Source organism: Frischella japonica, from assembly GCF_014489845.1.
Classification (GTDB): domain Bacteria; phylum Pseudomonadota; class Gammaproteobacteria; order Enterobacterales; family Orbaceae; genus Frischella; species Frischella japonica.
In genome coordinates, this window is sequence record NZ_JABURY010000013.1 from 1 (window position 1) to 57671 (window position 57671).

Sequence of the window (57671 nt, forward strand, 5' to 3'; positions counted from 1 at the left end):
TGGGTTTATGAGGAAGGAAGTTTAGTACCCACTGCTAAGTTAAGCGAGGGCAAGTCCTACTCGATTGTATCGGATTATTTGGGCAGACCCGCTCAGGCCTATGATGAAAAAGGTGAGCTGGTTTGGCAGGTAGAATTTGACATCTATGGCAGAATACGGGAAAATTTATTTAACAATAAGTCGTTTATTCCGTTCAGGCAACTGGGGCAGTACGAAGATAAGGAACTAAGCGGGCTTTATTACAATCGTTTCCGTTACTATAATTCTGAAACTGGCTTATATATTAGCCAAGACCCTATAAAACTTGAAGGGAACAACCCGAATTTTTATGCGTATGTGCATGATTCGAATACGATGGTTGACCCGTGTGGGTTGGATTTAGTAAACGGAATGCCATTATCAGATGATACTAGGTTATTTAGAATTGGTGGAAGTGGGTTAGATAATTTAAAATTAAAACCAGGAGAAATTAAATTAAATCCTTCAGGTATATCTTTAATTAGAGCGAGTAGTGCTAAAGAAGCTGGTGATATTATGAAAGAAGCTTTTACTAAAGCTACTCGATTACATGATATTATTAATGCTGGAAATATTGCAGAAATAGATGCAAAAAGTATAAGAGAAGCAGGTTTTGATGTAATTGATAATCCTACAAAAAGTATAGGTGATGCGCATGCTAGATTAATCCATCCGGATGGAGCCGATGGATTTAGTAATAGTAATTTGAAAAAATTATCGGATAACTTTAAATGTCCTTAACGAAATGAAGAAAATAATAGATAATATCATATTGATAGTAGGTTCTAATAAATTGAACATAGGAAGTATCAATGTTAGCCTACATAGAGAAATTAGTTTTAATAATATTAATAAATTGCATTATAGTGGAAATATAAGTAAAGGAAAAGATATAATACCAGAGTCTTTACAAAATCTTTTAAAAGAAAAAGAAGAATCTATTAATACGGGTTTATTTTCTATTTTAGATGAACTTGATGAACAAATCAATAGTTTTGATTTATTCCTTGAAAGGAATAATATACGCATTTATGATTTGTATATTGAAAATGACGGTGTAGAATTTACTATACTAAATAAAAACTAAAAGGGAAAAACCAATGTAAAATTTGGTTTTTTGGTTTAACAATCAATTTAGTTTCTCTAACAATTCCGATTCTGAGTTAGGGTGAAGGACTTTAACAAGCCAGAGCAGGTTGTAAAAATCTAAGGAGGAGTGGCACAAGGTAAGCTAATAGATTTAGAAAAATCCATTTTTTATGACACACAAAGAAATGAAAAAAGTTAACTTCAAAAGTTATCAAGATTATAACGAGATAAATTTTAATCTGATAGCATTGAATCTATTTCTACTTAATAAATATCATTATGATATTATTAATATACAAGGAAAAGGTATGTTTTTTTTCAAAAGAGCTAATTTATGCATTAAAAGAAAATAATATTATTGCTTTTGAAATTAGAGAAATTATTTTAGAAAATTAGATAACACATTAATAACTAAATAAAAAAGCCTACTCAATGAGTTGGCTTTTTAAATTAAGAACATTATTCAACTGGTCTAAAAGTTCTCATTCCGAATTATAGATGAAGGTGCAAATATTTTATAAGTATAATATTAAAGTATTCAATAAAAATGAAATATTTTAAAGGTGAAGTGATTTTTAAATATTCTGAAAAGGATATTATTAAAGTAGGTAATATATTATCTAAGTTAATTTTTGATAAAGAAGGAATGTTTTACGGGTTAGCTAATTACTTACGTGATGAAGTTCCTTTTATCTATACAGATAATATATTAGGTTTTTATTTTGGAATTATGCAAAATCCAGAGGAGTTAGATTTGTTTTGTTTAGAGATAAACGATGTACTTTATAAGGGTAATGCTCAGTATATAATAGATTTGAGGGAAAGATTAAAATTTGTTATAAAACAATCTCCAGAATTTGAAATTATAGAGGATTAGAGAAAATAACTTGTAAGAAATAATCGGTTTAGGTATTACGATAGTAATACAGGAACTTATATAAGCCAAGACCCTATCGGGCTAGCAGGAAACAATCCGAATTTTTATGCCTATACGTTTGATTCTAATTCGGAAGTTGACCCGTTGGGGTTGATGGCTACTTCGTGGAATGACTTTCAAAAAAGATCAAAAGGTTTATTTAATAAAAATAAAAAGGCATCTGATGCCTATAAATTATTTAAAGCTAAAGATTGGAAAGGTTTGGAAGATTTTATGGGGAATGGATCATGGCCGCCTAATCAAGGTTTTACAAATATTAAAAAGTAACTTTATCAGTAGGAACTCAATTGGATAGGTTTGGTCCTGAAGGAGGAAGATTTCTTGCACCTTTAGGAGCTAGTTTTGAATCAAGAGCTCTCCCTATATCTTCTAATGTTCCAAGCGATTTAAAATTTTATAAAGTTATAAAACCTTTACAAGTTGATGCTGGACCTGCAATACCTTGGTTTAATCAAAAAGGTATGTGAACACAGTATTTTACAGGTGAAAAAAATATAGCACAATTAATTGATGAAGGATATTTAAAACGTATTACATGCAAATAACAAGATTAAATAAATTAAATATTAAACACAAAACGATATTTGATGGTACTTTAGATTTATTATATAAGCAAATATTCAATTATGAGATTGATAATGAGAAAATTACGGTTTTATTTTCTGATTTTGAAAATAATTATCTTTCGACATTTTCATTGTTTTGTAAATCATTATTACTGAATAACTTTTTTATTGATAATGAAAATAAAGAATCTCTATATTATGAAATTGTAAATAAATTAAATTTAAAGTCAAAAATTCATGAATATAATAATCCTACTGGTTTAAAATATTATTATGTTAAAAGTTTTGACTTTTCACCATGTTTTACTATAAAAAGTTTAAATGAAAAATATCTTTTATTCTGCTTTGGTGTTTCTGAATTAAATCCAGATAGATACGTAATATTGTATCAAGGTATTCTTGAATTAACAAAATAAATTTAAAAACACCAACCTTAAAGGTTGGTGTTTTGTTTTAGTATAATTCTTATACAATTTGTCTAAGAGTTCCCATTCAGAAGAAGAGAGTAAGGATTTAACAAGCAAAAAAGGTTATAAAAGTCTAGGGGAGAATGGCAGAGTGTAAACCTTTGTATTCCGTTTTCTCTAAAAGAGCCTTTTACCGGATATTACATAAAGATCTAAGGATAAAGCCTAAATTCTTATCATCAGGGATGAATTTAAGATAGGGTAAAGTGATTAAGATTTTTTGAAAATTAAGAGTTCTTTTTTCATTTTTCAAATGATTTTTTCTATAAAATTTCTATTACAAGCCACAAAAATCCGATCAAATATATGGTGCATCGGGTAAGATTCTAAAGGATAAAAATTGGAATTACATTTATGATAAACAGGGAAATCTTATTTTAAAAACTCCGAGAAATTTTAAAAATTCTGCCAATAATTTACCAAAAAATTCATCTTTCTTAAGTGAACATATAAATTCTAAAAACAATTTTTGGATTGAAGAAAATGAATTTGACCGTAAGGCCGAAATACGGCGATATTCCAAATCCGAACTCAAACAATACGATAAAATACGAAAAAAAAGAACGCTTGAAAATTCTGACCCTCCACAATGGCATCAAGGTGACTGGGAATACCAATGGCAGGGCAATGGAATGTTACAGAGGTACGCAATCCTCAGGGGAAATGGATCCGTTTTGAATACAATGCTTTAGGAAGAAGAACAGCAAAAATTGTAAATACAAAGATTTATCGTTATCTTTGGGATGGTAATGTATTATTACATGAGTGGTTTTATGAGAGTGAACGGCGTCCAAAGGTTATTTCTGATGAGCTGGAAATGCTTATATTGGAACAGCCTGAACCGGTTGAAAACCTGACCACTTGGGTTTATGAAGAAGGAAGTTTTGTACCCACAGCTAAGCTATGCGAAGGCAAGTCCTACTCGATTGTATCGGATTATTTGGGCAGACCCGCTCAGGCCTATGATGATAAAGGTAAGCTGGTTTGGCAGGTAGAATTTGACATCTATGGCAGAATACGGGAAGATATCTTTAACAATAAGTTATTTATTCCGTTCAGGCAACTGGGGCAGTACGAAGATAAGGAACTAGACGGGCTTTATTACAATCGGTTTAGGTATTACGACAGTAATACGGGAACTTATATAAGCCAAGACCCCATCGGTCTGCAAGGAAATAACCCGAATTTTTATGCTTATGTGAGTGATATAAATACAGAAGTGGATATATTTGGATTAAGTAAGTATAATCCGATTGAGGTTTTAGGAAGAGAAGTATATCAAAATCCTGTTGATTTTGGCGGAGGTGTTCCAACTTTTGTTGACCCTATTGTAGGGAAAACCAATCCTACTGTACAAAAATTACTTGATGCAGGGGCTTCAAATTATGATTTGATGAGTAAAGGAAAGACCCCATAGGTCTTGCCGGGAATAACCCTAATCTTTATGCGTATACCTTCGACTCCAATACAACGGTCGACCCGTTTGGGTTGGATATAATAAATGGTGTTCCTCAAAACCCAGGTGTTGTTAGACGTTTTATGTCTAAAGCTGAATTTAAAGAATTTAAGAAGAATGGATTTAAATTCGATCCTACTGACTCAAGGGGAGGAATTAGCTCTACATCAACAAGTATTAAACCTAAAAATCCAGATGCCATTAAAAATAGTACAGGAGCATTTGGTGCTGATTATTATGTCGATATTAATACTAAGGATAAAAATGTAGAATTAAAAGGTCCAACAAAAGGAGGTATACCTGATTGGAAAATAAAAGATGATGTCACTTGGGGGACGGATGATATTTTAGAATATGGTAAAGTTTGTAAATAAATAAAGTATGTTAGATTTAAAAATATTATCTGATGAGTATACAAAAGCTCAAAATGAAGTTAAAGATTATCTTAGAAATATAGATATTGAGCATTTTGATTATTTAAAAAATAAAGATATCTTACTTAAACTAATTCATAGTAAACTTTTTGAAGCTAAAATATTCGAAGTAATGTTACACTTTGATAAAGATGAAGCAATTAATTTTTTAAAAACAGTATATTTAGAAGGTAACCCTAGAAATAAAGTATCTTTTTCGACTAATTTAGATGTAATGTTAGACGATTACAAAGAAATATTAGGAAAAGATGAGTATAACAAATTAATAGATAGCCTATCAAAATCTACTAAAAATTTTTATCCAATAAAAAAAGCGATTGAATTTGTAGAGGATGAATAGCTTAAATAAGATTAATTTTAAAATGAGCTAGCAAAAAAAAATTAAACAAAATAAAAAAAGCCAACTTTTAAAGTTGGCTTTTTTTATTTAAGAATTCTTATTTAGTTTGTCCAAGAGTTCCCATTCGCTTTTAGGGATTAACTCTAAGAGTAAGAATACCGTTATTAAAGGTGTGGATGTTTGGCAATAAATAAATATTATAAAATGGAAATTGCAAAACAAATAATTGATTCAAGTCAATATAAAAATTTAGTTGACAATATAAAGAAAAGTACAAGGCTAAAAGTTCTTAGCGAATATAGAGATGCTGTCGCAAGTCGTGATGAACAAAAGATGAAATTGGCAAATTTGTCAAAAGAAGAAGCAATGAAATTACTCGAAATGGATAAAGATTTTTTCAATAAATTTGTCTTATATAAAATGCAAAAATTGATGAAGAATATCCAAATGGAGAAGAGCCTAAACAAGAAAATGATAATGAAACAATACTTGGTTACTCAAAAAATTTTTTACTCCTTTATCTAATTGAATATTTTTTGCTTAAAACTAATCCTTCTGGATTAGAGCCTTATCTAAAAGTTACTCGTATTCCAAATGCAAAAAAATATGAAAAAGAACTAAAAGAAATTTATAGTAAACTTTAAAACAAAACCGCTTCGATTGAAGCGGTTTTTTTTTATCAAAAAAAGAAAAAAAGGGGACAAAAAGGTTTGGCAAAGCCACGCATTTATAAAAATTGCTTCACAAAATTTGGTTTCTTGTCCGTTTATGGCTGTTAAAGCAGCCCAAAATAAAAAGTTATCCAAAATTATGCTAAATCGTTCCAATCCCTTTACTGTTCTGCGTTTCCACTTTTTACACACTATCAATTTGTATTTGGGCGGTTTGAGAATGGTTTTTTTAATATTTTTGGCGGTTTAGCGTTTTTTTTTCAGATTTTTTTGATCTGTTTTAGTTCACAATTTTAAAAATTAAGATGTGTAAAATTATCTTCCCACAGCTAAGCTATGTGAAGACAAGTCCTACTCGATTGTATCAGATTATTTGGGTAGACCCGATAAGGCCTACGATGATAAAGGTAAGCTGGTTTGGCAGGTAGAATTTGACATCTATGGCAGAATACGGGAAGATAGCTTTAACAATCAGTCGTTTATTCCATTCAGGCAACTAGGGCAGTACGAAGATAAGGAACTAGACGGGCTTTATTACAATCGGTTCCGTTATTATAACCCTGAAACAGGGATGTATACTAGCAAAGACCCCATCGGACTGGCAGGAAATAACCCGAATTTGTATGCGTATGTGCATGATTCCAATACGATGGTCGACCCGTTTGGGTTGGATGAAAAACTTACAGAGGGTATTGTCTATAGAATGGCTTCAGGAACTCCTGATTCAATGACCCCAAGACCAGGAAAAGATACAACTTCTGGGCTTTCATTTTCTTTGGATAAGCCAGAAGGTAAATATCAAGCAGTAGATGTAGCTAAACTTAACGGAACAGGTTTAGAAGCTATTAATGATCATGGTAGTCATGTTTCTATTAGACCTGAAAATGATCCAGATTTCAAAAAACTTAATGAATGGGCTAGTACTAGACAAACATGAGAAACTCACCCTTATACTGAATCATTAATGGATAGTCGAATTAAATGTAAATAAAAAATGGAAGATACTACTATAAACGCTGATAAGTTAGCTTCTAAGATAGAAAATATACTATTAAAAAAGGAAGAAGAAATATCCAATAGAGAGGAAATTAATCATATAACGATTAAAAAAGTATATGCAAATTATATCCATGGATATAACGTGTATATGTCAATAGGTATAAAAGAGAAATATTTAAATGAAAAAGATGTTGATTTATTTGATATTATTTTTGATGTAATAGATAAAAAAGAAATTGTATATGTAAATGGAAATTTTATTTTATCAAATGGAGAAAATCTCAATGAATTAATAATTTCAGGCAAAGAGGATATATTATTAAAGATAGACAGCTTTATTAGCTCTTGCTTAAAAAAATATGAAAATGTGATAAATGATTACATTAATTATTAATAAATAAGGATTCATTATTCAGATATAACAAAAAGCCAACTTTAAAGTTGGCTTTTTAATTAATAATTCTTCAATTCGTCTAACAATTCCCATTCCGAATTAGGGAGTAAGGATTTAACAAGCAAAAAAGGTAATAAAAATCTAGGGGAGAATGGTAGAGTGCAAGCCCCTTACTTTCCGTTTCCGCTAAAAGGGCTGTTTGCCCAATATTACAAATAGAGTTAAGCGAAAAAACTAAATTCTTATCATCAGGAATAAATTTTAGATATGGTAAAAGTTATTAATAATGCTTGAGGTTTAAGGTTTTTTTCCGTTTTTATTCTGAACTCAAACAATACGACGAAATAAGAAAAAAAAGAACGCTTGAAAATTCTGACCCTCCCCAATGGCAGCAAGGTGACTGGGAATACCAATGGCAGGGAAACGGAATGTTACAAGCGGTACGCAATCCTCAGGGGAAATGGATCCGTTTTGAATACGACGCGTTAGGTAGAAGAACAGCAAAAATTGTAAATACAAAGATTTATCGTTATCTTTGGGATGGTAATGCAATATTGCATGAGTGGTTTTATCAGAATGAAATGCGTCCAAAGGTTATTTCTGATGAGCTGGGAATGCTTATGTTGGAACAACCCGAACCGATCGAAAACCTGACCACTTGGGTTTATGAAGAAGGAAGTTTAGCACCCACAGCTAAGCTATGCGAGGGCAAGTCCTGCTCGATTGTATCGGATTATTTGGGCAGACCCGCTCAGGTCTATGATGATAAAGGTGAATTGGTTTGGCAGGTAGAACTTGACATCTATGGAAGAATACGGGAAAATTTATTTAACAATAAGTCGTTTATTCCGTTCAGGCAACTGGGGCAGTATGAGGATGTTGAAACGGGGCTTTATTATAATCGTTTCCGGTACTATAACCCTCAAACTGGCACCTACATCTCTAAAGACCCTATTGGCCTCGCAGGAAACAACCCCAATCTTTATGCCTATACCTTCGATTCTAACTCCGAGGTCGATCCGTTCGGGTTAATGGCGAAGAAAGGAAACGACGCAATGAGGAAAATGGCTCCAATTGATTTAGGAGAAGGATATATAGAGCTCGGAAAGATGTTTTTAACTATAAAGGATCTTCTGATTTTGAGGTTCATGTTTATAAAACTAAAGGAAAAGAATTAAAAGAATTAGGCGTTATGAATTCTGAGGGAGGATGGATAAATAAACATGGACATACTGAAACTCCTAAATTACCTGATTCGGTTAATAATAAATTGAAAAATATGTGTAAATAGAAAGATTAGGTATGTCAAGAATAATAAAAAAAAATAATATTTGGTATTTTGATGATTATTTTGATTATTTAAATAAAAACGAAAAACAAATACCAGAAAATACTAAATATTTTATACTGGATCATGAAAGATATCTTATTAGAGGAGAAAAAACATTATATGATTCTTATTTTAAAAGTTTAAAGTATAGTATTGGTATAGGAAAGAAAAAAGATTTATTAAGTATAATTTTTACCAATGCTTTTAATACAAAAAAATATTGTTTTGAGTTTCAAAATGTAATAGAAATAAAATTAAACTGTGATTTAGCTTACTTAAAAAGCTCTTATTTATTGATTCATCAGTTTTCGATCAATAAAGATAATAGTTATAAATATGAATTTATCTTTACTGATAGATCTAAAATAATTCTGAAATTTAAAAATATATCGATTAAAGAAGAAGATATCAGTAATTATGAGTAAAGTATTAGATTAGATAAGTTTTGTATAGTTAACTCATTCAACAATATTAGAAACCAATCCAACTCTAAAGTTGAATTTTTTCTTTTAAGAGTTTAGTTTATCTAACAACTCTAATTCTTCCTTAGGGATAAGAAAGCGGAGGGGTTGGAAGTGTAGAGCATATGTTCGTTTGGGAACCTTGGAAATATGGAAGTTTATTCTAATTAATTTTAATATAAAATTTATGAAAAAGGCTAGTCCTGAAAAAAAAGCTTATGTAAAGAAACTTTGTGAGGAAGGTATTGTAAAAGCAGATGAAATTTTAAGCCATCTTAAAAAAGGTGAGTTTTATCAGGAATTATCACGAGGTGCTTTAATCAATATAAAAAATGAATTAAAAGAAATGAGTTTAATTTTGGATAAAAAACAATATGATCCAGCCTATCCAAGATTCATTTTAGATTATCCGAAAACTGATTTAATAGATTACTATATTAATATATGGTATGAATATTATAAAAAAACATAACAAAAAGCCAACCTTTAGGGTTGGCTTTTCTGTTTTTGTGTTTCAACGGTTCAGCTTGTCCAGTAGTTCCATTTCTACCTCGGGGATAAGGGAGCGAATCAGTTGCAGGATGTTGTAGATATCCCATTTATTATGTTCCGTATAATTCGGAAACGAAATTTTTGCCAGTAAAGCCGTTTGCTCAATATTACAAATAGAGTTAAGCATAAAACCTAAATTCTTATCATCAGGGATGAATTTAAGATAGGGTAAAGTGATTAAGATTTTTTTTAAAATTTCTATTCCGATCCACAAAAATCCGATCAAATATATGGTGCATCGGGTAAGATTCTAAAGGATAAAAATTGGAATTATATTTATGATAAACAGGGAAATCTTATTTTAAAAACTCCGAGAAATTTTAAAAATTCTGCCAATAATTTACCAAAAAATTCATCTTTCTTAAGTGAAAATACAAATTCTAAAAACAATTTTTGGATTGAAGAAAATGAATTTGATCGTAAGGCCGAAATACGGCGATATTCAAAATCTGAACTTAAACAATACGAAAAAAGAACGCTTGAAAATTCTGCTCCTCCACAATGGCAGGGCAACGGAATGTTAAAAGCGGTACGCAATCCTCAGGGAAAATGGCTCCGTTTTGAATACGATGCTTTAGGAAGAAGAACAGCGAAAATTGCAAATACAAAGATTTATCGTTATCTTTGGGATGGTAATGTATTATTACATGAGTGGTTTTATGAGAATGAACGGTGTCCGAAGGTTATTTCTGACGAGCTGGGAATGCTTATGTTGGAACAGCCCGAACCGATCGAAAACCTGACCACTGGGTTTATGAGGAAGGAAGTTTAGTACCCACTGCTAAGTTAAGCGAGGGCAAGTCCTACTCGATTGTATCGGATTATTTGGGCAGACCCGCTCAGGCCTATGATGAAAAAGGTGAGCTGATTTGGCAAGTGGAATTTGACATCTATGGCAGAATACGGGAAAATTTATTTAACAATAAACAGTTTATTCCGTTCAGACAACTGGGGCAGTATGAGGATATAGAAACGGGGCTTTATTATAATCGTTTCCGCTATTATAACCCCCAAACAGGCACCTATATCTCCAAAGACCCCATAGGTCTTGCCGGGAATAACCCTAATCTTTATGCGTATACCTTCGACTCCAATACAACGGTCGACCCCCGTTTGGGTTGGATATAATAAATGGTGTTCCTCAAAACCCAGGTGTTGTTAGACGTTTTATGTCTAAATCAGAATATAAAGCTTTCAAGAAAAATGGATTTAAGTTTGATCCTATTGATTCTAGGGGTGGAATAAGTGTAACTTCCACAAAAGTAAAACCCAAAAATCCAGATGCTATAAAAAGAAGTACAGGAGCTTTAGGAGCAGATTATTTTGTAGATATTGATACAAAAGGGAAAACTAAAGGAGGCGTTATGGATTTATTTAAAAAAATAGAAAAATACTTTTATTTAAGGGAGGAGATAAGAGAATTATTATCTAATTTAGAAATGAATAATAATGCATATTCTGAAAATCAAAAAGATCTCTTATATAGGCTAATGAAAGATTGTCATTTTGAAGCAAAAGTTTTTGAAATCATATTACATATAGATAAAAAAATAGCTATTGATTATATCAAAAAATTTTATTTAGACGGTTCACCAAAAGACAAAGTAAGGTTTAAAGGAAGTTTAGATATAATGTTGGACGACTATAACACAATATTAGGAAAAGATGAATTTGATGAATTAATAAATTCCTTACCAAAATCTACAAAAGACTTTCCTTTTATAAAAGAAGCAATAGAGTTTGTTGAAGATGAATAAAATAAGAAATTATCCTAAAATTAAAATAAAATCTCTGAGAATTTAGTATTTGAAAAATGCACTTGGAGATTTTTATTAGATAAAAAATAAAAAGAGAAAAGCCAACCCTAAAGGTTGGCTTTTTAATTAATAATTCTTCAATTCGTCTAACAATTCCCATTCCGAATTAGGGAGTAAAGATTTAACAAGCAAAAAGAGGTTGTAAAAGTCTAGGGGAGAATGGCAGAGCGTAAGCCCTTTGCACTGTGTTTCCGCTAAAAGAGCCTTTGCCCGATATTACATAAAGATTTAAGGGAAAAGCCTAAATTTTTATCATCAGGGATGAATTTAAGATAGGGTAAAGTGATTAAGATTTTTTTTAAAATTTCTATTCCGATCCACAAAAATCCGATCAAATATATGGTGCATCGGGTAAGATTTTAAAGGAAATAAATTAGCATTATATTTTTGATAAACAAGGAAATTTTATATTAAACAAGCTAAATTTAATAATTAAAAAGTAAAAGGAATAAAATGTCATTAGACAAAAAAATACGAGAAAATTTAGATGGAAAGTATCTAACAATATATAGCGATTCTTTCAAAGAAGGAATAGAATATGCTTCTAAATTAAAAATTAACCATGTTCAAATAATTTGGGTATCTGAAAAAGAAGTAGATTTTAAAGAGTTTGAAAAGGTTGGTGATTTTTTAAAAATAATATCCTTTGTAAGCGTAGTAGATCGTATTAAAAATTTAGATTCAATTTATTCATTACAAAGGATTGAAAAACTTTATTTTCAACAAAAGCAAAAATTTAAAATAGATATTTCAAAGTTCCCAAAAATTGAATATCTAGGTAGTGAATATTGGAAAGGCTTAATAAATATAAATAAAGCACATTCTCTAAAAGGTTTGTTACTTTTAAAATTTCCCAAAGTAAATCTTAATGAACTATCAGAATTAAAAAAGTTACAAAAACTTCATATCTATAGCTCAAAAATAGAAACGTTAGCAGGAATAGAAAAACTCCCTTTGAATAACTTATCTTTGGTTCGGAACAACGCTTTAGAAAATATAGAAGCCATAAAAGAACTCAAAAAATTGAACGATTTACTGATTGAAAAGTGTAAAAAAATTTCTGATTACACTTTATTAGATAGCTTAAAAAATAAAGTGGATATAAGAATTATTAAATAACTAATTCAAAATTACTATCCTAAATTTTGTGTATTTATCCACTAAAGGTAATGGTTGATTCTGTCTTCAAATTCAGAAAATTTTAAAACGGGGCTTTATTATAACCGTTTCCGTTACTATAATCCTGAAACTGGCTTATGTATTAGCCAAAATAGATAATAACCCGAATTTTTATGCCTATACGCATGATAGTAATACATGGGTTGATCTGTTTGGGTTATCTTTTTTTAGGTGGGCACGTAGTGGAAAAATATAAGTTTTACCCCAGAACGATCTATTACAAAATAGACAGGAAAACAGGTTTAGTTAAGAATATACATTGGGATTCTGTTTTCGACAATGCCGATAATGTTACAAGTAAAGGGTTTATTGCTTATATGATAGATATGAGCACCTTTCCTAATGATTTAGTAATTAATCTACGAGGATAAGATCCTAAGTATTATGAAATAGTGCCTAAAAATCCAATGTCTGAAGATGCTTATAAAAAAAGTCTTTCTCAAATTAAATGCAAATAAAATTATGTCAAATAAATTTCCTAAAGTATACGATGCTAAATATTATTTTGATGATGATTTGTATCAACTTGAAATAGAAAGTAAAGGATGTTTACTTAATATTATTGTAGAATTTTCAAATAATATTATGTACAAAATTTCTTTTTATGATATTTCTAGATTTTCGCAAGATGTATCGGAAGAGTTGCAAGAATCTTCTTTTTTTTATCAAGAAAACATCATTTTTCTAACAAGACTAACTAAGGATAATCTTGTTAGAACAATTAATGAAATCGAAAAAAAAGGAGTATATTCCAGATTAAAAGATTACAAAATATAAAAAAAAAGAGGCTGTCATGATGATAGTTTTTTCAACCGTTCAGCTTATCTAATAGTTCCAGTTTATCCTCAGGAATAAGGATTTTAATAAGGGTAAAGATATTAAATAAGTACAGCAGTTTGTGGCAATAGGTCAGGCTTCTACCAAAAATTAACTGAAGAATTTTCTTTTTTATTGCATGAGTGATTTTATGAGAATGAGCGGCGTCCTAAGGTTGTTTCTGACGAGCTGGGAATGCTTATCTTAGAACAACCCGAACCGGCTGAAAACTTGACTACTTGGGTTTATGAAGAGGGCAGTTTAGTACCATCTGCAAAGCTATACTAGAGCAAGTCCTACTCAATTGTATCAAATTATTTGGGCAGACCCGCTCAGGCCTGTGATGATAAAGGTGAGCTGGTTTGGTCGGTGGAGTTTGACATCTATGGCAAAATACCGGAATGTCGTTTAACAATCAGCCGTTTTATTCTGTTCAGACAACTGGGACAGTATGAGGATGTAGAAACTGAGCTTAATTATGACCAGTTCAGATATTATAATTCTGAAACCGGCTTATATATTAGCCAAGACCTGATAGGACTTGTAGGGATAACCCAAATCTTTATAAATTGGATTGAAAAGGTTTGGAAGCTGTATATCATCATGGAAAAACGTTTATATTAGACCGGAAAATGTTCTTGACCTTAAAAGACGAATGAAGCAAGAGTTAAATGAAAATAATCGTAAGATTTATTATGTTATTTATGGAAAATTTTATAATAGAATCTTTAAATAAGATAAAACATTAATTATCAAATAATTTGGAAATAAACAAAATTTTTATAGAGATTGATAATGATTGTAACAAATATATTTTTGAAATAATGCTGAATGACAGATGTTTAAATGAAAGGGACATAGATCTTATAGATATTGAAATAACATATAAGATACTTAATTTGAATGCGACAGATTTAAAAGGAGAATTTTATGCTGGAGATGGAAATATTTATGATTCATTTCACATAATTGATAAAGTCAATGCAGCTAAAGATCAATTAAGTAGATTTTTAGATAGAATCTTAGTAATGTATGATGACATAGTAAAATTATATGTCAAATAAATTTTGGGCCCTATCCTAAATTTTGTGTATTTGTCCACTAAAAGTAATAGTTGATTCTGTCTCCAAATTCCAAAAATTCTAAAACGGGGCTTTATCATAATTAATTCCGATATTATCATCCTGAAACCGGCTTATATATTAGCCAAGATCCCACAAAACTGGAGGGGAATAACACGAATTTTTATGCGTATGTAAGTGATTCGAATACGATGATTGATGTGTTCGGGTTGACAATAAAAAATCCGTTTGAAATATTTTTTAGTCAAGATTCTCTAAATCCCATTTTTGAATATGATAGTAAATTAAATAATTCAGTAGGATTACTAAAAAACAATCCAGTAGCAGAATCAATTGAAGCAATAAGATTAGTTCGAATCAAAGATCTCCCTGTAAATATTCAAGAAAAATTATCAAAACAAGGCGCACATGCAGATGCTGTATTTACATTAGATAATAGACGTTTATATGCAGCTCGTGAAGCAGGAACAAAAGTAAACACCAGATGGGCTACTCCCGAAAATTTAGCAGAAATAAATCTTAATAAACGATTTAGTACAGATAATGCGGCTATGTCAATAAAAATAAGATGTAATTAAATATTATGGAATATCAAGCTATTAAAACAAAAGAAGTTGGAATCATTAATGGAAGAGATGCTATTTTTTTGGATGATTTCAGACAGACATGTAATTCACAATGTATTTGTGTTTTCAAAGGGAAGTTTAATTCTAAATTGATTGAAATAAATTTTGAAAAGGAATATATCCCTTATATATTTTATTTTTCTCATATTATTTATTATCAATGTTGTGAATTAGATACTTATATAAATGAAGCAAAGATGGATTCATCTTTTGATTTAGTTCATAATTCATATCTAATAGAAGAATTAAAAACTGGACGTAAATCTTCTAAGATAAAAGAAAATTATAGGCACTATGTTTTACAAACATATGATTATGTTAATGATATTATTGCAAAAGATTATGAACTAATAATAGAGTAGACCCTACTTAATATTATTTTTAAGTAACTTAGAAAGTAAGAATAACAAACAAGTTAACTCTATGAGTCGGCTTGTTATTATGAAGATAAGTTTAGACAATTAGTATATTATGAAGACGAGTAACTAGACGGGCTTTATTACAATCGCTTTAGGTATTACCACAGTAATACGGGAACTTATATAAGCCAGGCTCCTATCGGGGTAGCAGGAAACAACCCGAATTTTTATGTGTATACGTTTGATTCTAATTCGGAATTTATACCGTTTGGATTAAAACCTTTAGGTACAAGTGGTTATCTTAACATCCATTGTATGAAAAAGATTTTGTTAAGCCTTATTATATAAGGATAACAAAACAAGATATAGATAATAAATGTCTCAAAACATTGAATCAAGAAGATATACGGGAACACATGAAATATTGAAAAATAATGTAACATATCAAACAAAAACAGGTATTAAGGTGAGGTACTAATAAGAGAAATAAAATGCCATTAATCATGAAAAAAATAGAAGTTATGCCAGGAGAAATATATGCAATTCCTCTATTTCTACCTACTGAAGATATTATGGAAAATTTAAAGAATTATAAAAAGAGAAGTTTGATAATAGGGGGAAAGAATTTGCTTTTTGTAGAATTATAAATGATAAAGGTGGAAGCGGCATATTTGTAGAAGTATTTGATCAAATAGGGACGTTACAAGAAGATATTCAATCTATTATAAACTTTCCCAGATTATTTTCTCCAATATCTATTTCTGGATTAGGAATTTCAAAAGGAAGATGGAAAAAGATTTATACACAAGATAATTATGATCCCGAAAAAAAATCCAATTTATCAAAAATTCAATTAATAATTGGGCGAGGAGAAGATTCTAGATTATGGCAAAATGGTATCGAAAAAAATTAGTGAAACTGAAGCAAAAAATTATGAACAATGGATTGTTTGGACTCCAACTTAATTAGAAATAAGGCTAAAAAATAAATTATTCAAATGAAGAAATTTAAAAATGACAATACAATAATTTGCCCAATGAAATGATACCGAAATGCCATTCAGGTAACTTGGGCAGTATGAGAATGTTGAAATAGGGCTTTATTATAAGCTGTACCGATATTACATTCCTGAAACTGGCTTATATATCAGCCAAGACTCAATAATACTTGCACATAATAACCCGAACTTTATAGGTTTCCATTTTCTTCTAATTTAGAAGTTGACCCGTTTGCGGTGATGTCAGGATGAGATAGAGACTATTTAGCTCTTATTTTTGCGATATTGTCAAAGATCCTATTAGGCCTTATTAGGATAGTGTAACAAAGTAAAAATTATAAATTCGTTAAGAAGGTTGATCTTCCTGATGTTAAAAAAGTGATTTATTCAATTTAGATATATTTCATAAAGCAGGTCTGGAAATAGGGCTATATTATTGCTTAGGTAAGTATAAGGGAGTATTATCTGGAGGAAAAGTTAAAGCCGCAGCAAATGGGGTAAAATGTGGATCATATAATGGTTGAAGATATTAAACAATATTTACTAGCTGAGATAGAAGGCAAAATGGAAAGCTCTTTTATTTATAAATTAGACAAAGAAAACTATTATGATGAAAAAAAACTAAACATTTTATTAGAAAAAACAGATTGTTTTTTAAAAAATAGTTCTGTAAATGAGCCTGAATATATGGAAATTTTACAAGGATTGTTTAATGTATTTTTACATACTATTTTTTTATTTTATTGTAATAATTCTCCAAATGATTATTATAAAATAGTCAATTATGATGAAACTTTAAATTCTGAAAAAATAACTAATATTTACTTAAAAATAAAAGATGTAATATTAGCGTAAAATAAAATTAATGATTAATATATTGTGACGTTGTCACTAATAATTTAGATTAATTACTCGCTGTATAGCCATTCTAGTTTGTTTTTTAGTTGAATAATCTTCCTGCTTTCAATTTTTTCTCGTACCTTTAGGGCAATATTAAAACTAATTTTTTAAGAATGTATGTAGACATTCATATATAGATATTTTGCTAGACCAACATATGGTTCATTATAATATAATTTGATGAAGGTTTGGGAATACAGCAATTAAAGACAAAAGTAAATTAACCAAATATGATAAAGTGGTATTTTATACATTTGATTGTATAAATTATCAGAAAACATAGTTCAGTTATATTTAAAATTTATTAAATGGGAATCAACGATGAAAAATTTTTTAATAGCCGTACCAGCCTTAATGCTATTATCCGCCTGTACACCAACACGAATGTCCGAGTTAAATAATATCAATGGATTACAATATGGCGTAGGGAGTTTTGGCGCAGAAATTATAGAAAGTTACACTGTAACTAGAAACCAAACTTCATCGAATAATATATTATCCATGTGTGTAAGAAACTCAATTGATAATCATGCAGTTGTACTCCAAGATAATGCTAATAGTTTTGTTGGAGCATCAGGAACTTATTATAATATTAATAAACAATATGTTGTTAATGGTGGAGCAAACATCCAACAACAATTACCAAATGGAATTGTAGCCCAAGGGGTGACTTATTATTCTTCAATGTTAATTGGCTATGCTGTTAAGTATCAATTAACAGTTCGTCAAAATAATAATAATATCAGCTATACATTCAATAATATCCAACAAGCGCAACAAAATACAGGTAGTATGAATAATTATGGTTTTAGCCAAATTTTTACTGATAAATGGAGTGCATCTGGGGCTACATCTGTTGTGAAAAAATTGGATGAAGAAGTGGATAAAATTGATAGCTGTTTAGCGAGTTATTAATTGCATTTATTGCAACTAATGATGATTAAATGCAGTTAATTATTCGGTATAGCAACTTATTTTTTTACAAAGGAATTAATAAGTTGCCATAAAAAGGTCCAGCATTTTATTTCAATGGTAAATAAACCTCTGTAATCATATCTTCCTCACGTATATCAGGTCCAACATTCACATAGTGAAAGATTGGCGGAAAGTCACCTAATTGTTCTCCACTATATGGTAGCCATTGTTTGATTAAGTAAATAATGGCCTGATTATTATAGCGTGATCCAATATCTACAGCTTTAGCACAACGTAATTCTGGAATAGTTTTATTTGTTACTCCATAGCGATTAACCCCGATAGGCTTATCGATCGAAATAGCAAAATCAACTCGCTGTAAATGTGGCGGAGTAGTATTCGGATCGGTGTAATGAATACCATAATTACGGTTTATTTGTGGATCAAATAAATTTTGTTCTCTACGCCAAGCAATAAATTGATTTATTGTTTGATATTCTAATTCCGTTGGACCAATATGTTCAATAACTGCAACTTCCGTTAAAGGAAAAGTGACAATCTCCACATTCATCAGTTACACTGTCCCGCAGCTTTGGTTAAGGCATTGCATTGTGCTGTTTTGGGTAAAGAACCATTTTTACCCATTGGTGAACATAGAACATCACTGGAAGTTACTAAGGCTGTGGTATAATAACATTGATACACTTTCTTTTTAAAGGTAGCATTAAATTTTACTGAGTCCATTTCTTTAGTTTTATTGGAAATGGTAATTTTATCTGGAGTGGTACCAAGAGCAAATGCTGTTTTTTGTTTAATACTTTCATCAGAACGAATCGAACCGTCTATCATGCCACATCCTGAAAGAGACAATGTTATGAAGATCAATGGTAGCATTATTTTTCGCATTTTATTTCCTTTAATTTAAAATATAATATTAATAATTATGCTTTAGTATGAATTTAAAAACTAAAAACATTATATACTTATTATTTATACTTATCTATTGATATATATAGTTCATATATTAAAACAAAATATTTTTAAAACTTGGCTAAATACTATTTACTATTTTCAATGAATATTAACCTAATATAGATATTAAAGGATATTGTCCATGTAGTTAAACTATTTTAAAAAATTAAATATATTCTAAGACAACATTCAATATAAAATTGTTACACTAAAAAAGCGCCGCTGCAATTAAACAAAGCTAAACAAGAAAGAAGGGGACTTCATTATTATTTTATTGATAGCCTGGAGAAAAATGTTAGACTCGGAAAGCAAGCTAAAATAAAAAATTGCTATAAAGTTAATAATTATGAAATAACATTTAACAAAACTTTTTTTATATCGGCGTATTTATATTTTGATTGATTTATAGCAATTAGAAAAAGCATTTATTATCAGATTATCTAAAAAATAATTTTTGTTAATTTCACACAATAAGCATTGATATAGTTTGCGCAGATTATGTCAATGCTTAAAAATAACAAGAAATCGTTTCTATAATCAACGGCAATTAAGCTCCCTCACAAAATACCTTGCTCGATGAAATAGCGGGAAAAGTCTTTAATGATAATAATCGTGCTTATGATACAAGACTCTTACAGTTTGGGCATAATCTTATCTCGACGACGAACAGGTCGGATAATGGCAAAAATCACTGGGTCTTAAAATATACCAATAAAAATACCGTGTTCTTGATGAAAAAAGTAATGACTCGATTTATTCTAGAATAGAATTTGGTGACAGAATTAACCGTCACCTTTAACTGGTAAATACACAAAATCTAGGATAAGGTCGTAATTAAAATTCTAACAAGGAATGTCTATAATGCCACATCCTGAAAGTAACATTGTTATAAAGATCAATGATAGTATTATTTTTCGCATTTTATTTCCTTTAATTTAAATAATTATGCTTTAGTTTGAATTCTCATAATGAACAACAATTATAAACTTATTAGTTGTACTTAGGTAGTGATATAAAGTTTATATCATTAAACCAGATATTGTTAATACTTAGCTAAATACTATTTTCAATAAACTTTAACCAAATATATATCAAAGGATATTATCCATTTAATTGAACTATTTTTTATATCAGTTTATTTAAATCTAGATAGGTTCATAAATTGTGATTAAATTTTTAGATCATTTAAGAGTTTACACACAAATTTAATTTCTTTTTTTAAATCAGATAACATAATTTTCACCTTAATTCTCTAAACCTAACCGTGGTTTATTGTTAAGCAATTTTCAATAACATCTTGAGATTAGTTAATCTAAACATGCCATCAATGTGAAAAATAAAACAATCTAATCTCTTATTAATTAATGATCTATGTTCTAAATTAATTATGTTGTATAATATCCATTATACAACATTAACAATGAGTATTTTAAATATATTCATTTTGACCCTTATATTTGATCAGATAATTTCTTAAATTTTAGATGATCTTTAGGGAGTTATTAACTATATAAATGTGATAATAGGTTAGGGCATGGTGAAAGAGAGTTTAACAATATCAGAATCAAATAATTTTTCTTTAGTCAATGAAACGATAAAGAAAAACCTTCAAGATTTTTTTTCTGATATAGATGCTTACTCCTCAAATACGCAAAAACAATTTAAGAGCACCATCAATTCTTGGGCAAATTGGTGTACCCAAAATAATCGGACTTTTTTACCTATCTCACCTGATGATTTACGTGATTATCTATTTTATTTAAAAACAGATCGACAACTAAAACACAACAGTATTAATTCTCATAATGCATTTTTGGCGATGCTTCAGAATCAATCTGGTTTAACTCCTATTAATACTTCATCAAAAGTAAAACGAATAAAAAAGAAATTATTACGTATGGCAATTGATGAGGGTGAAGATCTAACACAGGCAATCCCTTTTAGATTTGAAGATTTAAAACAGATATATGATATGAAAAAAAATAGCTTAAATTTAAAAGATATAAGAGATTTAGCTATATTATCCACCGCTTACTACACTTTATTGAGAAGTTCTGAAATAACCAGAATAAAAGTGAAAGATTTTAAGTTACAACGTAACGGAAAATCAACTTTACATATTTCACATACAAAAACTGTTTTGACTATCGAAGGGCTTTATAAACATCTAGGTAAGTTACCTACCAAACTGATTCAAAACTGGTTGGATTTATCCGGCGTTGATTTACATGATAATGCCTATTTATTTTGTGCTATTAAAAAATCGAATGAAATACAAAGACCGGATTGTCAACTTACTACAGAAACCATTAGAAGAGTTTTTAATTCTGCTTATCGATTGCTTAATGTTGTTAAAAAAGATCAAACTGGTCGTTATCAAGCTTGGTCGGCCCATAGCGCACGTGTAGGTGCTGCAATTGACATGGCAGAAAAAAACGTTGGTTTAACACAAATTATGCACGAAGGGACTTGGAAAAAACCAGAAATGGTTATCCGTTACATTAGAAAACTTGAGACCAAAGATGGACCAATGCAGGAATTTGATATGGATGATTAATAATAACCGAATCAAATTATAAAAAACTCCATCTCCCATTACAATAATGTTATAGCGGAATTTTTTTCTAGGAAAATTAACAATTTTATTAAGTGATATTAATATTTTTTTGATTTAGATGATAAAGATTAATTAATTTTAAAATTCCTATTTTTTTTACTACTGTAACTATATAATCAACTTTTTGAAAGTTAGTTTAAGTCATTTAAATTTATAATGAATAATTATGTCTAATAGTAGCAAATTCAAATTAAATGTGACATATCTTGAAGATAATATTAACGCTTTTTGCAAAGAATTGTGGAATATGGGCGAGCTATTTGCCTATGTAACTGAAGTGGAAACAATGCATAAATCGCATGAAGAACATGCGCCGGATAAAATTTCGGTTTATCCACTAAATAATGGGTTACTTAACTCACAAAATTTATTAAAAAAAATTTACGGCAACTTTTATGTAGATGGCCAAACATTAGCTTCAACGAAAATAACTAAAAAATTCCCAGGTGTGATTGTTTTACCCTACAAAGCAAAACAACATATTTACATGAAAATAATGCAAATTAATAAAATAAAGCAAGAGTGTGCCGAATCATTTCGTAAATTAGCAAATAACCATGAAGATAGATTTAAAATTGCTCATGAAATTTTTCCTATGCTGATTAGTTTTCAAGTTTTTAGAGAACTACAATGTATCGAACAAAACGATGAAATTAATCGCATCAAATTTTATTGGCGTGAAACGATGGTAACTAAAAAATTTAATCGACAACAGTTATTAGAATATTTATACAACAAAAAAACATTCATTGCCGACAAAAATAAAATTTTTAATAAGAACCTTGCAGTTTGGTGCGAAGTTGATTCTTTTATTGAGGCAGTATCACAACTGCCCAAAGAGAGTCAATTTAGGATCAAAAGACATTCCACTATTCCCACACCGGCAGCCAATATTTCCATGCAATGCAACGATAAATCGATAATATTGAATAAACGTTCATCGATTCCCATTATTGTGTTTAGTCATCCCCAAAAAATTGTTTTATTAAACGATTATCGGCTGGATTTAAACCGGACAGCTAATCGATGCAACAAAAGCAAATATACCGATTTTATACCTAGCATAAACTTAGAGTTAGCTATAAATGATTAATTTTTTTCAAGCTATGTTAAAAATATTACCAGGATGGTTGATATTAAACCGTATCATTATTCAGCCAATTTAGTACCACTGTAAAACTGGATGGGAATGATAATTTCTATCATCATCGTGCACACAATTGTTTAGTATTCACTATTATCCATACTGAGATAATATTATAAATTGATTTAAATCGCTCTATAAAGTAGCGAACGATTACAGCCTTTAGCAATAAAACTCGTATACAAATCGGTAAAAAGGCCTTGATCGTTTAAACGATTTTGTAATTGTTGTGCTTGTTGGAACGAATCGCATTCACTAAAAACACATGCTCCGGTACCCGTCAAGCGAGTAGGGGCATAAGAGGATAACCAAGTAATTAAGGCATCGATTATAGGATACAATTTTCTTACTATCGGCTCACAATCATTTTTAAAAGGAGCGTTTAGTAGTTGATTAATATTTCTAGTGACACTGTCACGTTTTAAATCAGGATGTGAAAAAATAGATACTGTCGCAATGTTAATATTTGGTTTTACGATAAGATACCACTTCTCAGGTACTGTAATTGATTGCAATTTATCTCCAACACCTTGCGCAAAAGCACTATGACCATAGATAAAAATGGCCACATCCGACCCAAGTTTTTTTCCAAGTTCCATAAGCTGTTGACAAGACAAATTTAAATTCCAAATATAATTTAAAGCGACTAAAGTTGTAGCCGCATTAGATGAACCACCACCTAAACCTCCTCCCATCGGCAATCTTTTTATAATTTCAATATCAACGCCATAATACCTCGGTAAATTAATACGATGAGTTTGAGCAAATTCAAGTAATAACTTAGCTGCTTTAATAATCAAATTTTCATCATGTATAACCTTTTCAAATGGCGTAACTAAATGGATTTTATTATCAGTGCGATTTAAAAAAGTTAACTCATCGTAAAAATCGACAAATTGAAATAATGTTTGTAAATTATGGTATTTATCCTCACGTTGACCGGTAATATAGAGAAAAAGATTCAATTTTGCCGGTGATATCCATTTTTTCATTATTAAAGAATTTTCCAATTATTAATTGATAGACGTAACTCAGAACGACCACTATTTAAAAAGATAGTCGATGGTAAATCAATGGTATTGCTATGAAATTTAACATCGGTATATTTACGATATGTTACAGTCCAAATTTTATCAGTTTGTTTAAATTGCGTTTGACTTAATTTTCCTGAATCATCAATTTTATCATCGTTATTATTCGCATATCCGATCAACCAATCGGTCATGTTACGTAAGGGGATATTCATCCCAGTCAAATCTTCAACTAAACTTTCAACATTTTTATTACGATATTTTTCCCCATTTTTATCTGTTAATACCGCTTCAAAAGGATTAACGCTAAGCGAAAAGATTGAGGTTCCAATAGGTGAGGTTAACTTCAATTGATATTCATTTTTTGCTAATTGTTTAATATAAAAGCGCCCATAGTAACGTGATTTTGTATCAAAATATGCCAAGCTTCCTGAAGCTTGAAATGCGGTAAGTTGTTTTAATTCTTGTTGATGTTGCGGCCAATCTAATATTGGATTTGAAGATATGTTACTCTGATTTAGACTACACGCATTTATTAATAATGCTATCAAAATAATACATAATCGATAAATTGATTTTTTTACCATAGATACTCTTCATTTCAATAAGCTGATAACACAATAATTGTTATTATAGCTAATACTTCACATTAATGGAAATACGTTTACTTTAAATGCAATTCATTAACCTTTACTAAAAAATAATGTATAATCATGGTAATTTTAATATATCTACTGTCAGATTGTATGATCTAACAAACTGTTAATGGTTGATACATTTTGTTGATCATCACGTATAGTATTCTATTTAATAATAATTAAGCTATAACGATAAGAGGGATATCCTATTATTTTAAATCCAACTTAAGTCATCACAATAAAAATAGAATAATTATCGCAATGAGTGTTTTAGAACAGATTTAAATACGCAATGTCTATAGCAATTTTAGGTATTAATCATAAAACAGCGCCCGTTACAATAAGAGAAAAAATAACTTTTTCTCCCGATGTTATTGATAAAGCGTTGTATAGCTTAAAACAGCATCCATTAATTGAAGGATGTGTAATTTTAGCTACCTGTAACCGTACTGAAATTTATATAAGCTACCAACAACAATCAGATTGGGTTCGTGTAAAATATTCAGTTGAACAATGGTTAAGTCAATATCATCGGCTTGATCTGACTTTATATGCCAATAGTCTTTATTGCTATACTGATAAGCAAGCAATTGAGCATCTTATCAAAGTTGCCAGTGGTATTGATTCTATGATCATTGGCGAATCACAAATTTTAGGGCAGGTAAAGCAAGCTTATGCTAATGCTGATCAATTTCACTGTTTATCGGGTGAATTAACTAAGTTATTTCAACGCACCTTTCATATAGCCAAACGTATTCGTACCGAAACCCGTATCGGTTCGAGTTCGGCTTCTGTTGCATTTTCGGCTTGTCAAATTGCTAAGCAATTATTTACTAATCCGGCTAAGCTAAATGTTATGTTAGTTGGCGCTGGGGAAACTATAGAATTAATCGCCCGATATCTTAAACCTCATGGCTTTAAAAAAATTATTGTTGCTAATCGTACCCGAGAAAAAGCATTGAAACTTGCTAATTTATTGGATGCTGAAATTATCGCTTTATCAGATATTCCATTCAGATTAAAAGAAGCAGATATTGTGATAAGTTCAACCGCCAGCCCTTTGCCTATTATCGGTAAAGGGATGGTTGAAAGTTCAATGGCTTTACGTAAACAGTTTCGGCATAACAGCCATGATAATGCTATGTTATTTATTGATTTAGCTGTTCCTCGTGATGTTGAAGGAGAAATTAGTTGTTTGCCTTATGTACATCTTTACACGATTGATGATCTCCAACAAATTGTCCAAACAAATTTGGAACAACGTATGATGGCAGCTAAAGAAGCTGAACAGATCATTTATGAAGAAACAGAAATCTTTATGCAATGGTTACGCTCAAGAAATGCTGTTGCCTTAATTAAACAATATCGTTCTCAGGCCGAAATCATTAAATCCGAATTGACAATTAAAGCTATTAATGCAATTAAAGAGGGGCGGGATATTGATGAAATTATGGCTAAATTTTCCCATCAATTAACTAATCGTTTAATACATGCACCTACCCAATCATTGCTTCAGGCTGCCAGCCAAAATTGTCACAATTGTTTAGAAGTATTAAGTCACGGACTAGGGCTTAAAGAACATTAGCAATGTTTAACTTGCCTTTCTTTTACAATTATATACACTCATGCAGAATAAAATTTTAACCGTTAATTAGGTATTATGTTTATATGAAACCGTCAATCATTGCAAAACTTGAAACACTACAAGAACGTTTTGAAGAAGTACAAGCACTTTTATCTGATCCCAGTGTAATAGCTGATCAAGAACGTTTTCGTGCTTTATCAAAAGAATATGCTCAGTTAACCGACGTTGTTAATTGCTTTACTCAATGGAAACAAGCTCAAGAAGATATTGAAACGGCTCAAATGATGTTATCAGATCCAGAAATGGGCGAAATGGCTCAGGATGAGTTGGCTCAAGCTAAAGAAAAAGTTGATCATTTAGAAACTCAATTGCAATTACTACTGTTACCAAAAGATCCCAATGATGAATATAACTGTTTTCTTGAAATTCGTGCCGGCACCGGAGGAGATGAAGCAGCTATTTTTGCGGGTGATCTAGCTAGAATGTATACTCGATATGCGGAGACAAAACGTTGGCGTGTCGAAATACTCAGTTCAAGTGATGGTGAACATGGTGGATACAAAGAAGTGATTATGCTTGTTAGTGGTGACAATGTATACGGTAATTTAAAATTCGAATCAGGTGGTCATCGCGTACAACGTGTACCTGAAACAGAGTCACAAGGCCGTATTCATACTTCAGCCTGTACGGTGGCTATTTTACCGGAAGTGCCTGAAGCAGATTTACCTGAAATTAATCCTGCTGACTTGCGAATTGATACTTACCGTTCATCGGGTGCTGGTGGTCAGCATGTTAACACTACTGATTCTGCTATTCGTATAACACATATACCAACGGGTATTGTCGTTGAATGTCAGGATGAACGTTCTCAACATAAAAACAAAGCCAAAGCAATGTCCGTGCTTGCAGCAAGAATTCAAGATGCAGAAAGGCAAAGGCGTCAACAAGAAGAGGCGTCTACGCGTCGTAATCTTTTGGGATCAGGAGATCGTTCAGATCGTATTCGCACCTATAATTATCCCCAAGGCCGAGTCACTGATCATCGTATCAATTTAACAATTTATCGCTTAGATGAAGTTATGCAAGGTAAATTAGAAATGCTAATTGATCCTATCGTTCAAGAATATCAGGCAGATCAATTAGCGACACTTTCGGAACAAGAATAATGACCTATTTAGAATGGCTTAAACAGGCATCTTCAACACTTAAAGAGAGTGAAAGTCCAAAGCGTGATGCAGAAATTCTTTTGGGTTTTGTTACCAACAAATCTCGAACTTTTTTGATGGCCTTTAGTGAAACAGAATTAACACAATCACAATTAGACTCACTAAATACTTGTTTAAAACGTCGGCAAACCGGTGAACCTATTGCCTACATAACAGGAGTCAAAGAATTCTGGTCATTAAAATTTCAAGTATCACCGTCAACATTAATCCCTAGACCTGATACTGAAAAATTAGTAGAAATTGCTTTAGAATATCTCCCTAAAGTACCCTGTGAAGTGTTGGATTTAGGTACTGGAACTGGGGCGATTACTATTGCTATGGCTACAGAACGACAAGATTGCCTATTTACTGCGATAGAGAAAAATGAACAAGCATTAATACTAGCACAAGGTAATGCTAAATATAACGGCGTGAACAATGCTTATTTTTTACAAGGTAATTGGTATAAACCGATTAAAGGTCGGAAATTTTCGATGATTGTGAGTAATCCGCCATATATTGATTCAACCGATATACATCTCTCACAGGGTGATGTAAGATTTGAACCAAGAAGTGCTTTGGTGGCTGATGATGAAGGGTTAGCCGATATTAAAGTAATTGTTGCGGGAGCAACTAAACATCTTAATCAATATGGTTGGCTCTTGATTGAACATGGTTGGAAACAAGGTGAAGCAGTTAGAACAATTTTCAAACAAAATGGTTTTCAATTAGTGGAAACCCATATCGATTATAGTGGTAATGATAGAGTAACAGTTGGTCGCTGGTTTAAACCATAATAATGAATTAAATATATAGGAACAAATATGAAACAAAAGATTGTTAAAATTGATAATATCCCAGTTGCAAATGATTTACCATTTGTTCTTTTTGGTGGTATGAATGTGCTTGAATCGCGTGACTTAGCCATGAAAATTTGCGAACATTATGTGACAGTTACCCAAAAATTAAACATTCCATATGTTTTTAAGGCATCTTTTGACAAAGCCAATCGATCCTCTATTCATTCTTATCGAGGACCTGGTTTTGATGAGGGAATGAAAATTTTTCAAGAGTTAAAACAACAGTTTGGGGTAAAAATTATTACTGATGTTCACACGGAACAACAATGCCAACCAGTGGCTGATGTCGTTGATGTTATTCAATTACCAGCATTTTTGGCTCGTCAAACTGATTTAGTTGTGGCCATGGCGAAAACGGGCGCTGTAATAAATGTAAAAAAACCACAATTTGTTAGCCCTGGTCAAATGGGTAATATTGTTGAAAAATTTGAAGAAGCTGGTAATGATCAAATTATACTTTGTGATCGTGGTAGCTGTTTTGGTTATGATAATTTAGTAGTCGATATGCTTGGCTTCAACATCATGAAAAAAGTCAGCAAAGGTTCGCCTGTTATTTTCGATGTCACTCATGCTTTACAGTGCCGAGATCCAATGGGCGCGGCATCAGGTGGACGTCGTGGTCAGGTAACAGAATTAGCGCGTGCAGGTATGGCTGTTGGTATTGCTGGATTATTTCTTGAATCACACCCAGATCCGGCTAACGCTAAATGTGACGGACCTTCAGCATTACCACTTGCTAAATTAGAACCTTTTTTAAAACAGATGAAAGCAATTGATGAGTTAATTAAAAATTTTGCAGAGCTTGATACAGAAAATTAATTAACAGTCGCTGAATAAAATTACAAAAAAGCGGAAATTAACATTATCCGCTTTTATTATATTGTTCTAATAGATCATTAATTAATGAAAAGTACTTTCGTCTTCTATCATGTCATCCTCATCTTCACCATCTTCGAAATAGGTTCCCCAACCATCATAGGTCACATTATATTGACAAATTAAATTAATGATCTGTTCTATTTGGCTATTGATTAGGCTGGCATCAAGCGGAATCTCTGAGATTATATCGCAACATATTATCGGTTGATTATCCTCATCTTCCATTTCTTCTGGATCTGTTACTTCATAACCCAATTTAAAGGCTTCTACTGCTACTTTTTCTAATGTGTCAAAATCAATTGATGAAATATGATGTTCAATTAAATACAATGCATCTGGATCGCTGCCGTCAGAAAGTAGTTCTTCAATAATTGAATCTGTCTCTTTTTGTGCTAAAGCAATTTCTGTTTTCATAATTTACCTGTTTAGTAATAAATACTTTGTGTGGTATATTACACGTTTCTAATGTAAAGAATAACCTTTTTATCGATAAAGTAGGATTAATGACCTTAATTAACGCGATTGGAGCGTTACAATATGATCTTCATTGTCATTCTAAGGCATCTGATGGCATATTAACCCCATCTCAAGTTGTCCAAAGAGCGGTTAATAATCAAGTCGATGTTTTGGCGATTACTGATCATGACACCATCAACGGCTTAAATGAAGCGCACCAATATATTCAAGCGAATTGTTTACCAATTAAATTAATTAATGGAGTAGAGATATCAACATTATGGAAAAATACTGAAATACATATTGTTGGATTAAATATTGATATTAATAATCCACAACTAAATTCATTATTGGCGTCTCAAGCGCAATGTCGAATCGACCGAGCGTTACAAATTAGTCATAAGCTTAAAAAAGTCAGCATAGATCATGCTTATGAAAATGCGTTAATATATGCACAAGGTGATATTGTTTCCCGTGCTCATTTTGCCCGTTTCTTAGTGGATAAAGGTTACGTTAAGGATATAAAACGCGCATTTAAAAAATATCTAGGAAAGTCAGGTTATGCTTATGTATCCCCGAAATGGACGACGATAGAAGGGGCGATTAAAATTATTCATCAAGCAAATGGTCAAGCTGTTTTAGCTCATCCATCAAGGTATGATTTTACGGTAACTAAAATGCAAACATTAATCAATTACTTCAAAGAAAATGGCGGTGATGGTATGGAAGTTTCACAAAGTCGGCAAACATTAGAGGATCTTAAACTATTAGCACATTTTGCAAATAAGTTTGGTTTATTTGCTTCTCAAGGCTCTGATTTTCACGATCTTAATAATTATTTAGATCTTGGAAAAACACAGCCATTACCATCTAATGTCAAACCAATATGGCATAATTGGTCTTAATAACATTGTAATTTTATAATGAGTAATATTCGCTATGGCACAAATGTTTTATATTCATCCAGATAATCCCCAAAAACGGTTACTTGAACAAGTTGTTTATATATTAAATAATCATGGGGTTATTGCATTTCCAACTGACTCTGGTTATTCATTAGGTTGTACATTAGATAATAAAAATGGTGTTGATAGAATATGTAAGATCAGGGAGTTGGAAAAAAACCATCATTTCACCTTAATGTGTCGTGATTTATCAGAATTATCCTCATATGCTTATGTTGATAATTCAACTTTTCGATTACTTAAAAATAATACACCCGGTCAGTATGTTTTTATTCTAGCAGCTAATAAAGAAGTACCTAGACGATTAATGAATGAAAAACGTAAAACCATTGGTTTACGTATTCCTGATAATAAAATTGATCTAGCGTTATTAGGATTATTAAATCAACCATTAATGACGACAAGTTTAATTTTACCCCATGACGATTTTGCTCAATCCGACCCCGAAGAGATTGACAATAATATAGGACATCAACTTGAAGCAATTATTCATGGTGGTTATATAGGCCAACAACCAACAACCATTATTGATTTAACACATGATTATCCAGAAATTATCCGAGCAGGCAGTGGTGATGTAACTCCATTTATCTAAGAATAATAAAAAATTAAGTGAGAAAAATAATAATGATTAAAAGGGTAATGTTAAGTTTATTAATAATAAGTAGTCTACTATTAATTATCACAGTTTTTTTATTTATTAAACAACTTGCTTTTATTAATCATTCTGATCAGGCACAGGGTATTGTTATTAATTTTCGGATCAGTTATTTGGAGGATGGTAGAGGAAATAAAAATCGCTATTATCATCCAATCGTAAAATACATTAATAAAGACGGTCTAGCGGCTTATTTTCTTTCAGATATAGGGCATAGAACACCCCAATATGAATTAGGCGAACCGGTTGATGTGCTTTATACGATAAATCATGCTGAAATTAATAGTTTTAAATCCCATTGGTCATTAGTGATTTTACTAGGCATATTGGGCATTATTCCTTTCTTGATTACTATAGGATTTTTTTGTTATATTTACTTGAGAAATAAGCAAAAAAATTGGCTAATTGATAACGGAAAATATCTTGAAACTTCGATATTATCCATCGAAACAACTTCATTTTTAAATTTTGTCGGTCATTCTTATGTCATTTATAGTGAATGGGTAGATGAAATGCAGCCAGATGTTGTCCATATATTTAGAAGTGAAAATATAAAATTTAATCCAGAATTTTATATTAAGGATAATAAAACCATTAATGTCTATGTTGATATCCAAAAGCCACGACGTTATTACATGGATATTCAATTTTTACCAAAAGTTTATTAAGCAACGAACATGATACCTGTGAAGGTAGCAAGAGGAGATTATGAAAAGTATCAAAGACAAAACAGAAAAGTTACAAAAAGTTTTAGCAAATTTGGGACACGGTTCACGTCGGGAAGTCGAAGGTTTAATTCAAGCAGGAAAAATTAGTGTCAATGGACAATTAGCCAAATTAGGTGATCGTATTGATGTCCAAACACAACCTAAAATCCGAATAAATGGACACCTAATTTCAACCAGAATGAAAGAACAAGATATTTGTCGAGTCCTTATTTATTATAAACCAGAAGGTGAGATCTGTTCCCGTCATGATCCTGAAGGGCGAGCAACAGTTTTTACAAATTTGCCAAGATTAAAAAATGCCCGTTGGATTAATATTGGTCGCTTAGATATTAATACCTCTGGATTATTATTATTTACTACTGATGGTGAATTGGCTAACCGCCTTATGCATCCTCGTAATGAGATTGAACGTGAATATGCAGTTCGTGTGTTTGGACAAGTAAATGATGAGCAAATCAATCAACTTAGAAAAGGTGTACAGTTAGAGGATGGTCCTGCCGCATTTAAATCTATTCAATCTCAAGGGGGAGAAAATGCCAATCAATGGTTCAATGTGGTGATAACCGAAGGACGTAATCGGGAAGTTCGCCGTATGTGGGATGCTGTTGGAGTAAAAGTGAGTCGTCTTATGCGGATCCGTTATGGCAATATTATTTTACCTAAAAGATTACCACGTGGTGGATGGACAGAACTTAATATTAATGATGTTAACTATTTACGTGAAAAGGTTGGATTAGCAGCTGAAGAAAAAAGCTTTTTAACACCAGAACAACGTAAAAACAAATATAAACGTATTAAAGCAAAACGACCAATCAAAAGTTAGAGTTGAATTAATCTAAATTTGGCTATTAAAATTTACTAATAGCCTTGTTAACATTTAGATTGATGATATTTTAATACAATAGCAAGGAAAACGTTAAAATTTATTGACTGAATAAATATGCCTTATATAATACCTAACGCAAGAGTCAATCCAAACTAAGTCTCCTTAGCTCAGCTGGATAGAGCAACGGCCTTCTAAGCCGTAGGTCACAGGTTCGAATCCTGTAGGGGACGCCATTCCATCAACGACTCAATACGACTCAATACGATTAAAGCCTTATTTAACCTGATGTTTTAATGTTTTCAATGCGACCGAATACGATTCTATACGATTGACAACGACAATCTATTAACGGTATATTTACGGTATATTTTAATACCGCAACAAAAAATACCGTAATAATGCTAACTATAAAAGCCATCGATTCAGCAAAACCCAAAGATAAGCCCTATAAGTTACCAGATTTTGAAAGCTTATATTTGTATATTACGCCATCAGGGACTAAGTCATGGCGATACGATTATCAGTTCAACGGTAAAAGACGCCATTAAAACATAAAATAATCAATTAGTTATGCCGGCAAAGTTTAAGCTTTGGTTATTTTTATTACTATTTTGTGACCAAATTGTGACTGCATTAGGAAGTTGACTTAAATAATCAGCATTCAAATGAGCGTATCCTTTCACTATTTCAAGTGTGTCCCAGCCCTAACTTTTTAGGAATAAATAGAGGTGTTCTGCTTTGAACATGCCAGTTCACCAATATGTGCAGTAAATCATGAAAATGAAAATCTGAATCAAATTTAACATGACGGTAACAGCAAGCGATTTAGCTAATACGGCTGGCGCAGTGGAAAATATTTTAGGGGATCAACTTAGGGACACAAATGCTCAATAGATGCTGTGAGGTAAGAGAATGATTAGTAATTTATTTAATCTCGGGGAACTAGTTAATATCTGTCTTGCCGGTTTAATAGCGGTTGTTTGCACTTGTAGAGCTGTAGAGCTCTTCGTCAAGTTCGCCAACTAATTTTTTAAAAGATGGTAGTTTCGTTAGTGATCATAATATTATCAACCCTGTTTGCATTACGTTTAATGGGGTTATGTCTGATATGTATATTAAGCTTGATTCAACTGTTTCTTAGATCGTTGAATCAACACAGGCGATAGGGAGTGTTACCAGTTAATTTTCTAGCAACTAGATGGTGTATCAACTGCAAAAAATAAATGAGATTGCTAACAAGATAAATGATAAATTGAATAAAATTGATAGTGCTGTAAACTCTGCCTATAATGTTGTTGATTTATTTGGCAACCAAAGTGGCGGAATAGCTGAGCAATTCGTTATAGCGATGGATACATTAGTTAATTGCAGGCAATTAGCAACAATAGAAACTCGATTTAAATCATATAACAATATTATGATCTCTTTTTTACCACTTTTTGATTAACGGCAAAGGAAGTCCGCGTTGTTCAGACTGTATTATGCACTGATTTAACTAAGTACATGAAAAATCCATCAAGTTCAACCCCGACAGCTAGCAATGTTGACAAAGGTGTTCAGTCAAGTGGAAACGTGAGAGATTTATATAAACAATCAACACTTAGCGGTGTTTTTGAATGGATTATAAAATAATTAACGAAATTGAATATAATAAAAGGGGTGAAAAGTGAAAAAACTGATATTAATAGCAGTGGCATTTGTATTATTTGGTTGTAAAGTGGATTTGTCAACAGATGTAAATTATAGCGATGTTGTTAGTGATGAGCCTAAAACAATTGATGCTAATTTAATAGTAGAAGTTATGAGTTGTAGTGATTATCAAGATTCACGTAAAGAATCTGAAACATTGATAGAAGCTAAGAAAATGGTGCTATCAATATTTGACGAAGCTAAATATATTGAGTGTTATCGTGAAAAAATGAATTCAAAAGCACTATTTAAGATTTCAATAACAGTAGGAGGAAAAGATAAAACTGGAGATATTCAAATATCTGCTCCAGATAAAACAACTGTTTTAGTTCAAGTATCTGATCAGTTTGTAAACATGGTTAACTTATCTAAAAGTAAATCGATTATTAATATTAAGCCTAATTTATCATTTAGCATTAAGAATGATATAAATAAAGAAATAGACTTTTCAATCTATGGGGCATTTATTAATGGTGATGGTTATTCTTATGCATTAGCATCTATCCCACCAGAGTCAGCACCAAATATAAAACTTTCAAATGCAAGTATTGATCATTTATTCAAAGCTAAATTTGCAATAGTTGGCGCTTTTAAACCTAGAGATTAATGCGAATTACATTTATAACACAACCCGCTTTGGCGGGTTTTTTATTACTTAAAATAAGGTAAAACAGTGTTAAAAATACAAGACATATTAAATGATCCAATTTAAATACGTTTAATCTTATTTCAAGAAACAAAAATCAATCTCCAATTAAATTTTTTGAATTATCTGGCATATGGATCATGAATGTAAATTATAAAAAAATCAATAAACGGCATTAAATTATCACTTGGCACACTACAAATTAGTCTGCAATTTAACATTTGATTTTGCTGTTGCTGGTGACGATGGATTAGCCCCATATCACATTGATGATTTTTTAAATGCTCGTTATCACCACTACATTATTAAGCTTAATGATATGGAGAGAATAGGAGGCGAACCTGTGGAGGTTTAAATGAAATTCTATCGTGGATTAGTGAAACTTACCTCATTAAAATTTAATGAGGTATGGTGTTAAATAGCATTTTAATATGAATTATATCAAAACACACCCTATAAGGCAGGTATTCCCCTATAATAACTCGATGTGACTAAAATTATTTTACTAGTTATATTTACTTTTATAAATTGCATTGGCATAGTCAACCATACGGCTAGTTAAAAAAACATCCAGTAACCATCCGATTCCAAATAGACCACAGGTAAGAAACCAAATTATCCCAGTAATCCATTTACCACAATACATACGATGAACACCTAGAAACCCTAAAAAAAACCATAATATATATGCTAAACTTTTATCTTTCATCTTTATTCTCAATTTTACAAATTAACGATTTTTATAAAAACAACAATAATCATTTAAAAAAAATTTTAACAGTTATAAACACAAACTAATAAATAAGAAAAATAAAGTAGTAATGTATAAACTAATTTGTGGATCACAATACCCATTTTCAATTTTACAAAAATACTCTTTTTCCAAACCTATTAAAAAGAAATCTGAAACTTATCACTTTTAAAGTGGGGGTATATTACGATAGTTTACATGGATTATCAATATTCAAGTATATGTGTTTATTTATTTCAATCAAATTGCATTCTACATTATGCTCAACTTTTAGAAACAAATTCAGTGAACTTGGTTTAAAATTATTTCTTACTACTATTATAAAATTTGTTCTCAAACCAGCTAAAATTTCAAACTCAATCTCGCTGGTAATTTACCTGTATTATATTGATTTTTAATGATATTCTAATAATACAATGACTTAACTTGTTAATTATTTGGAGATTGGTTATGTATTTAGTTGAAATGGCACCGAAATTTTTATTAGCATTAGTAATTTTACTTATTTATGTAAAATTATCAGGGAAAAGCCAGATAGCTCCCATGTCTCAATTGGATCAAGTAGGGAGTATGGTCATCGGTGCATTAGTTGGGGGAGCATTATTGAGTCCATCGGTCTCTGCTGTCGATGCAGCTTGTTTAGTTATAATTTGGGGGGGATTATTAGTTTTAATACGTTACATAAAATCTAAAAATTCTAAACTTCGTGATGCAATAGATGGTAAACCGATTCAATTAGTGAAAAGTGGCCATTTAATTTCTGCTAACTTTCTTAAAGCCAATTTACCGGTAAGAGATTTCGAAACACTCGTTAACGTTCAAGGGATTTGTTCTTTTAATCAACTAAAAGAGGTCTGGTATGAACTAAACGGTTCTTTAACCATCATAAAAAAAGGCGATAAAGATATAGCCGTTTTATTGATTGAAGAAAGTGCAATTAGTCAGGGAAATCTTGAACAGTTACATAAAAATGAAGCGTGGCTAACTGCACAAATCAAAGAACAGGGTTATAATGATATTAGTGAAATTTTTTGTGCCGAATGGTTTGATAATAAATTATTTATTTATCCAAATGATGGTGTTGTAGTACAAGCTCCAAAACAAGAGAAACAAGAGAAACAAGAGAAACAAGAGAAACAAGAGAAACAAGAGAAACAAGAGAATCTTACTGAAAAATCTACTGACAAACCAGTAAAAAAAACGACTACCAAAAAAACGGTTAAACCAAAAACGACTAAAAAAGCACAGCCAACCGAATAACATTAAGCAATAGGTGGATAAATTTTATCCACCTTTATTTTATTGTTTAGCGCAATTGGCTATCCTTACATCCTCGACGATTATAAAGTTGTAAAGATTTTTCCTGCAATTTATCAAATTGATTTTGACAATCAATACAGTATTGCACTCCTTTAATGGCACGTCTCCTTGCTTGAGGAATGGGTTCTTGACATTCCAAGCAGAATTTTGCACTAAGTTTAGCTTGATTTAAGTGTCGTCTGGCATTTTCAATTGCATCAGAAATAGTACTTTCGATTTGTTGATTAACGGCATCTTCAGATGCCCAGCCTACCGCCATAATAAAAACCTCCTTAGCATATTAATTATAGCTAATATTGGGTTTAATTCGATAAATATCAATAAGTTACACTTATTTTATTAATAACCTTCTCTTGTAGTTATCATAAATAATGATATGATAAAATTAGTTAACTAATTAAATTAGTTTGTTTTTTGTGTTTATTTTCTTGAAAAAAAGTTATTTTAGATAATACCATACATCAAAACGAGGAGTGTGTGATGAAACAGTTTGAATTAGCGACTTTTGCTGGCGGATGCTTTTGGTGTATGGTAAAACCTTTTGATCAATATGAAGGCGTCGAAAAAGTGGTATCGGGTTATACAGGTGGAACTCTAGAAAATCCTACATATCAGGAAGTTTGTCATGGCGGAACAGGGCATACCGAAGCAGTACAAATCACTTTTGATCCACAAAAAATCACCTACAAACAGTTATTAGATATTTTTTGGCAACAAATCGATCCAACTGATAGCAACGGTCAATTTGCTGATCGTGGTGATTCTTATCGACCTGTTATTTTTTATCACAATGAATATCAATTACAACAGGCACAAGACTCCAAAGCAGCCTTACAAGCAAGTCATCGATTTGCTCACCCGATTAAAGTCGCCATTGAACCGGCAAAAAAATTCTATCCAGCTGAAGATTACCATCAAGATTTTTATCGTAAACAACCAAATCATTATCAACGTTATCATAAAATGTCTGGTCGAGCTGATTTTATCATTAAACATTGGCATGATAACAAATAACAGAAAGAGAGATCATAATGCAAAATTTTCCACACTATACTACTCAACAAAAATGGAACCATTGGCTTACAGCATTATTAATATTTGCTGTTATCATATTACCCATGTTTAAGATTAGTTTAAGCCATTGGTTAGGAGGAATGACTAATGTTTATATGCTACATAAATCATTAGGCACATTAGTATTATTTTTTACTTTTTGGCGCATATTCTTCATTATAAAACAAGGTGTACCCAATACTTTACCTAAAACAAAAAAATTACAACGTGCTCTCGCTAAATCTGTACAAGGGTGTATTTATTTATTATTAATATTGTTGCCACTGTCGGGTTATTTAATGAGTAGTAGATCACTTAATTTTTTCAATTTTATCAACATACCAGCCATGCCGTTACCGAATTATGGCTACGTTTTTTTTCATTCCGTCCATATTTATGGATCTTATCTATTAATGGTCCTGATTTTGATGCATATTCTTGCTGCGATTTATCATCATTGGTGGATTAAAGATAATGTAGTTAGGTCTATGGTATAAACGTTTAAAAAATTTTTTATATTAGCGAAAACATTGCTAATAATTTTTATGAGTAAGCAATATCAAAAGGGGTGTAGTATGAATAATGTAAGTAAAAAACAGGCCATTTTAGCCTTAAATGCGATGCAACGTTATGTGACGCAACAAAATGGTACTGAACCCCCATTTGACAATGAATTCTATCATCACAAAGCTGAAGGAATTTATGTTGATATTGTTTCTGGCGAACCGTTATTTTCTTCATTAGATAAGTTTGACTCAAGGTGTGGTTGGCCAAGTTTCACTAAACCGATTGAACCTAATAATGTTATTGAAAAACAAGATAATAGTTATGGTATGCAGCGAACCGAGGTGCGTTCGGCTAATGCCGATTCCCATCTAGGTCACGTTTTCCCTGATGGGCCAAAAACATTGGGAGGATTACGTTACTGCATTAATTCTGCAGCATTGCGTTTTATTCCAAAAATGGATTTAGAAAAAGAAGGTTATGGGCAATATTTAAAACTTTTTGAAAAAACAAAATAGATTTACTTCAGCAATCCAAAATTCAGGAACATAAAATGGCAGTCCATTTAATTTGGTTTCGCAATGATCTGCGCATTCAAGATAACTTAGCACTCTATCATGCTTGTAAAGATGATAGTGCTCAGGTAATAGCGATATATATTGCTACGCCAAAACAATGGCGACAGCATAATATGTCGCCTCGACAATGTCATTTTATTTATCAACATTTACAACAACTGCATATTTCACTTAATAAATTGAATATTTCTCTAATATATCAAGAAGTTGATTATTTCAAAGATGCAATATCAACTATTGAACTGTATTGCCAAAAGTATCAAGTAACTGATATTTTCTTTAATCAACAATATGAATGGAATGAACAACAACGTGATCATAAAGTGATTCAGTTGTTGCATAGAAAAAATATACAATGCCATTTTTTCGACGATGCTGTACTAATTTCACCAAATCATATTGTTACCGCTAATGGAAGTATGTATCGCGTTTTTACGCCATTCCAAAGGCGTTATCATCAATATTTTCTCCAAAATGCGCTAAAGATAGTCGATCAACCAAATCTACGCCATCAACAGCAATTACCATTACAACAATCTGAGTTAATCAGGCCGTTTAATTATCCATTGGAAGCGAATCATTTTTTCCCTGTTGGTGAAACACAAGCATTACAACTCTTAGATAAGTTTTGTCGTGAGGATGTTGAGGATTATTTAAATTTACGTGATTTGCCAGCCATTAATGGTACCAGTCAGTTATCCGCTTATCTAACTATTGGTATATTGTCACCAAGGCAATGTCTTGCCAAACTGCAATCAGAGCATCCTCGATTTTTGGATTTTAGTCGATCTGGTGCTTATGGATGGTTTTGTCAATTAGTCTGGCGAGAATTCTATTATCATTTATTAGCGCGTTATCCTAAATTATCAAAAAATTTACCTTTTATAGATTGGACTAAGTATATCGTCTGGCGCAATAACCAATCTGATTTTATTGCATGGCAAAATGGTCTAACTGGCTATCCTATCGTTGATGCTGCTATGCGTCAATTGAAACAAACGGGATGGATGCATAATCGACTACGTTTAATTACAGCTAGTTTTTTAGTGAAAGATTTATTGATTGATTGGCGATGGGGAGAAACTTATTTTATGTCGCAATTAATTGATGGTAATTTGGCTGCCAATAATGGTGGGTGGCAGTGGTCTGCATCAACTGGTACTGATGCAGCTCCTTATTTCCGGATTTTTAATCCTACAACTCAAGGGCAACGATTTGATCCTAAGGGTAAATTTATTCGTCAATATCTTCCTGAATTAGCTCAAGTTCCTGATAAATATATACATCAACCACATGTATGGGCTAAACAACAACAAATAAAGTTAGATTATCCAACACCGATCATAACGCATTCTCAAGCCAGGTTAAACACGTTAAATGCATATAATGATGCAAAATCACGTTGACAATGTATAAGCTCATTCGCACTTATTGGCACAATAGCCAAAGTGGTGATAAAATTAGTTGCCTTTTTAACATAACAAATTAAAATGCATGAATTTATTTTGTTTATAAATATTCTGTAAACAAAAATGTTATAAAATTGATGAGACAAAAATATGATAATTAAACCTAAAATTCGTGGCTTTATCTGTACTACCACTCATCCTGTTGGTTGTGAAGCAAATGTTAATGAACAAATTGCTTACGTTAAGTCAAAAGGAAAAATTTCCAATGGACCGAAAAAAGTATTGGTTATTGGTGCTTCAACCGGTTATGGTTTAGCTTCACGTATCACCGCCGCTTTTGGTTCAGATGCAGCAACCATCGGCGTTTTCTTCGAAAAACCAGGTACTGATACTAAACCAGGAACAGCAGGTTGGTATAATTCTGCTGCTTTTGATAAAGCGGCTAAAGCAGCTGGTTTGTACGCGAAAAGCGTGAATGGCGATGCCTTTTCAAATGAATGCCGACAAACTGTGATTGATCTAATTAAGCAAGATTTAGGTCAAATCGATTTAGTTGTTTATTCATTAGCATCGCCAGTTCGTAAAATGCCAGATTCTGGTGAAGTTGTTCGTTCAGCATTAAAACCTATCGGTCAATCTTACAAATCTGTCGCCCTTGATACCAACAAAGATGTATTAATTGAAGCAACGGTAGAACCGGCTAGCGAACAAGAAATTGCCGATACCGTTAAAGTAATGGGGGGACAAGACTGGGAGCTTTGGATGAACGCATTATCTGAAGCAGGTGTATTAGCGGATAACGCACAAGCGGTCGCTTATTCTTATATTGGTACAGAGTTGACATGGCCAATTTATTGGCATGGTACACTGGGTAAAGCTAAAGAAGATTTAGATCGGGCAGCACAGGCAATTGATAAACAATTAGCCACCAAACAAGGGCATGCTTATGTGGCTGTATTAAAATCTGTGGTAACACAAGCTTCTTCTGCAATTCCAGTTATGCCATTATACATTGCTATGTCATTTAAAGTAATGAAAGAGCAAGGAATTCACGAAGGCTGTATCGAACAAATACAACGTATGTTTGCCACTAAGCTTTACGTGAATGGTCAACCACAAACCGATGAAAAACATCGTTTACGCTTAGATGATTGGGAACTACGCCCAGAAGTCCAAAATACATGTAAAGAAATTTGGTCAAAAGTAACTGATGATACCATCTATCAAGTCACTGACTATCAAGGCTATAAAGATGAATTTTTACGTTTATTTGGTTTTGGTATTAAAGGTGTCGATTATGATGCGGACGTAAATCCTAACGTGCAATTTGATGTCATCGATCTCACAGCCCATTAATATATTTATAAAGCATTAATTTATTCCCCCTATAATAAGGGGGAATATCAGATAATAATCAATAAATTACGAGTTGCTAACAACCTTATATATTAAATTTAACAACACTATTAATTGATTTTTTTTACCGACTGCTGTTTTTGTCGAGTAGCTAACCAACATAGTAATGCACCACAGCAAACAAATCCAACCCCTTGCCAAAAAGAAAAAGTGAGTGAAACATTTAGTAAAACCGATGATAAACTCGCAGAAATAATCGGAATAAAATAAGATGCACCGGCTAAAACCGTGACGTTGCCGTAAAATACGCCATAATTCCATGCTGCATAACCAACACCAATTGCGAATGCTGCTAGAATAATGCAAAAAATCATAAAACCATTTTTAAACGAAAGGGGCGGTTCTGATGAGAAACCATATTGAATCCACATAACCATTGACGTTATCATCAGGAAAAGTGTCACACCATTTTTTCCTGCTGCGAGTTTTACCGTGATAATACAATAACTGGCCCAAATTAATGATCCAATAAATGCTAAGCTATAACTCAATGGATTATTTTTAATATTTTCAAACATCATTGCTAAATCAAGACCTTGTTCACCACCTAAAACCCAGCCAATACCAATTATAGGTAATATACTACCAGGTAAGATTAACCAATTGGCTTTTTGGTTATTGAAAAATATGGCAAATAAAATAGTAAAAGTTGGCCATAAATAATTTAACATACTCACTTCTACAGCTTGCCGACCTGTACTGGCTAAACCAATCGATAATGAAAAGCACAATTCATAACTGACGAATAATAGGCCACCCCAAATTAAATAACGCCAAGGATAAGCGCGAAGCGGTTTTAACCCAAAGGTTAATATTAAGATCAAACTTGCGACGGTATAGATCACTGCAACACCAGCATGGGCGCCTAAATTTTCACACACAATACGGATAGTGCCGACTAAAGAACTCCATAAAAAGATGGCAGAAAAACCAATGAGTGTTGCGCGATTTTTGTTTGTCATATAGAAAATAACAACCAGATAATAAGGAATACTAAATATAAAAGATATTATACCGGAACAACGGCCAGAATTTCTACGTAAATAAAAGAGTTATTTCTGTGTAAACGATTATTAAGTTGATTTACTCGCACCAATTCGCACCTTATGGCATAATACGCAGAAAATTTTGTTAACCACTCTCATAGTGGTTTTATTTAGAGAGTTAATTCGTGTTAAGTACAAATAATATTACAATGCAGTTTGGTAGCAAACCGCTTTTTGAAAATATTTCCGTAAAATTTGGTGGTGGGAACCGTTATGGTCTTATTGGCGCAAATGGTAGTGGGAAGTCGACCTTTATGAAAATTCTAGGCGGTGATTTGATACCTACTTCAGGAAATGTTGCCATCGACCCACACGAGCGCATTGGTAAATTAAAACAAGATCAATTTGCCTATGAACAATATACTGTTATTGATACGGTCATTATGGGTCATACCGAACTATGGCAAGTAAAACAAGAACGAGATCATATCTATTCGCTCCCAGAAATGAGCGAAGAGGACGGATATAAAGTCGCCGATCTTGAAGTGCAATATGCCGAAATGGACGGTTATAGTGCTGAGTCTAGAGCAGGTGAATTATTATTAGGTGTTGGTATTCCTGTAGAGCAACATTTCGGATTGATGAGTGAAATTGCCCCTGGTTGGAAACTTCGAGTATTGTTGGCGCAAGCGTTATTTTCAGATCCTGATATATTGTTGTTAGATGAACCGACTAATAACTTAGATATTGCTACTATTCGCTGGTTAGAGCAAATACTAAACGAACGTGAAAGTACCATGATTATTATTTCACATGATCGCCATTTTTTAAATATGGTTTGTACTCACATGGCTGACTTAGATTACGGCGAGTTACGCGTTTACCCAGGAAATTATGATGAATATATGACAGCCGCAACTCAGGCTAGAGAGCGTTTATTGGCTGATAATGCTAAGAAAAAAGCTCAAATAAGTGAATTACAGTCATTTGTTAGCCGCTTTAGTGCAAATGCTTCCAAATCAAAACAAGCCACGTCTCGAGCTAAGCAAATTGAAAAAATTCAACTGGAAGAAGTCAAAGCATCTAGCCGTCAAAATCCTTTTATTCGTTTCGATCAAGATAAAAAACTTTATCGTAATGCGCTGGTTGTTGAGGATCTTACAAAAGGATTTGATTCCGTAACACTTTTTAAACAACTTAAGCTGATGGTTGAGGTTGGCGAAAAGGTAGCCATTTTAGGAACGAATGGTATTGGTAAATCCACATTGATCAAAACGTTAATGGGGGAATTAACTCCAGATTGTGGTGAAATAAAGTGGTCAGAAAATGCTAATATTGGTTATTATGCGCAAGATCATGAATACGAATTTGAACAAGATCTAAATCTATTTGATTGGATGAGTCAATGGAAGCAACCTCAGGATGATGAGCAAGCCGTAAGGGGGATTCTTGGCCGGTTACTATTCTCACAAGATGATATCAAGAAAAAAGTGAAAGTATTGTCTGGTGGTGAAAAAGGGCGGATGTTATTTGGTAAATTAATGTTACAACGACCAAACATTATTGTGATGGATGAACCAACTAACCATATGGATATGGAATCAATTGAATCGCTGAACATGGCATTAGAACTTTATAAAGGCACATTATTTTTTGTTTCACATGACCGTGAGTTCGTTAGTTCATTAGCTACCAGAATTATTGAAATTACACCAAATAAAGTGATAGATTATAGCGGAAACTATGAGGATTATTTACGTAGTCAGGGCATTGAAGCTTAGTTAATAATCATTAAATAATAATTTAATTATCGACTAAAAAGGATTTCACTGGCTATAGTTTTAGTGAAATCCTTAGTTTTTTACTATCCATCATGACCAGTATTTTTTTGATTACTTACTAGTATCAATAAAAGTATCAATAAAAACGACCTTTTCTTAATATGTTAAGAGATGATCATCTTGATTAAAATCATTACCCTTTTTTAAACCTTGTTGTGAACTTAATAACTCAGTCAACATCAAATTAATTTTACCCCAACTTTAACCATATCATAACCGGCTGCAATATGATTTTTTAGATAAGCAAATCGATCTTAATCCTTAAAATATTCATTAAGATCGATTTGGATAACTATTTTCTAATCAATTATTTCTGTGGCCAAATAAAGCGACCTTTAGCATCAGGATCCTCATTGATAAAGTTTTTAAGCAGATCTGATTGATACAAATTTTTAACATCTTGAGCCCATTGGGTATTTAGATTTTCTTTTTTTATGACAACCATTAATTCTAAATTTGGCGATAGTTGCTCATAGATTAAAGCATCAGTTGCCGGAATTTTACTTAACCATGCCACTCCCCCTGGCATGATAGCGTAATCAACTTCACTTAACATTCGAGGAATCAACTCTGATAAAACCGATTTAAATTGTAACTGATGAGGATTATTAGCAATATCGGTCAAATTCGCTGTACCTAAGTCAATACCTGGTTTTAACGTGATCCAATTAAGTTTCTGCAACATAATTAAAGCGCGAGCAGTATTAGAAGGATCATTAGGTATAGCTATTGTTTGCCCTTGAGCAATTTCATTAATTGATCGATGTTTTTGGGAATATAGCGCAGCCGGTATTGACGGTATGTGTACTAATGATATCAGATCATTATGTGTTTCTTTATTATAAACATCTAGATATGCCTGATGCTGTGCTGCATTTAAATCGATAAAGCCTTCTACTAAGGCTGAATTGGCATCACGTAACGAGCTAAAATTTACGAGTTTTACAGTATAACCTTGCTTTTCTAATTCAGGTTTGACTAAGCGCTCCATTAAAATATTATGCATACTCGGTGGCAAACCTACCACTATTTCTTTCTTTTCTACTGAATTAGCAGACGTTTTAGACTGATGATCACAGCCTGATAACATCAAGGCTAATAACAACATAAATGGAAGATAGAAAAACGGCTTCATACAAATTCCTTAGTAACTTTTGTTTAAGTGAGAAAATATGTTTATTAAGATACTTAAAGACAATTTAAGTTTCACGATGATGATTGCGTATTGATTTAGATAACTTATTACCAATAGTTTGAATGATTTGAACAATAATAATCAACGTAATAATCGTGGTAATCATGGCAACATGATCGAAGCGATAGTAACCATAATTTAGTGCTAAATCACCAATACCACCAGCGCCAATAGTACCAGCAACCGCAGTTGCGCCGATTAAACCAATCGTTGCTGTGGTATAAGTTAATACCAAAGATGATTTTGCTTCTGGTAATAAAAAATGCCAAATCACTTGCCAAGTTGTCGCGCCCATAGCATTTGCCGCTTCGATAATCCCATTATCAACTTCTAATAATGAATTTTCTACCAGACGAGAAATATAAGGGCTAACAAAGAATATTAACGGTAATATTGCCGCTGTCGTACCATATGATGTACCGATGATAAAATAACTTAATGGCAATACGGATACTAATAAGATCAACGATGGAATAGAACGAACAATATTAATAATCGTATTTAAAATAGAATAACAAATCTTATGTTCAGCAATACCGTTCGGCTTTGTAATAACCAATATTACTGCAAATAGTGTTCCCAATATTGCCCCGAAAAAAAGTGATATTCCAACCATAAAAAAGGTTTGATATAGGGAAACAAAAAATAACTCAGGCGTTAATAAGGTATTAAAATCAAACATAATTACCATCCTTATCCAGTTTAGCTATTCGGACTTGTTTACGCTTTAAAAAATCAATCGCTTCCTCAACATCATTCGATTCACCTTCAATATTAACAAACATATAACCAATCACATTTTCTTGAATATCAATCATATTAGAAAAGAGGATATTGATTGAAATTTTGCCACAATCACGCATTATTGCGTCACTAAGGACCGAATGTCGACACGAAGATCCCAAAAATTCGAGGCGGTAAATATTATTAATGTCATGTTTAAGCATATTGTTTAAAATTCTGATAGGCAATTTGTCATAAATAACTGCATTAACAAATTTACGTGTTACGGGGGAGGCTGGATTTTGAAATATATCGACCACATTACCTTGTTCAACTATCTTACCATTTTCCATGACTAACATATTATTACAAATATGTTTAAGAACACTCATTTCATGCGTAACAATAATTATGGTGACTTTTTGTTGCTGATTAATACGCTTAAGTAAATCTAAAATTGCGCGGGTAGTTTGAGGATCTAATGCTGATGTCGCTTCATCACATAGTAAAATTTTTGGCTTATTAGCGAGAGCTCTAGCAATACTTACACGTTGTTTTTGACCACCTGATAATTCACTAGGATAAGCCTGTTTCTTATCTTTTAGTTCAACAAAATCAAGTAATTCATCAACTACCTTATCACGATCTTGTTTTGGTACACCAGTGAGTAATAAAGGAAGAGCGATATTTTCAGCAACGGTTTTACTTTCTAACAAATTAAAACCTTGAAAAATCATACCAATTTTCTGCTTCATTTGGCGGATTTCATGGTGAGTAAATTTAGCTAAGTTATGACCATCAATGATCACATCACCTGAAGTCGGTTTTTCCAGCGCATTGATAAGACGAATTAAGGTGCTTTTACCAGCTCCACTGTAACCAATAATACCAAAAATATCCTGATCATTAATAGTGATATTAATATCATTCAATACTTTAATTTCTTGTTTATTATGATAAAAAGATTTACAAACACGTTTTAATTCAATCATGAGGAATCTTACACTTATTAAGTTAATACCTATGTATCATAAACAGCTAAGGTCACTTGTTAGCGAGCTGTTACACAATAGATAAAGTTACAAACTAAATAGCCTTTTTGTTAACTATTCGGTTAAAAATTCCTACTGAATTGTGCTTTTATTTGAATTATCATTGACTAATCATCACAATTTTAATATTAAAAACATATAATTAGCAATTTTATTTTATAAAATAAATAGTTATACCCTAAGATTCAATCAAAATTGCCAATTGCGTATTCCCATTTAATCAATAAATTTCTGTTAATTCGAAAAAACTTTTCAAATAAAGATAAAAATGAAATAACCTTTTATAGTTATGTTTCTTATGACAACGGCGATTTATACCGAAATTGTGCCAAATCAAGATGCGATACCCGACACCATAAAGCATTCGGAAGGTAAACCATTTTTTGCAGAAAAAATGCAGGATTTAACTGCTAATTATTAATTTGATAAATTAACCGATAATTTTGATAACAGAGTGCTTTTAAATTGACTGAAATCAAAAGCGATACATTATTACTCACACTAATCAGCTCTCTTTGTTAGCTTTATTTTAAATTAAATTTAGCTAATTATCTGTTAGCATCAAATACCTTAGGATTTAGCTTGAAAGATATTTTCTGGAAAATTATTCTGGTGGGTTGGTTTGAAATAAAGTATTACAGTTATTTCTCATAAAATATAACATAATTATTAACGTATTTTCCGAAGCGATGTTTTTTTATCCAGATTTAGCTGGAAAATAGAATGACGACAGATCACGTGAACATGAAATAACTGAAAGTAAAAATATTCTACCGGTAGTTAAAACTCAAACTAATGACTATCATGATTTATGGCTAAGAAATTTTGATTTAAAATGACATCAAGCTTTTTGGGCCTAATGAAAAATAGCGTTATTTAGTAAAATAACTCATGTCAATATTTATATTAATGTATTTTATTTACGCCTTAAATTGAATCCACTCGAACATAAATTTGCTGTTTGAGCGGATTATTATCTTAGTGTATTAACATCAATAATATCAGCTATTAAATGACTTACTAAAGTGCACCTACGATACGATGTGGTAGGTAAAACGCCTCAAGTTGGGCAATATCTTCTTTTGATAACGAAATATTTAAAGAAGCAACAGCATCATCAAGATATTGTGTTTTTGTTGCACCGATAATAGGGGAGGTGACCCCTTTAGCAAATTGCCATGCTAATGCTATTTGTGTCATCGTCACACCATAATTTTCTGCCAATTCCTGAACTTTTTGCACAATATTACTATCCGTTTTTTCAGTACTATCATATTTAGTTATAGCAGTTTGATCCGTTTTACTACGTAAAGTATCAGTATGCCATGCTAAACGTGCTAGCCTACCAGCAGCTAATGGGCTATAGGGTGTCAATGCAACATTAAATTGCTTACAAATAGGAATAAGTTCACGTTCATCTTCACGATAGAGTAAATTATAATGATTTTGCATCGAAACAAACGTCGTCCAACCATTTTGAATAGCCGCTATTTGCATATTATAAAATTGATAACCATACATCGCTGAAGCACCTAGCGCTCTTACTTTTCCCGCTTTAACTAAATTATGTAATGCTGCCATGGTTTCTTCAATCGGGGTATTATAGTCATAGCGATGAATGATATACAAATCAACATAATCTGTACCTAATCGCTTAAGCGAACCATTTATTTCTCGCTCAATAGCTACTTTAGAAAGTTGACCTTCATTAAAATAGACTTTCGTTGCTAAAATAACTTTATCACGTGCGATATTTTTCTTAAGTGCGCGACCAAGATATTCTTCACTGGTACCAGCAGAATAAGTATTTGCAGTATCAATAAAATTAATACCTAGATCCAAAGCATGTTTAATTATTGCTTCACTTTCATTAGGATTAAGGGTCCAAGCGTGCATGTTACTGGCAGGGTCGCCAAAACTCATGCATCCTAAACAAAAACGAGAAACGTTAAATTCAGCATTACCGAGTTTTACATAATCCATAAATTTCCTCTCTGCTAATAGTTAATGATAACTAAATGATAGTATCTAATAAATTTTAGACCCTTTAATTATTGAGATAAACAAATGATTGATTTATAGTATGCTGAATTAAATTCATTAATTAAACTATCATGAATAACTTCAATGAGTTAAATTATTTTATTACCATTGCTCATGCCAAAAGTTTTGCCAAAGCGGCCAAGTCACTTAGTATTTCACCATCCGCACTTAGCCACAGTATGCGCAGTTTGGAAAGCCGTCTGGAATTACGTTTATTTAATCGTACCACCCGTAGCATCTCTTTGACCGAAGCTGGTGAACAGCTGTATCACCAAATCGCACCATTATTCCAATCAATCAATAATGAAGTGAATGCATTAAGCGATTTTCGGAAAACACCTTCTGGTACAATCAGAATAAATGCGGCAAACCTTGCAGTCGAAACAATTATTTATCCCAAATTACGACATTTTTTAAACCGTTATCCACAAATCACCATTGAAATTCATTGTGATAATAATTGGGTCGATATTGTCAAGCAGGGATTTGATATGGGTTGTCGAATAGGTGACGACTTGCCAAAAGAGATGATAGCGATGAGGATTTCAGATCCTTTGAAAATGGCATTGGTCGCAAGTCCTGAATATTTTAAAAACAGAGCGATACCTAAACAAATTCAAGCATTAAATCAACATCAATTAATCGGTTTACGTATTTCAGCCCAACACGGAACAGAATTACCATGGGAATTTGTCGAAAATGACAATATTATCAAATATCATCCGTCATCCCACTTTTTGATAAATAACCATTTACGGAAACAAGCGGCCTTAGATGGATTAGGTATTACCTGGATTGGACTTCCTGAAGTAGCAAATGAGTTGGCAACAGGTAGTTTGATAGAGTTATTACCAAAATATGCTATTACTTATGAGCCTTTTTACATTTATTATCCAAACCGAAAAGGGCATACAAATGTGTTCAAATTAGTTTTAGAAGCATTAAAGTGTGAGTAATAGCAAATATTTATTTGCCTTAAAAATCTACGATATCTCCGCCATTATTTGTCAATATAATGCATTGTATGATGAAATACTTAGAGTTATGTTAAACAACTAGTATTATTATTTCATTTTCCATTAGTTTATGTCGCCAATGTTAATAAGCTATCTAATAATACATTAGCGCCAGCTTCACACCAGGAACGCGTGATTGCCTCAGCTTCATTATGGCTAATTCCTTTAACGCATGGAATAAATATCATTGAAGTCGGGGCAACAGTACTAATATAGCATGCATCATGCCCTGCACCAGAAATTATATCTATGGCAGGGTAGTGATATTTGTTCGTTGCTTTTCGAATGGTTTCGATACATTTTGGATCAAAATCGATAACCGGCATGGTCAAAACTCGCTTTATTTCAATCTGTAAATTTAACTGTTTTGCTATGACTGTTAACTCTGCACGTAATTCTGTTTCTAAGCGTTGTAATAGATCAGCTTCATAGTGACGCATATCAATCGTAAAAAAAGCTTGATCAGCAACCACATTGCGAGAATTGGGGCTAGTAGTTAACATACCGACAGTTAATCTCACATCACCACTACTTGGTTTGAGTGCTAATTGGTTCAGGGCAGTAATGCATTGTGCCATACCCACAATGGCATCTTGACGCATCGTAACAGGAGTAGTACCGGCATGAGCGGCAAGCCCAGTTAAATTGACTTCAAACCAACGTTGTGCAAAAGCGCCTTTTACGATACCTATCGTCTGATTAAGGTTTTCTAAAATTGGTCCCTGTTCTATATGAGCTTCTATCATGGCTTTAATTGGTTGATTCTGAACCTGATCGGTTCCTAAATATCCAATCTGCTCTAAAGCTTCTTTGACACTAATACCATCTCTATCTTGGATCAAGTATGCTTGTTCAACAGCTAATTTACCTGTAAATACCGCTGCGCCCATCATTGCAGGTACAAAACGAGAACCTTCTTCATTTGTCCACATCACTAATTCGATAGGATGGCGAGTCTGTACATTAAAATCATTTAAGGTGAGTAAAACTTCTAGCCCTGCCAATACTCCGTAAATACCATCATACGCCCCCCCCCTTGGTTGACTGTCGCCATGTGAGCCAGTCATAACAACAGGTAGATCTTCACGCCCAGCACGCCGAATGAAAATATTACCGATATTATCAATACGAACCTTAAAACCAGCAGCTTGACTATGTTTAATGAGTAAATCGCGAGCTTGCTTATCTAATTCGGTGAGAGCTAAACGGGTAACGCCGCCATTATCGGTTTTACCGATCTGAGCAAAATCATGTAGTAACGTTTCAAGGCGATCAACATTAACACTAAGTTGTTTAATCATCATTATTTTCCGCCTGTAATCGGTAACGAAAATCGCACATTCCTTCTCCCATCATTATGGTATGAGCGCGGTCTAATTTGACATGAGGAGCATATCCTTCGATAAATTTACTATCTCGGTTACAGGATAATAAAAAACCGATTTCAGCCAGTCCCATCTCGTTATACATTTCTGCATAACGACAACGGTGAACATTATAGTCATATTTTTCATGATCATTTTCAAGCACTGAGATAGTAAGCGCATCATCTTGCTCCCAAAGATGTTGCAATGCCACAAAACTTTCTACACTCGTCACACCGTTAGGTTCTTTGGCGGCAAACTCTTTACCAGCATTTACAGCGGCTTGTGCAACTGCTTCACCAATGATTTTTTTAGCGATATCTTTGCCATAATCACGGATCAATATTTCATAAATCGGCTTAATAATTTCAGCCTCTATTTTACGTCGTTGTAAAATACCTATTTCAGGAAATTCTTGCATTATGTAATCCTTAAAGCTAGTTATTATTTAACAGTTAATGACATTAAAGCGTAATCAATGTTCACTTTGATTTAAAAACTGCTGTAAGCGCCTATTATCAAGAGCTCGTAATTGTTCAGGCGCCTTATCATGCACAATCTCACCGTGCTCCATAAAAATAATTCGGTTAGAAACTTTAAATGCAAAAGACAGTTCATGTGTCACAATTAACATGGTCATCCCTTCCGCCGCTAGTTGAGCTATAATAGATAAAATATCATTGACTAATTCTGGATCTAATGCTGAAGTCGGTTCATCAAATAACATGATGCTTGGTTTCATTACTAAGGCACGTGCAATTGCTACACGTTGTTGTTGCCCTCCAGAAAGTTGATGTGGGTACTTATGCATTTGTTCTGACATGCCAACTTTATTTAATAAGGAAAAGGCTAGTTGTTTACTTTGTTGAAGGTCTAAACCATGATACTCAGGAGCAAGTAATAGGTTTTCTAACACGGTTTTGTGTGGAAATAAATTAAAATTTTGAAATACCATTCCAACATGGACGATACGCTCATAAAATTGCTTGTCATGTACTTTACCGCCTTCAATAAAAGTGTGGCCTTCAAAATCAATCGTTCCGTGATCTAAATTTGATAATCCATTAATTAAGCGTATCAACGTGGTTTTTCCTGAACCTGATGGACCAATGATCGAGATAACATCCCCCCAACTAACATTAAAATTGATATCTTTTAATATCTGAGTTTGATCATAATATTTATTTAAATGTTTGAGTGCTAATACAAATTCACTTTGATTAGGTCTTGATGGGGTTACAGGATTATTTAGTGTTATATTCGAGGTTAAAATATCGGATTCAAGCGTTTTTACACTTGTGCGCTTAGTAATATCTAAGTAGTTTTCGAATCGCTTAATTAACCAAGTCACAATTGTCACGATAGCGACATAATAAATCGCAACTATGCTTAATGTTTCAATAACTAAAAAATTACGCGTATAAAGCTGCTGTCCGACTAATAAAATTTCTGTTAATGAAATGACTGAAACCAATGAAGTTAATTTTACAATGGTCACTAGTTGATTGGTCAGGGGTGGCAAAGCAATTCGCAGCGCCTGTGGAAATACCACCTTGGTTTGAACTGCCCAAAAACCTAGTCCCAGAGCTTTACCAGCATCCAATTGATCACTAGAAATCGCTTGTAAAGCACTTCGATGAATTTCCGCCATGTAAGCACTTTCACTCAAAACCAAAGCTATCAAACCGGCCCAAAAAGGATTAGACAAAACAGTACTACTTGCTTCCCAGAATCGAGGCAGACTATAAATATAAATTAATAAGACCAACAACGGTAAACTACGAAACAACCAAATATAAAATGCCGTTAATTGATGCAGAATAAGCGTTTTAGAACGGTTTCCTAACGCAATAAAAAGTCCAAAAATCATCGCACTAATCCATGCCAAAATACTTAATGCAATAACAGTAGCACTGGCTTTAGCAAAATTAACATTGAACAATTCAGTAATAAAATAGTGCCAGTGAAATCCATATTGCTTAATCTGCGTGGTTTGCTTCAGATTTCCTTGTAAATCAGTTGCAATATATTCGAGATTGTCAGCAAGTAATGTTAGATTAGGGTAGGCTAAATTATATTTTTTTACCAATGCATCATATTCACCGGATTTTCTTACTAACTTAATAAGATCAATTAAATATTGTTTAAACTCATGGTCATTCTTGCGCACTGCTAAGCCAATTAATACGGGGTTAAGCATATTTTTACTCGTTATCTTTAATGCATGATTTAACTGGTTTATGACCATTTGTGCAACGGCGGCATCTTCATATTGTACATCAACCCCATGTGCGAGTAGTGCTTGAGATGCTTCGGGAGCGCTAGGAAATTCCTTTACTATAATTGGTTCTAAATGATGAGACTGGCAATACGTCTGGCTGACCTGATTCATAGTTTCAATCCAAGCAGCGCCCTTCATTGATGAAACACGTTTACCGCATAAATCTTCAAGCGTTTGTGGATTAAACGTATCACCTTGACGGACCAACAAAACACCACCGGTTTGTAAATAAGGAATAAAATCCACTTGTTTAGCCCGAGTTCCATTTACATATAACGCACTGGCTACCACATCATAGTGATCAGATTCCAAACCAATAATAATATTTTCAATCCGAGTATCATTGAATTGAGCTGTTGTCTGTGCTTTTTCAGCTAATAAGCGCATAAAATCCGGATCAAATCCTTTCGGTTGGTTATTTTCTAGATATGCAAAGGGGGCATATGTTAAATCTATTCCTACTCGCAATGTATTTGAATGATTATTTGTCTTAGCAACAGCCGTAGTGGTCAAACAAAATATCGCTAAGGTAATAAAATTGAAAATAACGTTTTTAAGTCGTCGGAAACAATACATGATTATTTATCCTTATTCTATTTACCATTAGCGAGTAATGACACTTTATTAGTAGTGATTATAATTTGATGAAAAAATTTAAATAATAATATATGGTCATATGGATATGTGATTTAGGAATATGTTTAAAAAACTTATATTTATTGCTGTGATCGTGGTGATTTAAAGAAGTAATATTAAAATTAGTTGCTTAATACCATAACATGCAAAAACAAATTATATTTTTTAACTTTTTTGAATAATATAATTTTTTATTGAATTACTCGTTCTTGGAAAAAGAGGATAGCGATATTTTAAATATGGTTATTTTATATTAATTAAAATAAGAAAGCTTAGATAGGGCAGGCTAATAAGATCGATTAAAATAAACCGCTCGTTTAAAACTTGGTGCCAGTGGTCGGACTCGAACCGACACGCTTTTAAGGGCGGCGGATTTTGAATCCGCTGCGTCTACCGATTTCGCCACACTGGCACAGGAGGTAAATAAGGTAAACGTTGGCATTATACCCAGCTGATATTTGTATGCAACAATAATTATACTTTTTTATATTAAATGCCGAAAAAATCAGCTTTTCCGGCTAAAAAGAAAATAACAGATAGCTAAAAACAGTATACTTGATATCAATGCACCAATAATTGGAGGCAATCCAATGAAAATAGTAATTTTAGAAAATAGGTTGTCAGCAATATAGAAAATAAATCCGACAAAAACACCCGTCACTACTCGGAACCCCATTGGCACACTACGTAGTGGACCAAATATAAACGATAAAGCTAATAACAGCATGACGGTAATAGATAATGGTTTGAGAATTTTTTTCCAAAATAAAAGTTCATAATTGCTGAAGTCTTGTCCAGAAGACTTTAAATATTGTGAATACTGATATAATCCCGAAGCGGATAAAGAATCAGGATCTTGTGCCACAATGTTTAATTTATCGGGTGTAATTGTGGTATTCCATTGCATATGAAATAAATTGCTATTTTGAATCTTCTTAGGATTGGTTAAATCGGTTTTATCAACTTGAACTAATTGCCAATGATTATTTTCAAACGTTCCGTAAGCAGCATGAGTTATAGCGGTTAAAATTCCATCTTTGGTCGAATATATATCAACATTAGAGATGGAAAAATCAGCATTAACTTTACCAATATGAATAAAATCGTTATTATCTTTGGCCCAAATACTGCTTTGCGATGCTAATAATGAACCACCATATAATTTCTCAGAACGCATATTTCGAGCGGTTTGTTCACCAAGTGGGGCAACCCATTCGCCCACTGCCATGACGATTAAGACCATCGGTATAGCCGTTTTTAATACAGACTTAACAATATTAAGACGACCAAAACCAGAAGTTTCCATGACAACCAGCTCGCTTTTAGAAGCCAACATACCAAGTCCAATTAATGCGCCAATTAACACAGCAATAGGAAAGAATAATTCTATATCCTTAGGAACCATAAAAAGCGAGTATAACGCAGCAGAAAAAGCAGTGTAATCTACTTTTACTCTCCTTAATTGATCAATAAAGCGAATAATACCTGATAAGCTAATCAATAAAAATAACGTTATACTAATCATACTTATAATCGTTTTGCCGATATAGCGATCTAAAATAGTAAACATTACGATAATTCCTTATACAGCTAAACGATTATTAGTTAACTTATAACGCATTTTTTTTATTGGTAACGTATCCCAGATATTAAAGATAATCGCCAAGAAAACATAAGTGCCATTAACCAGATAAAACCATAAAGCAGGATCTAATCTACCTTTTGCTGCATTAGCTTTTATTGAACTTTCTAATAAGAAATAGATTAAATAGAGCAAGATCGCAGGCAAAACCTTTGCTAATCGACCTTGTCTTGCATTTGCTACGCTTAACGGAATCACCAAAAAAGCCATTAATGGAACAGATATGATCAATGTTAAACGCCAGTAATATTCAGCCCAAGCCTTTGGCGTATTGATCTGTCGCAATTGGCTTAATGAGCTTTGGTCAACATCATTGGCATTTTTATAATCTGACTCTTTTAATTCTTTACTTTCAATAATACCTTGATAATGATTAAAATTTGATATTCTAAAATCTTTCAATTTTGCCGACCCTTCATAACGATTGGCATTTTCCAATATAATTATTTGATTATTATTAGCATCAGTCATTATTTGACCTTTGTTTGCCATAATAATATTAGGTCGTTGGGATTTAGAGTGATTGGTGCTAGCAATAAAAACATTTTCAATGGTAT

The 57671-nt window shown here is 32.3% G+C and carries 64 protein-coding genes, 2 tRNA genes and 5 pseudogenes (1 of these 71 running past the window's edge); 53 read left to right on the plus strand and 18 right to left on the minus strand.

The features are described from left to right. The 30 genes and pseudogenes from FcAc13_RS05370 to FcAc13_RS05500 form a co-directional block, all read left to right on the plus strand. On the plus strand, window positions 1–759 hold a 759-nt coding region (locus tag FcAc13_RS05370), incomplete at its 5' end, for an RHS repeat domain-containing protein (protein ID WP_223064534.1). A 4-nt stretch (window positions 760–763) separates the two neighbouring features. Next, window positions 764–1105 (plus strand): hypothetical protein, encoded by a 342-nt coding sequence (locus tag FcAc13_RS05375; protein ID WP_187755189.1) that lies wholly within the window; start codon window positions 764–766, stop codon window positions 1103–1105. A 549-nt stretch (window positions 1106–1654) separates the two neighbouring features. Then, window positions 1655–1984, plus strand: a complete 330-nt coding sequence (locus FcAc13_RS05380) for a hypothetical protein (protein WP_187755190.1) — start codon at window positions 1655–1657, stop codon at window positions 1982–1984. A 30-nt stretch (window positions 1985–2014) separates the two neighbouring features. Beyond that, a pseudogene (locus FcAc13_RS12285) lies at window positions 2015–2125 on the plus strand (RHS repeat domain-containing protein); the annotation flags it as partial. Between the two features lie 3 nt (window positions 2126–2128). Continuing rightward, the gene (locus FcAc13_RS12185) at window positions 2129–2311 is read left to right on the plus strand and encodes a hypothetical protein (protein WP_246415095.1); all 183 of its coding nucleotides are present in this window, start codon (window positions 2129–2131) and stop codon (window positions 2309–2311) included. A gap of 11 nt (window positions 2312–2322) precedes the next feature. Continuing rightward, a pseudogene (locus FcAc13_RS05390) lies at window positions 2323–2511 on the plus strand (TNT domain-containing protein); the annotation flags it as partial. Between the two features lie 68 nt (window positions 2512–2579). Then, on the plus strand, window positions 2580–3026 hold the full coding sequence (locus tag FcAc13_RS05395) for a hypothetical protein (RefSeq protein WP_187755192.1): 447 nt from the start codon (window positions 2580–2582) through the stop codon (window positions 3024–3026). 667 nt (window positions 3027–3693) lie between these two features. Then, window positions 3694–4494: an RHS repeat domain-containing protein gene (locus tag FcAc13_RS12290; RefSeq protein ID WP_187755193.1), complete on the plus strand. Its 801-nt coding sequence runs from the start codon at window positions 3694–3696 to the stop codon at window positions 4492–4494. A 122-nt stretch (window positions 4495–4616) separates the two neighbouring features. Beyond that, on the plus strand, window positions 4617–4907 hold the full coding sequence (locus tag FcAc13_RS05405) for a hypothetical protein (RefSeq protein ID WP_187755194.1): 291 nt from the start codon (window positions 4617–4619) through the stop codon (window positions 4905–4907). 7 nt (window positions 4908–4914) lie between these two features. Further along, window positions 4915–5307, plus strand: a complete 393-nt coding sequence (locus FcAc13_RS05410; RefSeq protein WP_187755195.1) for a hypothetical protein — start codon at window positions 4915–4917, stop codon at window positions 5305–5307. Window positions 5308–5487: 180 nt separating this feature from the next. Next, window positions 5488–5832 carry a hypothetical protein gene (locus FcAc13_RS05415; protein ID WP_187755196.1) on the plus strand — a complete coding sequence of 115 codons (345 nt, stop codon included), beginning with the start codon at window positions 5488–5490 and terminating at the stop codon, window positions 5830–5832. 498 nt (window positions 5833–6330) lie between these two features. Continuing rightward, a pseudogene (locus FcAc13_RS05420) lies at window positions 6331–6915 on the plus strand (RHS repeat domain-containing protein); the annotation flags it as partial. A 57-nt stretch (window positions 6916–6972) separates the two neighbouring features. Continuing rightward, a complete protein-coding gene (locus FcAc13_RS05425) occupies window positions 6973–7371 on the plus strand; it encodes a hypothetical protein (RefSeq protein WP_187755197.1) in 399 nt (132 codons plus the stop codon). 290 nt (window positions 7372–7661) lie between these two features. After that, on the plus strand, window positions 7662–8549 hold the full coding sequence (locus FcAc13_RS12295; protein WP_484494494.1) for an RHS repeat domain-containing protein: 888 nt from the start codon (window positions 7662–7664) through the stop codon (window positions 8547–8549). A gap of 124 nt (window positions 8550–8673) precedes the next feature. Next, entirely contained in the window at window positions 8674–9126 is a 453-nt protein-coding gene (locus tag FcAc13_RS05435; RefSeq protein ID WP_187755199.1) for a hypothetical protein, read from the plus strand. Window positions 9127–9349: 223 nt separating this feature from the next. Then, a complete protein-coding gene (locus tag FcAc13_RS05440; protein ID WP_187755200.1) occupies window positions 9350–9634 on the plus strand; it encodes a hypothetical protein in 285 nt (94 codons plus the stop codon). A 597-nt stretch (window positions 9635–10231) separates the two neighbouring features. After that, entirely contained in the window at window positions 10232–10486 is a 255-nt protein-coding gene (locus FcAc13_RS05445; RefSeq protein ID WP_187755201.1) for an RHS repeat domain-containing protein, read from the plus strand. Between the two features lie 38 nt (window positions 10487–10524). After that, window positions 10525–10842: an RHS repeat-associated core domain-containing protein gene (locus tag FcAc13_RS12115; RefSeq protein ID WP_484494495.1), complete on the plus strand. Its 318-nt coding sequence runs from the start codon at window positions 10525–10527 to the stop codon at window positions 10840–10842. A gap of 41 nt (window positions 10843–10883) precedes the next feature. Continuing rightward, the gene (locus FcAc13_RS12120; RefSeq protein WP_223064537.1) at window positions 10884–11471 is read left to right on the plus strand and encodes a hypothetical protein; all 588 of its coding nucleotides are present in this window, start codon (window positions 10884–10886) and stop codon (window positions 11469–11471) included. A gap of 513 nt (window positions 11472–11984) precedes the next feature. After that, window positions 11985–12650, plus strand: coding sequence for a hypothetical protein (locus tag FcAc13_RS05455; protein WP_187755202.1), 666 nt, complete (start codon window positions 11985–11987; stop codon window positions 12648–12650). A gap of 185 nt (window positions 12651–12835) precedes the next feature. Then, entirely contained in the window at window positions 12836–13081 is a 246-nt protein-coding gene (locus FcAc13_RS05460) for a hypothetical protein (protein WP_187755203.1), read from the plus strand. Between the two features lie 91 nt (window positions 13082–13172). Continuing rightward, window positions 13173–13487: a hypothetical protein gene (locus FcAc13_RS05465; RefSeq protein ID WP_187755204.1), complete on the plus strand. Its 315-nt coding sequence runs from the start codon at window positions 13173–13175 to the stop codon at window positions 13485–13487. Window positions 13488–14706: 1219 nt separating this feature from the next. Then, a pseudogene (locus FcAc13_RS12515) lies at window positions 14707–14808 on the plus strand (RHS repeat domain-containing protein); the annotation flags it as partial. 9 nt (window positions 14809–14817) lie between these two features. After that, on the plus strand, window positions 14818–15186 hold the full coding sequence (locus FcAc13_RS05475) for a hypothetical protein (protein WP_187755206.1): 369 nt from the start codon (window positions 14818–14820) through the stop codon (window positions 15184–15186). 5 nt (window positions 15187–15191) lie between these two features. Next, window positions 15192–15596 (plus strand): hypothetical protein, encoded by a 405-nt coding sequence (locus tag FcAc13_RS05480; protein ID WP_187755207.1) that lies wholly within the window; start codon window positions 15192–15194, stop codon window positions 15594–15596. A 141-nt stretch (window positions 15597–15737) separates the two neighbouring features. Then, window positions 15738–15941: pseudogene (locus FcAc13_RS12380) on the plus strand (hypothetical protein); the annotation flags it as partial. A gap of 143 nt (window positions 15942–16084) precedes the next feature. After that, the gene (locus FcAc13_RS05485) at window positions 16085–16240 is read left to right on the plus strand and encodes a hypothetical protein (RefSeq protein ID WP_187755208.1); all 156 of its coding nucleotides are present in this window, start codon (window positions 16085–16087) and stop codon (window positions 16238–16240) included. Window positions 16241–16260: 20 nt separating this feature from the next. Continuing rightward, window positions 16261–16506, plus strand: a complete 246-nt coding sequence (locus FcAc13_RS12520; RefSeq protein WP_425499466.1) for an Imm26 family immunity protein — start codon at window positions 16261–16263, stop codon at window positions 16504–16506. Window positions 16507–17106: 600 nt separating this feature from the next. Next, window positions 17107–17445, plus strand: a complete 339-nt coding sequence (locus tag FcAc13_RS05495) for a hypothetical protein (RefSeq protein ID WP_187755209.1) — start codon at window positions 17107–17109, stop codon at window positions 17443–17445. A gap of 366 nt (window positions 17446–17811) precedes the next feature. Then, entirely contained in the window at window positions 17812–18405 is a 594-nt protein-coding gene (locus FcAc13_RS05500) for a hypothetical protein (protein ID WP_187755210.1), read from the plus strand. Between the two features lie 106 nt (window positions 18406–18511). On the opposite strand, the gene FcAc13_RS05505 is transcribed toward FcAc13_RS05500, so the two are convergent. Both FcAc13_RS05505 and FcAc13_RS05510 read right to left on the minus strand, forming a co-directional pair. Further along, window positions 18512–18976: an AraC family transcriptional regulator gene (locus FcAc13_RS05505; RefSeq protein WP_187755211.1), complete on the minus strand. Its 465-nt coding sequence runs from the start codon at window positions 18974–18976 to the stop codon at window positions 18512–18514. Then, complete coding sequence (locus FcAc13_RS05510) at window positions 18976–19311, minus strand: hypothetical protein (RefSeq protein WP_187755212.1); 336 nt, start codon at window positions 19309–19311, stop codon at window positions 18976–18978. Before FcAc13_RS05510 ends, FcAc13_RS05505 begins: the two co-directional genes overlap by 1 nt. Window positions 19312–20914: 1603 nt before the next feature. On the opposite strand from FcAc13_RS05510, the gene FcAc13_RS05515 reads away from it, so the two are divergent. Next, window positions 20915–21934 (plus strand): tyrosine-type recombinase/integrase, encoded by a 1020-nt coding sequence (locus FcAc13_RS05515; RefSeq protein WP_187755213.1) that lies wholly within the window; start codon window positions 20915–20917, stop codon window positions 21932–21934. 226 nt (window positions 21935–22160) lie between these two features. After that, window positions 22161–23087, plus strand: a complete 927-nt coding sequence (locus FcAc13_RS05520) for a DNA replication terminus site-binding protein (RefSeq protein ID WP_187755214.1) — start codon at window positions 22161–22163, stop codon at window positions 23085–23087. A gap of 176 nt (window positions 23088–23263) precedes the next feature. Here the strand turns inward: FcAc13_RS05520 and ispE are convergent, their stop codons facing one another. Next, complete coding sequence (gene ispE, locus FcAc13_RS05525; RefSeq protein WP_223064538.1) at window positions 23264–24130, minus strand: 4-(cytidine 5'-diphospho)-2-C-methyl-D-erythritol kinase; 867 nt, start codon at window positions 24128–24130, stop codon at window positions 23264–23266. Window positions 24131–24132: 2 nt separating this feature from the next. Continuing rightward, window positions 24133–24756: a lipoprotein insertase outer membrane protein LolB gene (lolB, locus tag FcAc13_RS05530; RefSeq protein ID WP_187755215.1), complete on the minus strand. Its 624-nt coding sequence runs from the start codon at window positions 24754–24756 to the stop codon at window positions 24133–24135. Between the two features lie 343 nt (window positions 24757–25099). Between lolB and hemA the strand changes: the two genes are divergently transcribed. The 4 genes from hemA to kdsA all read left to right on the plus strand — a co-directional run bounded on the left by hemA (window position 25100) and on the right by kdsA (window position 29276). Continuing rightward, on the plus strand, window positions 25100–26392 hold the full coding sequence (gene hemA, locus FcAc13_RS05535; protein ID WP_187755216.1) for a glutamyl-tRNA reductase: 1293 nt from the start codon (window positions 25100–25102) through the stop codon (window positions 26390–26392). An 83-nt stretch (window positions 26393–26475) separates the two neighbouring features. Next, entirely contained in the window at window positions 26476–27558 is a 1083-nt protein-coding gene (prfA, locus tag FcAc13_RS05540; RefSeq protein ID WP_187755217.1) for a peptide chain release factor 1, read from the plus strand. After that, entirely contained in the window at window positions 27558–28394 is an 837-nt protein-coding gene (prmC, locus tag FcAc13_RS05545) for a peptide chain release factor N(5)-glutamine methyltransferase (protein ID WP_187755218.1), read from the plus strand. The genes prfA and prmC overlap by 1 nt, the downstream gene beginning before the upstream one ends. A gap of 27 nt (window positions 28395–28421) precedes the next feature. After that, a complete protein-coding gene (gene kdsA / locus FcAc13_RS05550; protein ID WP_187755219.1) occupies window positions 28422–29276 on the plus strand; it encodes a 3-deoxy-8-phosphooctulonate synthase in 855 nt (284 codons plus the stop codon). Window positions 29277–29357: 81 nt separating this feature from the next. Here the strand turns inward: kdsA and rraB are convergent, their stop codons facing one another. Then, complete coding sequence (gene rraB / locus FcAc13_RS05555) at window positions 29358–29750, minus strand: ribonuclease E inhibitor RraB (RefSeq protein ID WP_187755220.1); 393 nt, start codon at window positions 29748–29750, stop codon at window positions 29358–29360. 89 nt (window positions 29751–29839) lie between these two features. Here rraB and rnm point away from each other — a divergent pair, with 89 nt between their 5' ends. The 8 genes from rnm (at window position 29840) to FcAc13_RS05595 (ending at window position 35265) form a co-directional block, all read left to right on the plus strand. Then, on the plus strand, window positions 29840–30697 hold the full coding sequence (rnm, locus tag FcAc13_RS05560; protein ID WP_187755221.1) for an RNase RNM: 858 nt from the start codon (window positions 29840–29842) through the stop codon (window positions 30695–30697). A 34-nt stretch (window positions 30698–30731) separates the two neighbouring features. Beyond that, window positions 30732–31352, plus strand: coding sequence for an L-threonylcarbamoyladenylate synthase (locus FcAc13_RS05565; RefSeq protein ID WP_187755222.1), 621 nt, complete (start codon window positions 30732–30734; stop codon window positions 31350–31352). Between the two features lie 32 nt (window positions 31353–31384). After that, window positions 31385–32083, plus strand: a complete 699-nt coding sequence (locus FcAc13_RS05570; RefSeq protein ID WP_220679838.1) for a DUF3592 domain-containing protein — start codon at window positions 31385–31387, stop codon at window positions 32081–32083. A 40-nt stretch (window positions 32084–32123) separates the two neighbouring features. After that, window positions 32124–32966: a 23S rRNA pseudouridine(2605) synthase RluB gene (gene rluB, locus FcAc13_RS05575; RefSeq protein WP_187755224.1), complete on the plus strand. Its 843-nt coding sequence runs from the start codon at window positions 32124–32126 to the stop codon at window positions 32964–32966. A 159-nt stretch (window positions 32967–33125) separates the two neighbouring features. Then, window positions 33126–33202, plus strand: a tRNA-Arg gene (locus FcAc13_RS05580). A 165-nt stretch (window positions 33203–33367) separates the two neighbouring features. Further along, window positions 33368–33517, plus strand: coding sequence for an integrase arm-type DNA-binding domain-containing protein (locus FcAc13_RS12385; RefSeq protein WP_187755225.1), 150 nt, complete (start codon window positions 33368–33370; stop codon window positions 33515–33517). 650 nt (window positions 33518–34167) lie between these two features. Further along, on the plus strand, window positions 34168–34416 hold the full coding sequence (locus tag FcAc13_RS05590) for a hypothetical protein (RefSeq protein ID WP_187755226.1): 249 nt from the start codon (window positions 34168–34170) through the stop codon (window positions 34414–34416). 219 nt (window positions 34417–34635) lie between these two features. Next, the gene (locus tag FcAc13_RS05595; protein WP_187755227.1) at window positions 34636–35265 is read left to right on the plus strand and encodes a DUF7424 family protein; all 630 of its coding nucleotides are present in this window, start codon (window positions 34636–34638) and stop codon (window positions 35263–35265) included. Window positions 35266–35809: 544 nt separating this feature from the next. Here FcAc13_RS05595 and FcAc13_RS05600 read toward each other — a convergent pair. Next, the gene (locus FcAc13_RS05600) at window positions 35810–36013 is read right to left on the minus strand and encodes an NINE protein (RefSeq protein WP_187755228.1); all 204 of its coding nucleotides are present in this window, start codon (window positions 36011–36013) and stop codon (window positions 35810–35812) included. Between the two features lie 492 nt (window positions 36014–36505). Between FcAc13_RS05600 and FcAc13_RS05605 the strand changes: the two genes are divergently transcribed. Continuing rightward, window positions 36506–37315, plus strand: coding sequence for a DUF421 domain-containing protein (locus FcAc13_RS05605; RefSeq protein WP_187755229.1), 810 nt, complete (start codon window positions 36506–36508; stop codon window positions 37313–37315). A gap of 46 nt (window positions 37316–37361) precedes the next feature. Here the strand turns inward: FcAc13_RS05605 and FcAc13_RS05610 are convergent, their stop codons facing one another. After that, the gene (locus FcAc13_RS05610) at window positions 37362–37634 is read right to left on the minus strand and encodes a DksA/TraR family C4-type zinc finger protein (RefSeq protein WP_187755230.1); all 273 of its coding nucleotides are present in this window, start codon (window positions 37632–37634) and stop codon (window positions 37362–37364) included. A gap of 221 nt (window positions 37635–37855) precedes the next feature. Here FcAc13_RS05610 and msrA point away from each other — a divergent pair, with 221 nt between their 5' ends. The 5 genes from msrA (at window position 37856) to fabV (ending at window position 42275) form a co-directional block, all read left to right on the plus strand. Continuing rightward, window positions 37856–38389, plus strand: a complete 534-nt coding sequence (gene msrA, locus FcAc13_RS05615; protein ID WP_187755231.1) for a peptide-methionine (S)-S-oxide reductase MsrA — start codon at window positions 37856–37858, stop codon at window positions 38387–38389. A 17-nt stretch (window positions 38390–38406) separates the two neighbouring features. Then, the gene (locus tag FcAc13_RS05620) at window positions 38407–38925 is read left to right on the plus strand and encodes a cytochrome b (RefSeq protein ID WP_187755232.1); all 519 of its coding nucleotides are present in this window, start codon (window positions 38407–38409) and stop codon (window positions 38923–38925) included. 78 nt (window positions 38926–39003) lie between these two features. Beyond that, window positions 39004–39450 (plus strand): peptide-methionine (R)-S-oxide reductase MsrB, encoded by a 447-nt coding sequence (gene msrB, locus FcAc13_RS05625; protein WP_187755233.1) that lies wholly within the window; start codon window positions 39004–39006, stop codon window positions 39448–39450. A gap of 35 nt (window positions 39451–39485) precedes the next feature. Further along, the gene (gene phrB / locus FcAc13_RS05630) at window positions 39486–40916 is read left to right on the plus strand and encodes a deoxyribodipyrimidine photo-lyase (RefSeq protein WP_187755234.1); all 1431 of its coding nucleotides are present in this window, start codon (window positions 39486–39488) and stop codon (window positions 40914–40916) included. A gap of 153 nt (window positions 40917–41069) precedes the next feature. Then, window positions 41070–42275 (plus strand): enoyl-ACP reductase FabV, encoded by a 1206-nt coding sequence (fabV, locus tag FcAc13_RS05635; protein WP_187755235.1) that lies wholly within the window; start codon window positions 41070–41072, stop codon window positions 42273–42275. Between the two features lie 110 nt (window positions 42276–42385). On the opposite strand, the gene yddG is transcribed toward fabV, so the two are convergent. Then, the gene (gene yddG / locus FcAc13_RS05640; protein ID WP_187755236.1) at window positions 42386–43297 is read right to left on the minus strand and encodes an aromatic amino acid DMT transporter YddG; all 912 of its coding nucleotides are present in this window, start codon (window positions 43295–43297) and stop codon (window positions 42386–42388) included. Between the two features lie 209 nt (window positions 43298–43506). On the opposite strand from yddG, the gene FcAc13_RS05645 reads away from it, so the two are divergent. Next, the gene (locus FcAc13_RS05645) at window positions 43507–45102 is read left to right on the plus strand and encodes an ABC-F family ATPase (protein WP_187755237.1); all 1596 of its coding nucleotides are present in this window, start codon (window positions 43507–43509) and stop codon (window positions 45100–45102) included. 367 nt (window positions 45103–45469) lie between these two features. Here the strand turns inward: FcAc13_RS05645 and FcAc13_RS05650 are convergent, their stop codons facing one another. From FcAc13_RS05650 to FcAc13_RS05660, 3 genes are all read right to left on the minus strand, one after another. Continuing rightward, a complete protein-coding gene (locus FcAc13_RS05650) occupies window positions 45470–46297 on the minus strand; it encodes a MetQ/NlpA family ABC transporter substrate-binding protein (protein ID WP_187755238.1) in 828 nt (275 codons plus the stop codon). A gap of 64 nt (window positions 46298–46361) precedes the next feature. Then, on the minus strand, window positions 46362–47039 hold the full coding sequence (locus FcAc13_RS05655; RefSeq protein WP_187755239.1) for a methionine ABC transporter permease: 678 nt from the start codon (window positions 47037–47039) through the stop codon (window positions 46362–46364). Then, window positions 47032–48072, minus strand: coding sequence for a methionine ABC transporter ATP-binding protein (locus FcAc13_RS05660; protein ID WP_187755240.1), 1041 nt, complete (start codon window positions 48070–48072; stop codon window positions 47032–47034). Before FcAc13_RS05660 ends, FcAc13_RS05655 begins: the two co-directional genes overlap by 8 nt. A 358-nt stretch (window positions 48073–48430) precedes the next feature. On the opposite strand from FcAc13_RS05660, the gene FcAc13_RS12300 reads away from it, so the two are divergent. Beyond that, entirely contained in the window at window positions 48431–48553 is a 123-nt protein-coding gene (locus FcAc13_RS12300) for a hypothetical protein (protein WP_255562880.1), read from the plus strand. 599 nt (window positions 48554–49152) lie between these two features. Here FcAc13_RS12300 and FcAc13_RS05665 read toward each other — a convergent pair. After that, window positions 49153–50115, minus strand: a complete 963-nt coding sequence (locus FcAc13_RS05665) for an aldo/keto reductase (protein WP_187755241.1) — start codon at window positions 50113–50115, stop codon at window positions 49153–49155. Window positions 50116–50246: 131 nt separating this feature from the next. Here FcAc13_RS05665 and FcAc13_RS05670 point away from each other — a divergent pair, with 131 nt between their 5' ends. Then, window positions 50247–51131, plus strand: coding sequence for a LysR family transcriptional regulator (locus FcAc13_RS05670; protein WP_187755242.1), 885 nt, complete (start codon window positions 50247–50249; stop codon window positions 51129–51131). A 128-nt stretch (window positions 51132–51259) separates the two neighbouring features. On the opposite strand, the gene FcAc13_RS05675 is transcribed toward FcAc13_RS05670, so the two are convergent. From FcAc13_RS05675 to lptF, 6 genes are all read right to left on the minus strand, one after another. After that, a complete protein-coding gene (locus FcAc13_RS05675) occupies window positions 51260–52495 on the minus strand; it encodes a M20 family metallo-hydrolase (RefSeq protein ID WP_220679843.1) in 1236 nt (411 codons plus the stop codon). Continuing rightward, window positions 52485–52976: an L-2-amino-thiazoline-4-carboxylic acid hydrolase gene (locus FcAc13_RS05680; RefSeq protein ID WP_187755243.1), complete on the minus strand. Its 492-nt coding sequence runs from the start codon at window positions 52974–52976 to the stop codon at window positions 52485–52487. The genes FcAc13_RS05675 and FcAc13_RS05680 overlap by 11 nt, the downstream gene beginning before the upstream one ends. Window positions 52977–53030: 54 nt before the next feature. Further along, window positions 53031–55412 (minus strand): ABC transporter permease subunit, encoded by a 2382-nt coding sequence (locus FcAc13_RS05685; RefSeq protein WP_187755244.1) that lies wholly within the window; start codon window positions 55410–55412, stop codon window positions 53031–53033. Between the two features lie 385 nt (window positions 55413–55797). Further along, window positions 55798–55884 (minus strand) — tRNA-Leu (locus FcAc13_RS05690). A gap of 93 nt (window positions 55885–55977) precedes the next feature. Further along, window positions 55978–57042: an LPS export ABC transporter permease LptG gene (lptG, locus tag FcAc13_RS05695; protein ID WP_187755245.1), complete on the minus strand. Its 1065-nt coding sequence runs from the start codon at window positions 57040–57042 to the stop codon at window positions 55978–55980. Window positions 57043–57054: 12 nt separating this feature from the next. After that, a protein-coding gene (gene lptF / locus FcAc13_RS05700) for an LPS export ABC transporter permease LptF (RefSeq protein ID WP_187755246.1) crosses the window boundary here: on the minus strand, window positions 57055–57671 show its 3' portion. The gene runs 499 nt beyond the window's last position; 617 of the gene's 1116 nt are visible here — the last part of the coding sequence; its start codon lies off the right edge, out of view; the stop codon is at window positions 57055–57057.

Coding starts and splice junctions, on each gene's coding strand:
- FcAc13_RS05375 (WP_187755189.1), top strand. CDS start 764: ATGAAGAAAATAATAGATAATATCATATTGATAGTAGGTTCTAATAAA.
- FcAc13_RS05380 (WP_187755190.1), top strand. CDS start 1,655: ATGAAATATTTTAAAGGTGAAGTGATTTTTAAATATTCTGAAAAGGAT.
- FcAc13_RS05395 (WP_187755192.1), top strand. CDS start 2,580: ATGCAAATAACAAGATTAAATAAATTAAATATTAAACACAAAACGATA.
- FcAc13_RS12290 (WP_187755193.1), top strand. CDS start 3,694: ATGGCAGGGCAATGGAATGTTACAGAGGTACGCAATCCTCAGGGGAAA.
- FcAc13_RS05405 (WP_187755194.1), top strand. CDS start 4,617: ATGTCTAAAGCTGAATTTAAAGAATTTAAGAAGAATGGATTTAAATTC.
- FcAc13_RS05410 (WP_187755195.1), top strand. CDS start 4,915: ATGTTAGATTTAAAAATATTATCTGATGAGTATACAAAAGCTCAAAAT.
- FcAc13_RS05425 (WP_187755197.1), top strand. CDS start 6,973: ATGGAAGATACTACTATAAACGCTGATAAGTTAGCTTCTAAGATAGAA.
- FcAc13_RS05435 (WP_187755199.1), top strand. CDS start 8,674: ATGTCAAGAATAATAAAAAAAAATAATATTTGGTATTTTGATGATTAT.
- FcAc13_RS05440 (WP_187755200.1), top strand. CDS start 9,350: ATGAAAAAGGCTAGTCCTGAAAAAAAAGCTTATGTAAAGAAACTTTGT.
- FcAc13_RS05445 (WP_187755201.1), top strand. CDS start 10,232: ATGTTAAAAGCGGTACGCAATCCTCAGGGAAAATGGCTCCGTTTTGAA.
- FcAc13_RS12120 (WP_223064537.1), top strand. CDS start 10,884: ATGTCTAAATCAGAATATAAAGCTTTCAAGAAAAATGGATTTAAGTTT.
- FcAc13_RS05455 (WP_187755202.1), top strand. CDS start 11,985: ATGTCATTAGACAAAAAAATACGAGAAAATTTAGATGGAAAGTATCTA.
- FcAc13_RS05460 (WP_187755203.1), top strand. CDS start 12,836: ATGATAGTAATACATGGGTTGATCTGTTTGGGTTATCTTTTTTTAGGT.
- FcAc13_RS05465 (WP_187755204.1), top strand. CDS start 13,173: ATGTCAAATAAATTTCCTAAAGTATACGATGCTAAATATTATTTTGAT.
- FcAc13_RS05480 (WP_187755207.1), top strand. CDS start 15,192: ATGGAATATCAAGCTATTAAAACAAAAGAAGTTGGAATCATTAATGGA.
- FcAc13_RS05485 (WP_187755208.1), top strand. CDS start 16,085: ATGCCATTAATCATGAAAAAAATAGAAGTTATGCCAGGAGAAATATAT.
- FcAc13_RS05495 (WP_187755209.1), top strand. CDS start 17,107: ATGGTTGAAGATATTAAACAATATTTACTAGCTGAGATAGAAGGCAAA.
- FcAc13_RS05500 (WP_187755210.1), top strand. CDS start 17,812: ATGAAAAATTTTTTAATAGCCGTACCAGCCTTAATGCTATTATCCGCC.
- FcAc13_RS05505 (WP_187755211.1), bottom strand. CDS start 18,976: ATGAATGTGGAGATTGTCACTTTTCCTTTAACGGAAGTTGCAGTTATT.
- FcAc13_RS05510 (WP_187755212.1), bottom strand. CDS start 19,311: ATGCGAAAAATAATGCTACCATTGATCTTCATAACATTGTCTCTTTCA.
- FcAc13_RS05520 (WP_187755214.1), top strand. CDS start 22,161: ATGTCTAATAGTAGCAAATTCAAATTAAATGTGACATATCTTGAAGAT.
- ispE (WP_223064538.1), bottom strand. CDS start 24,130: ATGAAAAAATGGATATCACCGGCAAAATTGAATCTTTTTCTCTATATT.
- lolB (WP_187755215.1), bottom strand. CDS start 24,756: ATGGTAAAAAAATCAATTTATCGATTATGTATTATTTTGATAGCATTA.
- hemA (WP_187755216.1), top strand. CDS start 25,100: ATGTCTATAGCAATTTTAGGTATTAATCATAAAACAGCGCCCGTTACA.
- prfA (WP_187755217.1), top strand. CDS start 26,476: ATGAAACCGTCAATCATTGCAAAACTTGAAACACTACAAGAACGTTTT.
- prmC (WP_187755218.1), top strand. CDS start 27,558: ATGACCTATTTAGAATGGCTTAAACAGGCATCTTCAACACTTAAAGAG.
- kdsA (WP_187755219.1), top strand. CDS start 28,422: ATGAAACAAAAGATTGTTAAAATTGATAATATCCCAGTTGCAAATGAT.
- rraB (WP_187755220.1), bottom strand. CDS start 29,750: ATGAAAACAGAAATTGCTTTAGCACAAAAAGAGACAGATTCAATTATT.
- rnm (WP_187755221.1), top strand. CDS start 29,840: ATGACCTTAATTAACGCGATTGGAGCGTTACAATATGATCTTCATTGT.
- FcAc13_RS05565 (WP_187755222.1), top strand. CDS start 30,732: ATGGCACAAATGTTTTATATTCATCCAGATAATCCCCAAAAACGGTTA.
- FcAc13_RS05570 (WP_220679838.1), top strand. CDS start 31,385: ATGATTAAAAGGGTAATGTTAAGTTTATTAATAATAAGTAGTCTACTA.
- rluB (WP_187755224.1), top strand. CDS start 32,124: ATGAAAAGTATCAAAGACAAAACAGAAAAGTTACAAAAAGTTTTAGCA.
- FcAc13_RS12385 (WP_187755225.1), top strand. CDS start 33,368: ATGCTAACTATAAAAGCCATCGATTCAGCAAAACCCAAAGATAAGCCC.
- FcAc13_RS05590 (WP_187755226.1), top strand. CDS start 34,168: ATGGTGTATCAACTGCAAAAAATAAATGAGATTGCTAACAAGATAAAT.
- FcAc13_RS05600 (WP_187755228.1), bottom strand. CDS start 36,013: ATGAAAGATAAAAGTTTAGCATATATATTATGGTTTTTTTTAGGGTTT.
- FcAc13_RS05605 (WP_187755229.1), top strand. CDS start 36,506: ATGTATTTAGTTGAAATGGCACCGAAATTTTTATTAGCATTAGTAATT.
- FcAc13_RS05610 (WP_187755230.1), bottom strand. CDS start 37,634: ATGGCGGTAGGCTGGGCATCTGAAGATGCCGTTAATCAACAAATCGAA.
- msrA (WP_187755231.1), top strand. CDS start 37,856: ATGAAACAGTTTGAATTAGCGACTTTTGCTGGCGGATGCTTTTGGTGT.
- FcAc13_RS05620 (WP_187755232.1), top strand. CDS start 38,407: ATGCAAAATTTTCCACACTATACTACTCAACAAAAATGGAACCATTGG.
- msrB (WP_187755233.1), top strand. CDS start 39,004: ATGAATAATGTAAGTAAAAAACAGGCCATTTTAGCCTTAAATGCGATG.
- phrB (WP_187755234.1), top strand. CDS start 39,486: ATGGCAGTCCATTTAATTTGGTTTCGCAATGATCTGCGCATTCAAGAT.
- fabV (WP_187755235.1), top strand. CDS start 41,070: ATGATAATTAAACCTAAAATTCGTGGCTTTATCTGTACTACCACTCAT.
- yddG (WP_187755236.1), bottom strand. CDS start 43,297: ATGACAAACAAAAATCGCGCAACACTCATTGGTTTTTCTGCCATCTTT.
- FcAc13_RS05650 (WP_187755238.1), bottom strand. CDS start 46,297: ATGAAGCCGTTTTTCTATCTTCCATTTATGTTGTTATTAGCCTTGATG.
- FcAc13_RS05655 (WP_187755239.1), bottom strand. CDS start 47,039: ATGTTTGATTTTAATACCTTATTAACGCCTGAGTTATTTTTTGTTTCC.
- FcAc13_RS05660 (WP_187755240.1), bottom strand. CDS start 48,072: ATGATTGAATTAAAACGTGTTTGTAAATCTTTTTATCATAATAAACAA.
- FcAc13_RS12300 (WP_255562880.1), top strand. CDS start 48,431: ATGACAACGGCGATTTATACCGAAATTGTGCCAAATCAAGATGCGATA.
- FcAc13_RS05665 (WP_187755241.1), bottom strand. CDS start 50,115: ATGGATTATGTAAAACTCGGTAATGCTGAATTTAACGTTTCTCGTTTT.
- FcAc13_RS05670 (WP_187755242.1), top strand. CDS start 50,247: ATGAATAACTTCAATGAGTTAAATTATTTTATTACCATTGCTCATGCC.
- FcAc13_RS05675 (WP_220679843.1), bottom strand. CDS start 52,495: ATGATGATTAAACAACTTAGTGTTAATGTTGATCGCCTTGAAACGTTA.
- FcAc13_RS05680 (WP_187755243.1), bottom strand. CDS start 52,976: ATGCAAGAATTTCCTGAAATAGGTATTTTACAACGACGTAAAATAGAG.
- FcAc13_RS05685 (WP_187755244.1), bottom strand. CDS start 55,412: ATGTATTGTTTCCGACGACTTAAAAACGTTATTTTCAATTTTATTACC.
- lptG (WP_187755245.1), bottom strand. CDS start 57,042: ATGTTTACTATTTTAGATCGCTATATCGGCAAAACGATTATAAGTATG.